The sequence below is a fragment of the Hyphomonadaceae bacterium BL14 genome, from assembly GCA_027627705.1.
In the GTDB taxonomy this organism is placed as follows: Bacteria; Pseudomonadota; Alphaproteobacteria; order Caulobacterales; family Maricaulaceae; genus Oceanicaulis.
Window position 1 is genome coordinate 2,205,250 of the sequence record CP091242.1, and the last position, 56,321, is coordinate 2,261,570.

Annotated in this window: 55 protein-coding genes (2 of these 55 only partly in view); 24 read left to right on the plus strand and 31 right to left on the minus strand. The window is 66.5% G+C overall.

Annotation, left to right across the window (positions count from 1 at the left end; all coding sequences use genetic code 11):
- Positions 1 to 1,257, minus strand: partial view of a cobaltochelatase subunit CobT gene (gene cobT / locus L2D00_10740; GenBank protein WBQ12319.1) — the 5' portion only. The gene continues 615 nt to the left of window position 1, outside the view; the window shows 1,257 of its 1,872 coding nt (coding positions 1–1,257); the start codon lies at positions 1,255 to 1,257; its stop codon lies off the left edge, out of view.
- 58 nt (positions 1,258 to 1,315) lie between these two features.
- Entirely contained in the window at positions 1,316 to 2,536 is a 1,221-nt protein-coding gene (locus tag L2D00_10745) for an aspartate kinase (GenBank protein ID WBQ12320.1), read from the minus strand.
- 129 nt (positions 2,537 to 2,665) lie between these two features.
- On the opposite strand from L2D00_10745, the gene ubiG reads away from it, so the two are divergent.
- Positions 2,666 to 3,430, plus strand: a complete 765-nt coding sequence (ubiG, locus tag L2D00_10750; GenBank protein WBQ12321.1) for a bifunctional 2-polyprenyl-6-hydroxyphenol methylase/3-demethylubiquinol 3-O-methyltransferase UbiG — start codon at positions 2,666 to 2,668, stop codon at positions 3,428 to 3,430.
- Here the strand turns inward: ubiG and L2D00_10755 are convergent.
- Positions 3,427 to 4,239: a lipid A deacylase LpxR family protein gene (locus tag L2D00_10755; GenBank protein WBQ12322.1), complete on the minus strand. Its 813-nt coding sequence runs from the start codon at positions 4,237 to 4,239 to the stop codon at positions 3,427 to 3,429. The two genes, ubiG and L2D00_10755, sit on opposite strands and share 4 nt — an antisense overlap.
- Positions 4,240 to 4,581: 342 nt before the next feature.
- Positions 4,582 to 6,456 carry a ribonucleoside-diphosphate reductase subunit alpha gene (locus tag L2D00_10760; GenBank protein WBQ12323.1) on the minus strand — a complete coding sequence of 625 codons (1,875 nt, stop codon included), beginning with the start codon at positions 6,454 to 6,456 and terminating at the stop codon, positions 4,582 to 4,584.
- Between the two features lie 314 nt (positions 6,457 to 6,770).
- Here L2D00_10760 and L2D00_10765 point away from each other — a divergent pair, with 314 nt between their 5' ends.
- The 4 genes from L2D00_10765 (at position 6,771) to L2D00_10780 (ending at position 10,695) form a co-directional block, all read left to right on the plus strand.
- Positions 6,771 to 7,355: a TIGR00730 family Rossman fold protein gene (locus tag L2D00_10765; protein WBQ12324.1), complete on the plus strand. Its 585-nt coding sequence runs from the start codon at positions 6,771 to 6,773 to the stop codon at positions 7,353 to 7,355.
- Between the two features lie 395 nt (positions 7,356 to 7,750).
- On the plus strand, positions 7,751 to 8,824 hold the full coding sequence (gene prfA / locus L2D00_10770; protein WBQ12325.1) for a peptide chain release factor 1: 1,074 nt from the start codon (positions 7,751 to 7,753) through the stop codon (positions 8,822 to 8,824).
- Positions 8,821 to 9,678, plus strand: a complete 858-nt coding sequence (gene prmC / locus L2D00_10775; GenBank protein WBQ12326.1) for a peptide chain release factor N(5)-glutamine methyltransferase — start codon at positions 8,821 to 8,823, stop codon at positions 9,676 to 9,678. Before prfA ends, prmC begins: the two co-directional genes overlap by 4 nt.
- Before the next feature lie 258 nt (positions 9,679 to 9,936).
- On the plus strand, positions 9,937 to 10,695 hold the full coding sequence (locus L2D00_10780) for a DUF4167 domain-containing protein (GenBank protein WBQ12327.1): 759 nt from the start codon (positions 9,937 to 9,939) through the stop codon (positions 10,693 to 10,695).
- Positions 10,696 to 10,758: 63 nt separating this feature from the next.
- Here the strand turns inward: L2D00_10780 and L2D00_10785 are convergent, their stop codons facing one another.
- Both L2D00_10785 and hisS read right to left on the minus strand, forming a co-directional pair.
- The gene (locus L2D00_10785; GenBank protein WBQ12328.1) at positions 10,759 to 11,874 is read right to left on the minus strand and encodes a hypothetical protein; all 1,116 of its coding nucleotides are present in this window, start codon (positions 11,872 to 11,874) and stop codon (positions 10,759 to 10,761) included.
- A 251-nt stretch (positions 11,875 to 12,125) separates the two neighbouring features.
- Positions 12,126 to 13,589, minus strand: coding sequence for a histidine--tRNA ligase (hisS, locus tag L2D00_10790; GenBank protein ID WBQ12329.1), 1,464 nt, complete (start codon positions 13,587 to 13,589; stop codon positions 12,126 to 12,128).
- Between the two features lie 135 nt (positions 13,590 to 13,724).
- Here hisS and L2D00_10795 point away from each other — a divergent pair, with 135 nt between their 5' ends.
- Entirely contained in the window at positions 13,725 to 14,144 is a 420-nt protein-coding gene (locus tag L2D00_10795) for a hypothetical protein (protein ID WBQ12330.1), read from the plus strand.
- A 61-nt stretch (positions 14,145 to 14,205) separates the two neighbouring features.
- Positions 14,206 to 14,961 (plus strand): hypothetical protein, encoded by a 756-nt coding sequence (locus L2D00_10800; protein WBQ12331.1) that lies wholly within the window; start codon positions 14,206 to 14,208, stop codon positions 14,959 to 14,961.
- Between the two features lie 42 nt (positions 14,962 to 15,003).
- Here the strand turns inward: L2D00_10800 and L2D00_10805 are convergent, their stop codons facing one another.
- The 9 genes from L2D00_10805 to rlmN form a co-directional block, all read right to left on the minus strand.
- The gene (locus L2D00_10805) at positions 15,004 to 15,780 is read right to left on the minus strand and encodes a hypothetical protein (protein ID WBQ12332.1); all 777 of its coding nucleotides are present in this window, start codon (positions 15,778 to 15,780) and stop codon (positions 15,004 to 15,006) included.
- A 98-nt stretch (positions 15,781 to 15,878) separates the two neighbouring features.
- A complete protein-coding gene (locus tag L2D00_10810) occupies positions 15,879 to 17,570 on the minus strand; it encodes an ABC transporter ATP-binding protein/permease (protein ID WBQ12333.1) in 1,692 nt (563 codons plus the stop codon).
- A 74-nt stretch (positions 17,571 to 17,644) separates the two neighbouring features.
- Entirely contained in the window at positions 17,645 to 17,893 is a 249-nt protein-coding gene (locus tag L2D00_10815; protein WBQ12334.1) for a DUF4170 domain-containing protein, read from the minus strand.
- Positions 17,890 to 18,669 (minus strand): 3'(2'),5'-bisphosphate nucleotidase CysQ, encoded by a 780-nt coding sequence (locus tag L2D00_10820; protein WBQ12335.1) that lies wholly within the window; start codon positions 18,667 to 18,669, stop codon positions 17,890 to 17,892. Before L2D00_10820 ends, L2D00_10815 begins: the two co-directional genes overlap by 4 nt.
- Entirely contained in the window at positions 18,656 to 20,032 is a 1,377-nt protein-coding gene (locus L2D00_10825; protein ID WBQ12336.1) for a TldD/PmbA family protein, read from the minus strand. The genes L2D00_10820 and L2D00_10825 overlap by 14 nt, the downstream gene beginning before the upstream one ends.
- Before the next feature lie 59 nt (positions 20,033 to 20,091).
- A complete protein-coding gene (locus L2D00_10830) occupies positions 20,092 to 20,484 on the minus strand; it encodes an MAPEG family protein (GenBank protein WBQ12337.1) in 393 nt (130 codons plus the stop codon).
- A gap of 24 nt (positions 20,485 to 20,508) precedes the next feature.
- Positions 20,509 to 21,180 (minus strand): DsbA family oxidoreductase, encoded by a 672-nt coding sequence (locus L2D00_10835; protein ID WBQ12338.1) that lies wholly within the window; start codon positions 21,178 to 21,180, stop codon positions 20,509 to 20,511.
- A gap of 48 nt (positions 21,181 to 21,228) precedes the next feature.
- Positions 21,229 to 21,963 (minus strand): 2OG-Fe(II) oxygenase, encoded by a 735-nt coding sequence (locus L2D00_10840; protein WBQ12339.1) that lies wholly within the window; start codon positions 21,961 to 21,963, stop codon positions 21,229 to 21,231.
- A 51-nt stretch (positions 21,964 to 22,014) separates the two neighbouring features.
- The gene (gene rlmN / locus L2D00_10845; protein ID WBQ12340.1) at positions 22,015 to 23,205 is read right to left on the minus strand and encodes a 23S rRNA (adenine(2503)-C(2))-methyltransferase RlmN; all 1,191 of its coding nucleotides are present in this window, start codon (positions 23,203 to 23,205) and stop codon (positions 22,015 to 22,017) included.
- 90 nt (positions 23,206 to 23,295) lie between these two features.
- Between rlmN and L2D00_10850 the strand changes: the two genes are divergently transcribed.
- Entirely contained in the window at positions 23,296 to 24,066 is a 771-nt protein-coding gene (locus tag L2D00_10850) for a DUF6065 family protein (GenBank protein WBQ12341.1), read from the plus strand.
- Between the two features lie 155 nt (positions 24,067 to 24,221).
- Positions 24,222 to 24,620 (plus strand): hypothetical protein, encoded by a 399-nt coding sequence (locus L2D00_10855; protein ID WBQ12342.1) that lies wholly within the window; start codon positions 24,222 to 24,224, stop codon positions 24,618 to 24,620.
- Here the strand turns inward: L2D00_10855 and L2D00_10860 are convergent.
- The 4 genes from L2D00_10860 to L2D00_10875 all read right to left on the minus strand — a co-directional run bounded on the left by L2D00_10860 (position 24,566) and on the right by L2D00_10875 (position 29,183).
- Positions 24,566 to 24,871, minus strand: coding sequence for a DUF2061 domain-containing protein (locus L2D00_10860; GenBank protein ID WBQ12343.1), 306 nt, complete (start codon positions 24,869 to 24,871; stop codon positions 24,566 to 24,568). The genes L2D00_10855 and L2D00_10860 overlap by 55 nt on opposite strands.
- 182 nt (positions 24,872 to 25,053) lie before the next feature.
- Entirely contained in the window at positions 25,054 to 25,770 is a 717-nt protein-coding gene (rph, locus tag L2D00_10865; protein ID WBQ12344.1) for a ribonuclease PH, read from the minus strand.
- Positions 25,771 to 25,885: 115 nt separating this feature from the next.
- Entirely contained in the window at positions 25,886 to 28,534 is a 2,649-nt protein-coding gene (locus tag L2D00_10870) for a TonB-dependent receptor (GenBank protein ID WBQ12345.1), read from the minus strand.
- A 211-nt stretch (positions 28,535 to 28,745) separates the two neighbouring features.
- Positions 28,746 to 29,183, minus strand: coding sequence for a hypothetical protein (locus tag L2D00_10875; protein ID WBQ12346.1), 438 nt, complete (start codon positions 29,181 to 29,183; stop codon positions 28,746 to 28,748).
- A 144-nt stretch (positions 29,184 to 29,327) separates the two neighbouring features.
- Here L2D00_10875 and L2D00_10880 point away from each other — a divergent pair, with 144 nt between their 5' ends.
- From L2D00_10880 to L2D00_10895, 4 genes are all read left to right on the plus strand, one after another.
- Positions 29,328 to 30,446, plus strand: a complete 1,119-nt coding sequence (locus L2D00_10880) for a PQQ-dependent sugar dehydrogenase (protein WBQ12347.1) — start codon at positions 29,328 to 29,330, stop codon at positions 30,444 to 30,446.
- Positions 30,447 to 30,546: 100 nt separating this feature from the next.
- Complete coding sequence (locus L2D00_10885) at positions 30,547 to 31,815, plus strand: beta-lactamase family protein (protein ID WBQ12348.1); 1,269 nt, start codon at positions 30,547 to 30,549, stop codon at positions 31,813 to 31,815.
- A complete protein-coding gene (locus L2D00_10890) occupies positions 31,812 to 33,413 on the plus strand; it encodes a GMC family oxidoreductase N-terminal domain-containing protein (protein WBQ12349.1) in 1,602 nt (533 codons plus the stop codon). The genes L2D00_10885 and L2D00_10890 overlap by 4 nt, the downstream gene beginning before the upstream one ends.
- A 16-nt stretch (positions 33,414 to 33,429) precedes the next feature.
- Positions 33,430 to 34,845 (plus strand): aldehyde dehydrogenase family protein, encoded by a 1,416-nt coding sequence (locus tag L2D00_10895; protein WBQ12350.1) that lies wholly within the window; start codon positions 33,430 to 33,432, stop codon positions 34,843 to 34,845.
- Between the two features lie 161 nt (positions 34,846 to 35,006).
- Here L2D00_10895 and L2D00_10900 read toward each other — a convergent pair whose 3' ends face one another.
- Together L2D00_10900 and L2D00_10905 are read right to left on the minus strand one after the other, a co-directional pair.
- The gene (locus tag L2D00_10900; protein ID WBQ12351.1) at positions 35,007 to 36,158 is read right to left on the minus strand and encodes a hypothetical protein; all 1,152 of its coding nucleotides are present in this window, start codon (positions 36,156 to 36,158) and stop codon (positions 35,007 to 35,009) included.
- Positions 36,159 to 36,230: 72 nt separating this feature from the next.
- Complete coding sequence (locus L2D00_10905) at positions 36,231 to 36,383, minus strand: hypothetical protein (protein WBQ12352.1); 153 nt, start codon at positions 36,381 to 36,383, stop codon at positions 36,231 to 36,233.
- 195 nt (positions 36,384 to 36,578) lie between these two features.
- Between L2D00_10905 and L2D00_10910 the strand changes: the two genes are divergently transcribed.
- The 4 genes from L2D00_10910 to L2D00_10925 all read left to right on the plus strand — a co-directional run bounded on the left by L2D00_10910 (position 36,579) and on the right by L2D00_10925 (position 39,925).
- Complete coding sequence (locus L2D00_10910; GenBank protein WBQ12353.1) at positions 36,579 to 37,130, plus strand: hypothetical protein; 552 nt, start codon at positions 36,579 to 36,581, stop codon at positions 37,128 to 37,130.
- A 5-nt stretch (positions 37,131 to 37,135) separates the two neighbouring features.
- Positions 37,136 to 38,362 carry a pyridoxal phosphate-dependent aminotransferase gene (locus L2D00_10915; GenBank protein WBQ12354.1) on the plus strand — a complete coding sequence of 409 codons (1,227 nt, stop codon included), beginning with the start codon at positions 37,136 to 37,138 and terminating at the stop codon, positions 38,360 to 38,362.
- A 112-nt stretch (positions 38,363 to 38,474) separates the two neighbouring features.
- The gene (locus L2D00_10920) at positions 38,475 to 38,942 is read left to right on the plus strand and encodes a DNA starvation/stationary phase protection protein (protein WBQ12355.1); all 468 of its coding nucleotides are present in this window, start codon (positions 38,475 to 38,477) and stop codon (positions 38,940 to 38,942) included.
- A gap of 485 nt (positions 38,943 to 39,427) precedes the next feature.
- Positions 39,428 to 39,925 carry a DinB family protein gene (locus L2D00_10925; GenBank protein ID WBQ12356.1) on the plus strand — a complete coding sequence of 166 codons (498 nt, stop codon included), beginning with the start codon at positions 39,428 to 39,430 and terminating at the stop codon, positions 39,923 to 39,925.
- 82 nt (positions 39,926 to 40,007) lie between these two features.
- Here L2D00_10925 and L2D00_10930 read toward each other — a convergent pair whose 3' ends face one another.
- The 3 genes from L2D00_10930 to L2D00_10940 form a co-directional block, all read right to left on the minus strand.
- Positions 40,008 to 40,406 carry a DUF1499 domain-containing protein gene (locus L2D00_10930; GenBank protein WBQ12357.1) on the minus strand — a complete coding sequence of 133 codons (399 nt, stop codon included), beginning with the start codon at positions 40,404 to 40,406 and terminating at the stop codon, positions 40,008 to 40,010.
- A gap of 92 nt (positions 40,407 to 40,498) precedes the next feature.
- Complete coding sequence (locus L2D00_10935) at positions 40,499 to 40,819, minus strand: hypothetical protein (protein ID WBQ12358.1); 321 nt, start codon at positions 40,817 to 40,819, stop codon at positions 40,499 to 40,501.
- A gap of 15 nt (positions 40,820 to 40,834) precedes the next feature.
- A complete protein-coding gene (locus L2D00_10940) occupies positions 40,835 to 41,839 on the minus strand; it encodes a sodium-dependent bicarbonate transport family permease (GenBank protein ID WBQ12359.1) in 1,005 nt (334 codons plus the stop codon).
- 120 nt (positions 41,840 to 41,959) lie between these two features.
- On the opposite strand from L2D00_10940, the gene L2D00_10945 reads away from it, so the two are divergent.
- The 3 genes from L2D00_10945 to L2D00_10955 all read left to right on the plus strand — a co-directional run bounded on the left by L2D00_10945 (position 41,960) and on the right by L2D00_10955 (position 45,396).
- Entirely contained in the window at positions 41,960 to 42,874 is a 915-nt protein-coding gene (locus L2D00_10945; protein ID WBQ12360.1) for a LysR family transcriptional regulator, read from the plus strand.
- 77 nt (positions 42,875 to 42,951) lie between these two features.
- Entirely contained in the window at positions 42,952 to 43,917 is a 966-nt protein-coding gene (locus tag L2D00_10950) for an ATP-binding cassette domain-containing protein (GenBank protein WBQ12361.1), read from the plus strand.
- A 3-nt stretch (positions 43,918 to 43,920) separates the two neighbouring features.
- Positions 43,921 to 45,396: an ABC transporter permease gene (locus tag L2D00_10955; protein WBQ12362.1), complete on the plus strand. Its 1,476-nt coding sequence runs from the start codon at positions 43,921 to 43,923 to the stop codon at positions 45,394 to 45,396.
- Between the two features lie 15 nt (positions 45,397 to 45,411).
- Here the strand turns inward: L2D00_10955 and L2D00_10960 are convergent, their stop codons facing one another.
- Positions 45,412 to 46,503, minus strand: a complete 1,092-nt coding sequence (locus L2D00_10960) for a glycosyltransferase family 1 protein (GenBank protein ID WBQ12363.1) — start codon at positions 46,501 to 46,503, stop codon at positions 45,412 to 45,414.
- A gap of 352 nt (positions 46,504 to 46,855) precedes the next feature.
- Between L2D00_10960 and putA the strand changes: the two genes are divergently transcribed.
- The 3 genes from putA to L2D00_10975 all read left to right on the plus strand — a co-directional run bounded on the left by putA (position 46,856) and on the right by L2D00_10975 (position 50,744).
- Entirely contained in the window at positions 46,856 to 50,017 is a 3,162-nt protein-coding gene (putA, locus tag L2D00_10965) for a bifunctional proline dehydrogenase/L-glutamate gamma-semialdehyde dehydrogenase PutA (GenBank protein WBQ12364.1), read from the plus strand.
- Between the two features lie 71 nt (positions 50,018 to 50,088).
- On the plus strand, positions 50,089 to 50,358 hold the full coding sequence (locus L2D00_10970) for a type II toxin-antitoxin system prevent-host-death family antitoxin (protein ID WBQ12365.1): 270 nt from the start codon (positions 50,089 to 50,091) through the stop codon (positions 50,356 to 50,358).
- Positions 50,355 to 50,744: a type II toxin-antitoxin system VapC family toxin gene (locus L2D00_10975; protein ID WBQ12366.1), complete on the plus strand. Its 390-nt coding sequence runs from the start codon at positions 50,355 to 50,357 to the stop codon at positions 50,742 to 50,744. Before L2D00_10970 ends, L2D00_10975 begins: the two co-directional genes overlap by 4 nt.
- A gap of 3 nt (positions 50,745 to 50,747) precedes the next feature.
- Here the strand turns inward: L2D00_10975 and L2D00_10980 are convergent, their stop codons facing one another.
- From L2D00_10980 to L2D00_10990, 3 genes are all read right to left on the minus strand, one after another.
- Positions 50,748 to 51,761 (minus strand): esterase-like activity of phytase family protein, encoded by a 1,014-nt coding sequence (locus tag L2D00_10980; protein ID WBQ12367.1) that lies wholly within the window; start codon positions 51,759 to 51,761, stop codon positions 50,748 to 50,750.
- A 97-nt stretch (positions 51,762 to 51,858) separates the two neighbouring features.
- Positions 51,859 to 52,848: a cobaltochelatase subunit CobS gene (cobS, locus tag L2D00_10985; GenBank protein ID WBQ12368.1), complete on the minus strand. Its 990-nt coding sequence runs from the start codon at positions 52,846 to 52,848 to the stop codon at positions 51,859 to 51,861.
- Positions 52,849 to 52,946: 98 nt separating this feature from the next.
- Positions 52,947 to 53,579 carry a J domain-containing protein gene (locus tag L2D00_10990; GenBank protein ID WBQ12369.1) on the minus strand — a complete coding sequence of 211 codons (633 nt, stop codon included), beginning with the start codon at positions 53,577 to 53,579 and terminating at the stop codon, positions 52,947 to 52,949.
- A 52-nt stretch (positions 53,580 to 53,631) separates the two neighbouring features.
- Between L2D00_10990 and L2D00_10995 the strand changes: the two genes are divergently transcribed.
- Positions 53,632 to 53,901 (plus strand): BolA family transcriptional regulator, encoded by a 270-nt coding sequence (locus L2D00_10995; GenBank protein WBQ12370.1) that lies wholly within the window; start codon positions 53,632 to 53,634, stop codon positions 53,899 to 53,901.
- A 253-nt stretch (positions 53,902 to 54,154) separates the two neighbouring features.
- Here L2D00_10995 and L2D00_11000 read toward each other — a convergent pair whose 3' ends face one another.
- The 3 genes in view from L2D00_11000 to L2D00_11010 are tightly spaced (at most 10 nt apart) and all read right to left on the minus strand, a layout consistent with a single transcriptional unit that may run on beyond the window.
- Complete coding sequence (locus L2D00_11000; GenBank protein WBQ12371.1) at positions 54,155 to 55,045, minus strand: LysR family transcriptional regulator; 891 nt, start codon at positions 55,043 to 55,045, stop codon at positions 54,155 to 54,157.
- 10 nt (positions 55,046 to 55,055) lie between these two features.
- Positions 55,056 to 56,315, minus strand: a complete 1,260-nt coding sequence (locus tag L2D00_11005; protein ID WBQ12372.1) for an ABC transporter permease — start codon at positions 56,313 to 56,315, stop codon at positions 55,056 to 55,058.
- Positions 56,312 to 56,321, minus strand: the final stretch of a protein-coding gene (locus tag L2D00_11010; GenBank protein ID WBQ12373.1) for an ATP-binding cassette domain-containing protein. It continues 713 nt past the right edge of the window; 10 of the gene's 723 nt are visible here — the last part of the coding sequence; its start codon lies off the right edge, out of view — the gene reads right to left on this strand; the stop codon is at positions 56,312 to 56,314. The genes L2D00_11005 and L2D00_11010 overlap by 4 nt, the downstream gene beginning before the upstream one ends.

Below are 56,321 nucleotides of genomic sequence, written 5' to 3' on the forward strand. Positions count from 1 at the left end.
CGCCACCAGGATGGGCCGGCCGCGCATGGAGCCGGAATTGTCCAGGAGCAGCGTGACCACCGTGTCGCGGAATGCCATCTCCTGTTCCTGCTTGAAGGAGAGCGGCTGCATCGGATCCATGATGATGCGCGGCAGGCGGGCCGGATCGAGCACGCCCTCCTCCTGATCGAAGGCCCAGGAGCGCTGCTGCTTGGCCATCAGCTTGCGCTGCAGCCGGTTGGCGAGCCGGCCGACTGCGGCCTCAAGCCCCTTGAGATGCTGGTCGAGATTGCGGCGCAGCCGGGCCAGCTCTTCGCCATCGCATAAATCAGACGCGTGGATCACTTCGTCGAAAGCGCGTGTGAAGACCTTATAGGCATTGGGATCCTCGCCCTGGCCCTGTACCCAGTTGGGCCGCGAGGCCTGACGCGCATCGCCGGGCTCGTCATCGGCCTCGATGCGGGTCTGGCTGTCCTGGGCGTATTCGACCTCATCGGTGTCAGACGCCGTGCCACGCGCATCTTCGGGCTGATCGTCCTCACCGCTATCGGGTTCGGATTGCCCGTCATCATCGCCGGACTGGGGGTCCTGCTCGACGCCGGAATCGTCATCTGTTTCGTTGTCTTCGTCCTCATCGGCCTCTTCGCCAAGCTCGTCGGTGAGATCGAGATCGCGCAAGACCTGGCGCAACGCCGCGGCGAAACGCACCTGATCGCCAGCGGATTCAGCCAGCGCATCAAGCGCTCCGCCGGCAGCAGCCTCCACATCCTCACGCCAGACCTGCATCAGGCCGCGCGCATCGTCCGGTGCCGGGCGTCCGGTAATGCGCTCACGCACCAGCATGGATACGGCATCAGCCAGAGGCGCGGTCTGACGGTCCTCGGCCTGGTTCCAACCCTCGCGGCGGCAGCGCTCAATAAGCGCGGCGTCCAGATTACCTGCCACACCGCGCATGTCGCGCGCGCCCAGCGCCTCCACCCGCGCCTGTTCGGCGGCGTCATGAATGCGCCGCGCCCGCGCACCGGGCGGGGCTGACTGCTGGTGGCGGACCGAATCATGCAGCGCCACCCGCAAGGCCATGGCGTCCGCCTTGCCGCGCAAGAGCGCTGCGTCTTGTGGCGTCAAAGCCTGCGGCGGGTTGGGCAAAAGGACTTTGCCCTTTGCCAGGACATCCTTGTCACCGCCAAACTTGACTTCCAGCTCCCGCGCACCGGACAGGGCGCGCGTGGCGGCACTCAGGGCGCGGCGGAAGGTTTCTGCAGGACTGTCGTCACTCATGAGCACACACTTAGCGCCCGCGCGCGCCGTTGCGAACCCGGCGCGGCACTGCAGCACGTCATAGGGCTGCCAGCCCGTAGGCACCGTGGAGGGCGCGTACAGCCCGCTCCACCAGATCGCCATCGACCAGGGCGGATATCTTGATCTCGCTGGTAGCCGCCATGCGCACACGCACGCCCTCGCGTCCCAGCACGCCATAAAGGGTACGCGCCACATCGGCACGTCCGCGCAGGCCGGTGCCCACGACCGACACTTTGGCAAGGCCCGTCTCGGAGCGGATATCGATGCCCTCGAACCGCGCTGCGAGGCCCTCTGCCAGCGCCAGGGCGCGCGGCAAGTCGCGTCCGCTGACGGAACACTCCACGACCGCGCCTCCGGAGCGGGCGCGGGCCTGAACGATCATGTCCACAGCCACGTCAGCGTCGGCGAAGGCAGCGAACAGGGCCTCGGCAGCGTCTGTCCCCGGCGCACCATGAAGCGACAGGCGCGCCTGATCGCGCACATAGGCCACGCCCGACACGATGCGGCGCTCGGCCAGCCGCGCGTCGTCCACCACTTCCGTACCGGCGCTGGCACCGGGGGCGAGGAAGCTGGATTTTACCCGCAGGGTTACAGCCTTGGCCTTGGCGTATTCCACCGAGCGGGTTTGCAGCACCTTGGCACCCATGGCGGCGAGCTCGAGCATGGCGTCATGGCTGATCCGCTCTACCCGCGCGGCTTCAGGCGCGATGCGTGGATCGGTGGTGAACACGCCGTCCACGTCGGTGTAGATATCGCATTCTGCGCCCACCGCCGCGGCGACCGCGACGGCAGTCAGATCCGTGCCGCCCCTGCCCAGCGTGGCGAGACGGCCGCTGGCGTCCAGCCCCTGATATCCGGCGACGACCGGAATAATGCCAGCTGTCATCATGGCGTCCAGGGCATCTGCGTCGATGGCGATGATGCGCGCGGCACCCGGCGGCCCATCGACCAGAATGGGCAGGCTCCAGCCCATGACCGCTTCGGCCTTCAGGCCGCGCGCCTTGAGCGCCAGCGCCATCAGCGCGGCGCTCGCCTGTTCGCCGGCGCCCAGTACGGTGTCGGTCTCCACCTCGCCCAGACCCCCGCCCAGCGCTTCAGCAAGCCCCAGCAGCCGGTCAGTCTCTCCGGCCATGGCCGAGACCACCACGCCAAGCTGTCGCCCGCTGGCAGCCTCATGGGCGACGATGGCCGCCGAATGCGCAATACGGTCTGGCCCGCCCATGGAGGTGCCGCCGAATTTCACCACCAGACGCGTCATGCCAGCTCCCACGGCCGAAGGGCCGGGACGTAACCGCGCACCCGGCTCGATTCCGGGCGCGCGAGCGCCCATATTGCGTCACCTATACGTAAGCGCCCCGCGCGCGCCAACGCCGTACCGGAGTCACCCATGGCCCAGGCCGCCGCCCCTGACCGACTTGTATCCCCGTCCATCGATCCCGATGAGGTGGAGAAATTCTCCCGCATCGCCGGAGAATGGTGGGATCCGGCCTCGAAATTCGCCCCGTTGCACAAATTCAATCCGGCGCGCCTGACTTGGATTCGTGAAACGCTGTGCGCTCATTACGGGCGCAGCGGCGCTGCACCGCTGGAAGGCCTGGCGCTTCTGGATATCGGTTGCGGTGGCGGGCTGGTGAGCGAGCCGATGGCGCGGCTGGGCGCGGCCGTAACCGGCGTTGACGCCGCCGAGGCCAATATCAAGACGGCACTGGTGCATGCCGAGGAAGCCGGTCTCACCATCGATTATCGCTGGGGCGTGGCCGAGCAATTGCTGGCGCAAGACGGGCCGGGTCAGTTCGATGTGGTGCTGAATCTGGAAGTGGTGGAGCATGTGGCCGACCCGGAGGCATTCCTGCGCGATTGCGCGCAGCTGGTGAAGCCGGGCGGGGTGATGATCATGGGCACGATCAACCGTACGGCCCGCGCCTTCGCAACGGCAATTTTCGGGGCGGAGTATGTGCTGGGATGGCTGCCGCGCGGCACCCACCGCTTCGACAAGCTGGTGCGCCCTGACGAGGCGCGCGCGGCAATGGAGGCCGAGGGGCTGGAAGTGCGCACGCCGGTGGGCGTCAGCTACAACCCGCTTAAAGACCGGTTCTTCATTTCCGGAGACGCAGGTGTGAATTATCTGATGGCGGCGGTGAAACCGGCCTAACGCCTCAGGGTCAGGGAGAAGGCGGCGAAACCTTCTTCGGTGTCCCAGGACTGGGCGGGCAGGGAATAGGTGGTCTCGCGCCGCACATAGGCCAGCGACAGATCCGCGCCCACCAGACGCATGGCGACGCCAGCCTGCTGGTCGCCCACCATGGCGTAGGGCGCGACGGTCATGGCACCCAGCCGGCTGAAGCCCGAGCCGGGATCATACAGCAGGGCCTGACGGTCTGCGCCGGCGAAGAACCACCAGGCCGGGCGCGACCAGCCAGCGTCTTGGCCGATGAACTGGCCCAGACGCACCGTGGCACCAGCCTGAGCGGCAGGACCGTAATCACCCAAGGACACGCCGGCGCGCGGCGACAGGCCGATATCAAGCCCGGACTGGCCCGGCGCATCGAAAGCCCCTTCATAGCGCAGCGTCATGCGGCGCGGACGGTCGCGCTCGCCGGCGAGCGCATAGCCCGCCGCTTCGGCATAGTCCTCGCCAAACGCGAGCGTCATGGCACTGGGGTTTTCGCCATTGAGGAAGGACAATGTGAACCGGCCGCCTTCGGGCGTGGACGCCAGCAAGGTCTCGGAGGTCTCGAAACCTGCCAGCATGTCGCGAGCGATGACGGGCGCGCGCGCGCCGAGCAGGCCGGATGCCAGCCGGGAGGCACCGGGCCGTACCGCGTCACGCGCCGGTGTGAAGCCGTCATCGCGCGCATCGAACCGCAGACCCGTCGATGAGTTGAACGAATCACGTGCATCCAGGGTCGCCGAGCGGGGCTGCGGTGCAGCAGCCAATTCATTGAGCAGGGGCGCTATCACGGAAGGCCGCAAATCTCCGGGGGCGGCATGCGCGCCAACGCCTGTCAGACTGACGGCAAACACCGCAGCTGAAAGGCTGGAGGCAAAGGTGCGCAACATGGTCATGGCGACCGCTATTCCTTCCGGACTGCCCTTCATTCCTGATCAGCCTAACACGTAGCGGAGCCATATGCAGCTGATCTGGAGAAGTATTTAGTTACTAAAACCTGAACTCGCATTGACGGTTATTGTTCCACGAATTCTGCCATGGACCTGATGAATGGACCGTGAACCTGCACCAGAACGCAGTACGCCCCGGCCTTTGCGGCCGGGGCGTAACAGGCAATCAGAGCTTCAGCCTGCCTACTGGCAGCCCAGGCATTCCTCGTAATCGGTGGGCGCGGCCTGCTCCATGCTGCGCTCGATCTCGGACTTTTCGCCCGAGCCGGCATAACCGGCCCGCTGAACCGACTTGGACCGGCAGTAGTAGAGCGACTTCACGCCCTTCTCCCAGGCGGTCCAGTGCAGCATGTGCAGATCCCATTTATTGACATCGCCGGGCAGGAAAATGTTCAGCGACTGGGACTGGCAGATGAAGGGGGTCCGGTCTGCGGCGTGCTCGATGACCCAGCGCTGGTCGATTTCGAACGCTGTCTTGAAGATCGCTTTCTCGTCATCGCTCAGGCAGTCGAGATGCTGGACCGAGCCCTCGTGCTCGAGAATGGTGGACCAGACAGTCGCCGTGTTCTCGCCCTTCTTTTCCAGAACCTCTTCAAGGTAGGGGTTCTTCACCGTGAACGAGCCTGACAGGGTCTTGTGGGTGTAGACATTGGCCGGGATCGGCTCGATGCCCGCGCTGGTCCCGCCGCAAATGATCGAGATCGAGGCGGTCGGCGCTATGGCCAGCTTGTGAGAGAAGCGCGCCTTGACGCCCTGCTCGGCGGCATCCGGGCACGCGCCGCGCTCTTCGGCCAGCTTGACCGAGGCGATGTCCGCCTGCTGGCGGATATGCTTGAACAACACCCGGTTCCACGAGCGCGCGGTGGAGGATTCAAAGGCCACGCCCAGCTTTTGCAGGAAGGAGTGGAAGCCCATCAGGCCCAGGCCCACCGACCGCTCGCGCCAGGCCGAATAGCGCGCACGCTCCATCTCGTCCGGCGCGCGGTCGATGAAATCCTGCAGCACATTATCCAGAAAGCGGAACACGTCCTCGATGAAGTCAGGATCGCTCTTCCATTCCTGATAGGTCTCGGCATTGATCGAGGACAGGCAGCACACCGCCGTGCGGTCGCGGCCAAGATGGTCGAGACCGGTTGCCAGCATGATTTCCGAGCACAGATTGGACTGGCGCACCTTCAAGCCCAGCTTGCGCTGGTGGACCGGCATGTTGTTGTTCACCGTGTCGGAGAAGATGATGTAGGGCTCTCCGGTCTGCAGGCGCAGCTCCAGGATTTTCTGCCAGAGCTTGCGGGCGTTGACCGACTTGACCACTTCGCCGGACTTGGGCGAACGCAATTCGAAATCGGCGTCGTCGCGCACTGCCTCCATGAACGCGTCAGAGATATTCAGCCCGTGATGCAGGTTCAGGCTCTTGCGATTGAAGTCACCGCTGGGCTTGCGGATTTCCAGGAATTCCTCGATTTCCGGGTGGTGCACATCGAGATACACGGCCGCCGACCCGCGCCGAAGCGAGCCCTGGCTGATCGCGAGGGTGAGCGAATCCATCACCCGGATGAACGGAATGATGCCGCTGGTCTGGCCATTCTGGCCGACCTTCTCGCCGATCGAGCGCACACCGCCCCAATACGTGCCGATACCACCGCCATTGGACGCCAGCCAGACATTCTCGGTCCAGGTGTTGACAATATCGCCCAGCGAATCATCCACCGAATTGAGGAAGCAGGAGATCGGCAGGCCGCGGTCGGCACCGCCATTGGACAGCACCGGTGTCGCAGGCATGAACCAGAGCTTCGACATATAGTCGTAGAGGCGCTGCGCATGCGCGACATCGTCAGCATAGGCGCGTGCCACGCGGGCAAACATGTCCTGATAGGACTCGCCAGGCAGCAGATAGCGGTCGACCAGCGTCTTCTTGCCGAAATCAGTCAGCAGGGCGTCACGCGACGGGTCGGTCTGGACCGAATCGACCAGACGCAGCTTGACGGCCTTGGGCTTGCCGTTCTGGCTCGGCGCGCGCTGGGCGGCGGCGGTGGCGGAGACGTGGTCAAACGGCGTCATGGTCGAACGCTCCTTCAAGGACAGCAGCGGCGCAAGAGACCCTTGCGGCGGACACAAAGTCCCGCGCGCTGCGTGAGAATTTCAATACATTGTGTGCGGCCTCCCCGAGAGACCGCAACATATAGTGCTGAGCCTTCACACAGGCGTCAACGCCCCAAACCGTCCGAACGCGAACTTTTTGGTAAACAAAACCTTACCAGACCCACGCCCGCGCGCAGACTCATTAAGGAAGCTGAGCACGGCCTTAAGGCGCCGTTACCTGTGGAAAGGCGCCCGGCGCTTGGCGGCGCGGGCCGGGGCGGCTAAGAGGCGCCATGATTTCCTCTGTCTGCATATATTGTGGCTCAAGCCCTGGTGCCCATGAAGCCTACGGGCTGGCCGCCCGCGCCATGGGCGCGGCGCTGGCCCGGCGCGGGGTTCGCCTGGTCTATGGCGGCGGCCAGGTGGGGCTGATGGGCCAGCTGGCTGATTCGTGCCTGGACGCCGGCGGCATGGTGACGGGCGTGATTCCCGACTTCCTGTTCCACAAGGAAATCGCCCATGGCCGCGTCAGTGATATGCGCGTGGTCACGTCCATGCATGAGCGCAAACAGGTGATGGCCGACGAATCCGATGCCTTCATCGCTTTGCCCGGCGGGCTGGGCACGCTGGAGGAATTGTTCGAGGTGTGGACCTGGTCCCAGCTTGGCCGTCACGCCAAGCCGGTGGGCGTGCTCAACGCGCACGGCTATTTCGACCCGCTTCTGGCCTTCCTCGATCATATGGAAAGCGAGCAATTCGTCGAACCGCGCCACCGGCGCATGCTGACCGAGCACGACGATCCTGATTCGCTGCTCGACCGGATGGCCGCCTTCCAATACCCCGGCGTCATCGCCAATCTCACCCGCCATCAAGTCTAGGGGGCCTTGGCGCGCCTCGCCGTGCCAGGAGTCGAGGCGGGACGTCATCTCGCGGGCGCATCATGTCCCCACAGAGCCTCCTGACGTCCCCTCCGGCGCGCGCGGTGTCACGCGCCGGACGAACTTATCCACCCCCGCCCGGGTTCTTTCACCGGTCATATCAGCCATGAAAAGGACCACGGCTATCGATATCAGATTTTGTGTTTGGACATGGATACCGACCGCGCCCGCTATTCGGGTTTCGCTCCTGCCGCTGCGCCGCCATGCGTGACAAGATGAGCGATAGCCAACGACAGCCTTCGCGCCGCGCCTGACGCGGCGGTGCCAGCCCGGCGTGCAGGTCCTGCGCACGCAAGGGCTTTCGCGATGGCGCGTGCTGGCGTAACTGAATTGCCATGAGCATACAGACCGCCAAGCTGGATCAGGTGATCGACCGGTTCGACCAGGTCGAGGCGCGCCTGGCTGCGTCCACCGATTCCACCGAAATCGTGCGCCTCTCCAAAGAGCATGCCGAGCTCAAGAAGGTCGCCGACAAGGCGCGCGAGCTCAAAACCGCGCGCAGCGAGATGGCCGAGGCCGAGACCATCATCGAGGAAAGCGCCGACCGGGACATGACCGCCCTGGCCGAGGAGGAGCGCATCCGCCTGAAGAAGGCGATCCCCGTTCTGGAGCGCGAACTGCAGCTGCTCCTGTTGCCGCGAGACCGCGATGACGAGGCCTCTATCATTCTGGAGATCCGCGCCGGCACCGGCGGCGACGAGGCGGCGCTGTTCGCAGGCAATCTGTTCGCCATGTACCAGCGCTACGCCTCTCTGCGCGGCTGGCGCATGGAGGTGATCGACGCCAGCGAATCAGAGATTGGCGGCTACAAGGAGATCATCGCCAGCGTCGCCGGGACCGGCGTGTTCGGGCGGTTGAAGTTTGAATCCGGCGTGCACCGGGTCCAGCGCGTGCCGGCGACCGAAAGCGGCGGACGTATCCACACTTCGGCCGCGACGGTGGCGGTGCTGCCGGCACCGGAAGAGGTAGATATCGTCATCCGCGACGAGGACATCCGCATCGATACCATGCGTGCCTCCGGCGCAGGCGGTCAGCACGTGAACAAGACCGATTCGGCGGTGCGCATGACCCACATCCCCACCGGGATCGTGGTGATCAGCCAGGAAAAATCGCAACACCAGAACCGCGCCATCGCCATGCAGGTGCTCAAGACCCGGCTGTACGACAAGGAGCGCGCCGAGCGCGACGCCGAACGCGCCGCCGAGCGCAAGGGCCAGGTGGGGTCCGGTGACCGGTCCGAACGCATCCGCACCTATAATTATCCGCAAGGGCGGGTCAGCGATCACCGCATCAATCTCACCCTCTACAAGCTTGATGAAATCATCACCGGAGACGGGCTGGATGAGGTGATCGACGCCCTGGCCGCCGAGGACCAGGCCGCGCGGCTTGCCGCGATGGAAGAGGGTTGAGCGCGCCGACCTGGCGCAAGGCGCTGCGCGCAGGCGCGGCCCGCTTGCGTGACGCGGGGCTGAGCGATGAGGCCGAAGGCGATGCACGCCGCCTGCTCGAATCAGCCGGCGGACTCGAGGCGGCCAGCCTGATGGCGCGGCTGAACGAAGCGATTCCAGAACCTGAAGCGGCACGCTTCGACGCCCTGATCGCCCGGCGGGCGCAGCGCGAGCCGCTGTCTCACATCGTAGGTTCCGTGGGCTTCTGGACGCTGGACCTGATGGTCACCCGCGATGTGCTCACGCCGCGGGCCGATACCGAAACCGTGGTGGAAGCGGCTCTGGCGGCGGTGAGCGATCGCAATGGGCCTCTGGAGATACTGGACATCGCCACGGGCTCTGGCGCCATCGCGCTGGCCCTGCTCAGCGAGCTGCCCAACGCGCGCGCCGTGGCCACTGACATCTGCGCCGCCGCGCTCGCCGTGGCGCGGGATAACGCGGCGCATAACCGCCTTGCAGACCGCATTACCTTCATCGAAACCCGCTGGGCCGACGGCGTGGATAGCCGCTTCGATCTCATCGTCTGCAATCCGCCCTATATCGCCAGCGCGGTCATCGGCACGCTCGAACCCGAGGTGAAGGATCACGAACCCCGCCTCGCCCTGGACGGCGGCCCTGACGGCCTCGCCCCTTATCCCCATTTGTTCGCCGAAGCGCGACGCCTGCTAAATCCCGGTGGAACCGCGGTTTTCGAGATCGGATTTGACCAGGGCGAAACGGCTCTGTCCCTGGCGCGTGCAAACGGCGTACAGGACGCCGCCCTGCGCCGCGATCTCGGCGGGCGGGACCGGGCGCTCGTGTTCCGCCAGGGATAGCTCTGCCATGCAAAAAAGCCTTGGAATCACCTCACGGATGCGTCTAGGGTGCGCCACGTCAGAGGCGCGGTGCGGGCCGGGATGGGGCTGCTCCGGAATTTGAGGCGGATCGCCCGCATCTGATGGTTTAGACTCAGACATGGACGCAAGCGCCGCGGCGGTCAGAGAGCCGTACAGGCCTTGTCGCCAGAGCAGCCGGTGTTTGCGAGCCGGACGTCCCGACATTCACTCCCGCCCGAAAGAGATCAGGTTTTGGCAATGAAGCGTCAACGCGGCCGCGGCCGGAAGCCCGGCCACCAGAATAATTCCAACCGGGCGTTCGAAAGCAACGGGCCGGATGTGAAGATCCGGGGCAATGCCCAGCACATTTATGAGAAATACCTTCAGCTGGCGCGCGATTCCTCGTCTTCGGGCGACCGGGTGATGGCGGAAAACTACTATCAGCACGCCGAGCACTATCTGCGCATCGTGCAACTGACCCAGCCCCGGCGTGAAGAAGGCGACAACGACGACGACCGCCAGAATGATCGTCCAAACGACCGGCAGCATGAGCGCCAGAATGAGCGCCCCTCCGGTCAACAGGGCCAGCGCAATGAGCAGCCGCGCTTTGACCCGCAGCCCCGTCCCGATCAACCGGACCGCACCGAGCGCCAGGACGGCGACGCCCAGCGCGGCCGCGGCAATGGCCAGAGCGCCAACGGCCATGACAGCCCCAGTGCGCCGCGCGAAGAGGCGGAGTCCGGTGAGAACGCGAACCGTCAGCGCCGTCAGCGCGGCCGCCGCCGGCGTCCCGAGGACGACAACGACAATGCCGGCGCCGATCCCCTGGCCGTCGTGGACCCGGAAGCGGCCAGCGTCTCGGCGCAGGCGGACAGAAAGCCCGAACAGGCTGAAGAGCCTGCCAGCGAGCAGCCGGCGCCCAAGCGCCCCCGGACCCGGCGCCCGCGCAGTGACGCCGCCGCGGAGGACGCTCTCAAGGCGGCAGAGACCAAGTCCACCGGCGGTGCCGCCGCCTGAGCCTGATCCTTTTGGTTTGAATGAAGAAACGGGCGGCCCCATCCGGGACCGCCCGTTTTCGTGTCAGGCCGGGCGCAGATGGGCTGCCAGTGCGTCAAGGCGGGCATTGGCCTCTGCCAGACGCTGGACCGACAGGGTTCCGGCAACCAGCGCAGCCCCCACCCAGTCCACAGCCCGGCGGGCCAGGTCCGGATCGGGATTGGCGGAGTTGGAGATCAGGATGAGATCGTTGCCCGCCGCCAGCGCGCCGGTCAGGGCCTGTTCGCGGCTGTAGTGATTGCGGATCGCGCCCATATCGAGATCATCGGTGATCATCGCGCCGTCATATCCCATCACCTCGCGCAACAGCCCGTGCAGAACCCGCCGCGACAGGGTCACCGGCAAGCCGTCGGGATCAAGGCGCAGATTGACCAGATGGGCACCCATCATCAGGTGGGCCCGGCCCAGGCGCATTAATCGCCCAAACGGCGCGGCCTCCTCGAATGTCCAGGTGGCGGTGATGTCCACATAGCCATCATGACTGTCGCCGCGCGAGCGGCCATGGCCGGGGAAATGCTTGATGGCGCAGGCGATGCCTTGGGCCTCGAACGCGTCGATGAAGGTCGCACACCACTGCGCCACGTCACGTGAATCCGCGCTGAAGGCACGTCCGTACTGGCCGATGGCGTCATTGCCGGCATCATGAAGGTCGGCGATAGGGGCGAGATTCATGTTGAAGCCGGCTTCGAGCAGCTCGCGCGCCGCGGTCTCGAACAGGGGCCGGGCGGCGTCGAGTCCGCCCTCCGCCAGCGCTTGGGCGCGCGGGATGCGGGTATAGCCCATATCCCCGGTCAGACGCTGGACGACGCCGCCTTCCTGGTCGATGGCGAGCCAGGCGTCCGGCGCCGCCTCACGGAAGCGCCGCGCCAGCCCCTCCACGCCCTCGCGCGTGCGGGCGTTGTGGCGCAGGAACAACACCCCGCCTATACGGCCGGCGGCCAGATCGGCTTCAATAGCGTCCGCACCCGGCGCATCAGGCGCATCGCCCAGAAACCCCAGGATCAGCGTGCGCCCGACCAGCGCCTCCATCGGGCGCAGCGCATGGCGCGCCAGAGCGTCAGCGGGCAGACCTGCGTTGGCCGCGGCCGGCGCAGCCGCGCTCGCCGCCAGGGCGCCCATGATATGGCGTCGCGTCAGCATGATGTCCGGATTCCCCTCATTTCCCCGCGTGACAGCTAAGCCTCATGCGGGCGCGCTGTCCAGCGGACACAAAAAAAGCCCGGCGTCTTGCGGCGCCGGGCGTTCAATTTGGTTGGTCGACAAAGAGACGTCTCCTCCCCAGAGACACCGCTTAGAGACAAGACGGTCAGGCCCTGTCAGGTGAAAACGTGACCTAACTGTCATGTTGGCGTCAACCCCCCAATGTCATGGGGATCATACACCGCCGCCGGTCAGCCGCGCTTCAGCGCGTCGAGGATCGCGGAGACGAGGCCGCCACGCGGAACGGCGAATTGCTGCTTCTGCTCTTTCCACTCATCGCGGTCTTCGATGCTTTCAGCGAGCTCAGCCCCCAGCTTGAGATCCTTGATCTGCACCTCGCCGCGCGCACGCTCCTCCTCCCCCTCGATCACGGCGAAGGCCGCGCCGCGCCGGTCGGCGTATTTCAGCTGCTTGCCCATATTCCCTGCGCCGACAAAGGCTTCGGCGCGCAGGCCTGCCGCCCGCAGCTCGGCCGCCATGGCGAAGTACTCGGCCATGCGCCCTTTGTCTGCGGCAATGACGATGACCAGCGGGGCGGCCTGCGCCGCATCCAGCCGGCCCAGCGCCGACAGGGCGGCGGCGAAGCGGCTGACGCCGAAGCTGAAACCCGTGGCGGGCACGGCCTGACCTGTGAAGCGCGCCACCAGATCATCATACCGCCCGCCGGAGGCCACCGAGCCGAACTGCATCGGGCTGCCGTCAGGATAGGTGGGCGTGACCAGAAGCTCGGTCTCGAACACCGGGCCGGTGTAATAGCCAAGCCCGCGCACGACGGACGGGTCGAACACCGCTTCGCGCTCGCTGACGCCGAGGGCGGTAAGGATGGCGTTGATCTCGCCTAGCGCCTCGACACCCGCTGCGCCCGATCCGGCGGCGGCCGAAGCCAGGCGTTCGGTGATCTCAGCCCGCGTACCTTTGGCCTGGGCCGCTTCGAGGAAGCCCAGCACGGTGCGCACGCCGCCCTCGTCCAGTCCGGCACCTTGGGTGAAGTCGCCGCTCTCATCCTTGCGGCCCTTGCCAAGCAATTGCTCCACGCCCGCAAGACCCAGCCGGTCGAGCTTGTCGATAGCGCGCAGCACGCGCATGCGCCTTGTGTCGTCGGCATTCCCAAGGCTTTCGAGCACGCCGTCGAGCAGGCGGCGATCATTGACCCGGATGACAAATTCGCCGTCTTTCAGGCCTGCCGCGCGCATCACCTCGGCAGCGAGCGCGATCATCTCTGCATCCGCCGCCGGACCGGCGGCACCGACACTGTCAGCGTCGCACTGGACGAACTGGCGGAAGCGGCCGGGGCCGGGCTTTTCATTGCGCCAGACCTCGCCGAACTGATAGCGGCGGAAGGGTTTGACCAGGTCCTGGAAATTCTCCGCCGCAAAGCGCGCCAACGGCGCGGTCAGATCATAGCGCAGCGCCATCCACTGCTCGTCATCGTCCTGGAGCGCGAACACGCCCTCATTAGGCCGCTCCTCGTCGGGCAGGAATTTGCCCAGCGCGTCGGCGTACTCAAACGCCGGTGTTTCCAGCGGTTCAAACCCCCAGCGCTCATAGACGGCGCTGGCGGCGCTCACTAGAGCGCGCTCGGCGCGGATCACGCCGGCGGTGCGATCTTCAAACCCGCGCGGACGGCGCGCCCTGGGGCGGAAGGCCTTGGCCATGATCTAACTCGCTGCGCTGCAAGGGCGCGTGAGCCGCGCCGGGAAACCGGTCCGGGGCTTAGCCCCCTTGGGGCGGGCGATCAAGCGGCCCGCGCCTTGCACGCCGAAGCCTGAACGCACACTGGAGGCCCGCCCATGTCCCTGATCGCCACACTTCTGGCCGCGCTCGCCCTTTTGAGCACGCCGGACACGTCCGATCTGCAACACGCCGCCGCGGCGCTGGAGGCGGAAGCCAACGCGCGCGCAGAGCGGCTGGTGCTGACCCCCGGCGCGCCTGCGCAGGCGCTGGCACCCGGTGATGCGGTGCTGGACGGTCTTGATGCCCTGTCACTGGCGGCGGCGCGCCATGCCCGCGCCATCGATGCGGCGGGCGGCGCGCGTGATCTCGCCTGTATTTTCCGGGGCATGAGCGCCGACGCCGCCGCCTGGCCGGAGCAGCTGGCCGACATGGACAGAGCCGCCGATCAGGCCCGCGCCTATCGCGAGATAGCGAGGCTCGCCAATCATGCCGCCCGTCTGGCGCAAGAGGATATCCGGTCGGCGCCGCCTGCCTAGCGTTCCGCAAACGCCGCAAGGCCTCTCGCCGGGCGCGCGCCAGATGCTATAGTCCGGCCCCATGATCAAGGCGCTGCTTCTGACTCTCTCCTTCGCCCTCTCTGCGCCCGATCCCGGCGCCGTGAGCGCCTATGAGCGCGGAGACTGGGCCGTGGCAGAAGCGGCAGCCAGCGGCCGCGCCGATGCTGAAACCCGCACGCTCGCGTCCCAGGCCGCGCTCACGCCGCTCATGCTGGGTGACATGTCCGGTGCCTCACGCGGCGACCGGCGGGCGGCGGCCCGGCGCGCCCAGGACCATGCGCGCGCCGCCATCGCCGCGGACCCGGGCCATGCGCCGGCGCATTTGCGCCTCGCCGCCGCGATCGGGTTCGAGGCGCGCTATATCAACCCTGTACGCGCGGCGATGATGGGTCTGCCCCAGGAGGGAAAGCGCCATATCGAGACCGCCCTGTCGCTGGACCCGGACGATCCCTGGGGCGAGGGCATGCTGGGCGCCTGGCATATGGAGGTGGCGCGCCGCGCCCGGCCGGGCATGTTCGGATCGGACGCCGGCGAGGGCCGCGAACGCTACCGCACCGCTGCCGCGCGGGCAGGCGACGATCCCTCCATCGCCTTTCATTTTGCCCTCGCCCTGATCGCCGCCGACCCGCGGGTCCATGGCGATGAGGCGCTGGCGCTGCTGGAGCAGGCAAGGGACGCGGACGCGCCCGGCGCGTTTGAGGACGCCATCCGCGCCGAGGCTGGCGCGCTGCATGCGCTGCTCTCGCGCGACCGCGAAGCGGCGCAGACCGAGGCGATCCGGCGGCTGGAGGAGTAGGGCGCGCCTCAATCGGCGGGCGCATGATCGGGCCAGACCTGGCTATTCGCTGGCGTTCGCCGGGCAAAAACCGGCCTCGGCCAGCGGTGTGGTCGCCTCTGCAGCGCCCAGATCGGCGTGGCCGTCATAGACGCCTTCAGTCAGCTGGTGCATCACGAGCGTGTAATTGCCGTATGTGGCGTGGATGCCGCACCCGTCCATGCGGCAATTGAAGGCCGAGCCGGGTCCATAGACATAAGCGATCGCATGCGCGTGATCAGCCAGCAACAGGCCGGCGGTGATCATGTCGCCGCCGCCGCTTGATTCCGGCATGGCATAGGCGGTCTTGCGCGCATGGACATTGCCCATCAAAGCCATGACGCGCGTATCAGGGTTGGCGGCTGACAGGCGTGCAAGGGCCAAAGCGAGCTGAGCCGAACCCCGGCTGGAATTTTCCCTCATGGACGCCAGCGCCGGCCCGCCGCGCTCATCAAACAGGCGCACCGAGATCGGCAGCGATTGCGCCGCCGCCCGCAATTCTTCCAGAGCCTCGACAAACTCCGCCGAGACTCGCCCGTCTCTTTGCCCGCACCACCCGAGCTGCGCCACGATCTCAGCATCCATTGGCCGGTCCGGATCGCGCCACCAGGCGTCCAGAACCGGCTGGCCGGACGCTGAGATCTCGAAAGCCGCGATCACCGTCTCGCCCGCCTCGGCGCGGGCAATAACCTGCCCGGCGAAATGACTGGCATTGGCGCGCACGCCATGGAGCTCTCCATGGAGTTCTATGGACGGCTGGGGGGCGGACGCCAGCGCCGCTGCAAAAATGGCCATGATCATGTGGTGCGCTCCCGTGCCAGCGCGCGCCGCCGGGCGTGGCGCGCGCTTGGTGATATCACCACAAAGGCGTCAACATGACAACTTTTGAGTAGAGCGCTCTACCCGCCCGTCAGCTGCAACGCGCTGAGGCGGGCGTAGAGGCCGCCGGCCTGGGTGAGGCTGGCGTGATCACCCTGTTCGGCGATGCGGCCCTGATCCAGCACATAGATGCGGTCGGCCTTGCGCACGGTGGACAGGCGGTGGGCGATGACCAGCGTGGTGCGCCCCTCGGCCAGACGCTCCAGCGCCGCCTGCACGCGGGCTTCGGCCTCGGCGTCCAGGGCCGAGGTGGCCTCGTCCAGAAGCAGGATGGGCGCATCTTTCAGTATGGCGCGGGCGATGGCGATGCGCTGGCGCTGACCGCCCGACAGGCTGGTCCCCTTGGGACCGACCCGGGAATCATATCCGCCGGGCAAAGCCATGATGAAGTCGTGGGCGTCGGCGGCCTTGGCCGCTTCGATCACCGCATCCGGGTCCGCATCGGGGTGGCCCAGGGCGATGTTGGCCGCAACTGTATCATCGAACAGAATAATGTCCTGACTGACCAGCGCCGCAGCACCGCGCACGCTTTTGAGGGTCGCCTCCCGGATGTCCTGACCATCAATGAGCACCCTGCCCTGCGACGGGTCATACAGCCGGGCGGCGAGGTTCAGGAGCGTGGTCTTGCCCGACCCGGACGGACCAACGAGGGCAATGTTCTCGCCCGCCTTTGCCTCCAGCGTCACGCCGTCAATCGCCGCGCGCACGCCGTCATAGCCGAAATGCACGTCCTCAAACCGCACCGCGCCGCCGTTCAGCACGAGATCGGGGGCGCCGGGCGCCTCTACAACTGTGTCGGTCTCGTCGATCAGGGCGAAGACCCGGTCGAGCACAGCAAAGCCTTCCTGCATCACCCCGGCCAGCGAGGCCAGTGCGCGCGCCGCGGGGCTGACCACCAGAATCGCGGCGATAATGCCCAGAAGCTGGCTGATCCCGCCCTCGCCCTGCAGGGCGCGCCAGCCCAGGATCACGAACACGCCCGCCAGCGCGATCATGCCGGCGATCTCCATCAGCGGCTCGATGCGGGCGCGCTGACGGATCATGGACAGGAGCAGGCGGAAGCGCTCGGCGAAACGGGCCCGGGCGCGCGCATTGACCCAGTCTTCCAGGGTGAAGCTCTTGATCATCCGCGCGCCGGACAGGCTTTCATCAAGAAAGCTCGTTACATCGCCGGCCTGGGACTGCACCGCGTCGGCGCGCTTGCGGATTGCCTGGCCGATGCGCAGCACAGGCTGGCCCACCAGCGGCAGCACCACCAGCACGTAGAGCGCCAGCATCCAGTCGATCCAGAACATCCAGGCGATGCCCAGGATCACCATGAACAGATCGCGGGTGAGATTATTGGCCGCGCGCACCAGGCTCTCGCGCAGCATGGTGATGTCATTGGTGAAGCGCGAGATCAGCGAGCCCGTCGCCTCGCCCTGCAGGCGGGCGAAATCGGCGCTGACGAGGCGGGCATACATGGCGCTTTGCAGATCGCGCATGATCGACAAAGCCAGCTGATTGGTGGCGATGGTCTGGCCGTAGAGCGAGGCGGCGCGGATAATCCCCAGCGCGCCAATCAAAGCCGGCGCAGCCCACAGCACGCGCGGATCGGCCGCCTCGATCAGCTGGCTGGCCAGATGCACCGCCCCGGCATAGGAGGAACCGGCGGCTGCGGTGATCAGGGACAGGACGACGCCCCAGCCGAACAGGGCGAACCGGCCCGGCATGAAGTCTCGCCACAGCCTCAGCGCCAGGGCGCGCGCGCCGGACCGGGTGGGCGCAGGCGGGACGGGCGGGGCGCTCAGGACGCGCCGCTCCGGCCCGGATCGAGCAGCTTGTGGGCGTGGATCACGAAAAAGCGCATATGCGCGTTGTCCACCGTGCGCTGGGCCGCTGCGCGCCAGGCATTTCGGGCGGTTTCGTAATCGGGATAGGCACCGACAAACTCGACCTGGGACAAATCCTTGAACTCATGGGCGCCGGGGCCGAGATCTTTCAGCTCACCGCCAATGACAAGATGCAGCAATTGGGGCGAATCAACATCGCTCATGGCGCGTCCTCCTGTGCGAGCCGCTCTAATAGCAAGGCATGCAGCGCCGGGCCAGCGGCCAGCGGCGCTGGCTGTCTGGGCGGGTCACCATCATAGCGCAGGGTCACGCCTGCGCGGTCGGTAATGCGGCCGCCCGCTTCAGTGATCAGAAGATGCCCGGCGGCCAGATCCCAGTCCCATTTGGGACGCACGGCGACGACGCCGTCGAACAGACCCGACGCAGCCAGCGCCAGGCGCAGCGCGGCCGAGTTGACCGTCGAAGGCGCGGCCCCCAGATCGCGCAACGCCGTCAGCCGGCCCGGATCGCCCAGAATGCGCGCACCGGCGATGGTGCCATGACCGCTCATGCGCACCGGGCGGCCGTTCAGGCGTGTCCCCAGCCCCAGAACGGCGTCCCACAGCCGCTCTGTGGAGGGGTCATAGATCGCCGCAGCGACAGGCACGCCTGCCTCAATCACGGCGATCGAGACCACGAACTCGGGCCGTCCCTTGATGAAAGCCCGCGTGCCATCAATAGGGTCAACCACAAACGTGCGCGCCGCGCTGAGGCGGGAGCGGTCGTCGGCGGTTTCTTCCGACAGCCAGCCATAGTCGGGGCGGGCGGGGATCAGATGGTCCTTGAGCAGGGCATCGGCGGCGAGATCGGCGTCGCTGACCGGATCGCCCGGCCCTTTGTGCCAGGCGCGCAGGCCGCGGGCGCGGAAAGCCAGCGCAAGCTGGCCCGCATCGCGCGCCGCGCGCGCGATCAGATCGCGATCGGCTTCATCGCCCGCCAATCGACAGGCCTTCGACCAGCACGCTCGGCGCGTTGACCGAGCCTTCAAACTCCAGATCCGACCCGGGGATCAGGCGGGCGAAGATATCCACGAGATTGCCCGCCACCGTCACCTCGCTGACCGGACCGGCGCGCTGGCCGCCTTCAATCGCGAAGCCCGCCACCCCGACCGACCAGTCGCCGGTATTGGCGTTGAGCGAGGGCCCGAACATTTCGGTCACCAGCAGACCGTCTCCGGCCTCTGCAATCAGATCGTCCAGGCTCGCCTCGCCAGGCTCGAGATGCACATTGGCCGCGCGCACGCCCGGAGGCCCGCCCAGGCTGCGCGACGCGTGCCCGGTGAGCGCCATGCCCAGCTGGCGTGCGCTGGCGGCGTTGACGAGCCAGGTGGTGACCACACCGTCCTCGACCAGCGCACGCGGGCGGCAGGCCACGCCTTCGCCGTCAGCGGCGCGCGCGCCGAAGCTCCAGTCGCGCAGCGGGTCCTCGATGATATTGATCCCGTCGGCGAAAACCCGCTCGCCCAGACGGTCGCGCAGGAAGGATGTGCCGCGCGCAATGGCCGGACCGGAGATCGCTCCCAGCAGCGCCGAGACGAAGACCGATGATTCGCGCCGGTCAAAGACCACGGACCGCTTGCCCGAGGCCAGCTTGCCCGAGCCCAGCCGCGCCACCGCGCGCGCTCCGGCGCTGCGGCCAATGGCGTCCGGGGATTTCAGATCGGACAGGCGGCGCGATGCGTGCGAATCATAGTCGCGCTCCATGACGTCACCCCGCCTGGCGATGGCGGAGACGCCGAGGCCGTAGCGCGAGCCGCGCCGGGCGATCTCGAACCCGTTGGAGGCCGCCGCCGCCGAGGCACCTGAACCCAGGCTGGCACCTGCCGAGCTGACCGTGCTGACGCCGTCCACCGACCGGGCGGCGGCTTCAAGCTCAAGCGCGGCGGCTTCAAGGCCCGCCTCGTCAAGACCCGCCGGCTCATAGGTGGCGATCTCAGGCAGGCGGCGCGCCAGCGCATCGCGCTCCACCAGCCCGCAATACGGGTCCTCGGGGGCGATGCGGGCCATGGCGATGGCGCGCTGGATGGCGAGCGCCTGCCCGGCATCGGACAAATCAGAAAAGCTGACCCCGGCCTGACGCTGGCCAATGAAAACGCGCAGCCCCGCCTCGCGGTTTTCCGACCGCTCCAGGCTTTCCAGCGCGCCGTCGCGCACACTGGCCTCCAGCGAGCGCGATTCACTCAGCGCTGCCTCGGCGTGGTCGGCACCGGCTTTCAGGGCCGCGTCGCGCAAGGCGCGGGCAAGGTCGAGGAGCGCGGCCGGATCGGGCGCGCCCTCACGGGTCGATTGGGAGGTCTGGCTCATGCCCGCCACATAGCCCGCGCAGGCGCGCGGAGCAATGCAGCCCGGTCAGATCAAGGCGGTCAGATCAGCGCGTGGACCGCAAGTCCTGCGCCCAGCACGATATAGACGATCAGGGTCAGCAGCGCCCCCAACACCCGGCCAATGCTGCGGCCTGAATTACGCGACAGGCCCCAGCCGTGCAGGAGCCGCCCGGCAGTGAGCATGCCGCCAAGGATATGGATCGCCAGCACCGGGGCCCCGAGCGAGGCCGCAGCGATCAGGCCGATAAGCGCCGCCGGGGTCCACTCTGCGCCATTACCGTGGGCGCGCGAGGCACGGATCAGCTTGTCATCGCCGCCATCGCCGATGCCCACTTTGGAGGTGTTGCGCTGCATCATGACCATCAGGCCAAGCACCAGAAGAATGAGCAGATTAAGGCCGACATAGAGCCCCGCCGCCGTCATGGCCGTCATGATGATACTCCCCTTTTGAGCCGGTCAGTCCTGTGACGCCGGTGATTTGGCTGCCTCGGCGATGGCGCCGGCCAGCACGTCCGGCGGTTCTGCCCCGGACACGGCAAACCGGCCATTGAAGATGAAGCAGGGCACGCCCTGCACGCCCAACGACCGGTAGAATTGCTCTTCGCGCTGGACTTCAGCGGCGTCACGGCCGGTGCCGAGCAGATCGCGCACCACCTCTGCGTCCATGCCCGCTTCGCCTGCCAGCGCGGCCAGCACGTCCGGGGCACCGATATCACGCCGGTCTTCAAAGAAGGCCTTGTGGATCAGGTCCAGCACAGCTTCCCCCATCTCCTGGCCCTGGGCCCAGCGGATCACCCGGTGAGCGTCCAGCGTATTGGGGCGGATCTCGATAGCGTCGAAATTGAACACGATGCCGACGCCAGGGCCGGCCTGCTCCAGATGCGCGCGCATGGCCTTGAAGCGGTCGGGGGCACCGGGCGATGCGGCGGCGAATTTGCGCGCCATGTACGCGCCATAGGGCACACCGGCGCGCGGCACACCCGCATCCAGCTGGAAGGGACGCAGCACGGTTTCAGTCGCGATGTCAGGGACCATGGCGCGGGCCTCGCGCCAGTAGCGCAGGCCCAGCCAGCACCAGGGACAGACCGGATCGGTCACCAGATCAACGGAAACGGGCGCATCGCTCATGGACAGGACCCTAGCGTGATTGCGGCGGGAAGGAACAGGGTTTGCGCGTCAGAGAGCGGGCGCGGCGTCCCGGCGGAACCAGCCGGTGATCGCCAGGCGAGGCCCGGGCGCATAAGGTGCCACGATGCTGACGGCGTGGGGCTGGGGCACCTTGAACACGCAGAGCCGGTTGAATTTCGGCGTCAGGCCCGCACGCACATCACCCTCTTCACCAAGCAATTGCAGCACGCCGCCAAAGTCGGCGCACCAGTCCCGGGCGAGATTGAGAACGAACGCCGCACTGCGATCCTTGCCTTGGGCAAAATCGTCATGAGCGGTCAGAAAATGACCCGGACGATACCGGGTCAGCTGACAGTCTGCGAACCGTATGGCCGGGTCGCCGGTCAGCTGCCGTCCCAGCGCGATGAACGTGTCCGATTCGATCAGGGTCGCCGCTTCGGCCAGAACCGGATCGCTCAGCGCGCCCCGACGCCCGCGCTCGTAAAGATTGAGCTGGTCATAGAGGTAACAGAACCCCGCCTGGGCCTCGCGCGCGACCAGAGCGTCAAACGCGACCCGGCGTGACGAGTCCAGCCGGTCCATCTCAGCAGACACGAACTCGCGGTGCTGACCGTCGATGACGGTCACCAGGCTCCAGTCCTCGAAAGCGAGCCCCGCCCTGTACAGGCGCTCGGCGAAGGGCGCGGCCAGAACCGCATTCACGGCCGCAAACCCCGTCCCGGCATACAGCCGGGCCGCTTCGGTCAGATCAATGTCAAGATTGAGTGGGCTCGGGCGGGTCATGGTCAATTCGGCAACTGAAGGGATCGAGGCGCGCGCGCCTGTCTCCATGTCTTATTGTGGCAGGGTCTGTGGTGGTGTGTCGGCTCCTGCCTCACCCGCCCGCTCCAGCCTCAGGCGTTCGCTGGCGCGCAGCTTGACGCTTTCGCTCTTGAGCTGGCCGCAAGCGGCAAAGATGTCGCGGCCGCGCGGCGTGCGAACGGGGCTGGCGTATCCGGCCCGGTTCACCACGTCGGCAAAGCGCTCGATAGTCTCCCAGTCCGAACACTCATACGGGCTGCCGGGCCAGGGATTGAACGGAATGAGATTGATCTTGGCCGGAATGCCCTTGAGCAGACGCACCAGCGCTTTGGCTTCGGCCAGCGAATCATTGACGCCCTTCAGCATGACGTATTCGAACGTCACCCGGCGGGCGTTCGACAGATCGGGATAGGCGCGAATCGCGTCCAGCAACTGCGCGATCGGGTATTTCTTGTTCAGCGGCACCAGCTCGTTGCGAAGCTCATCATTGGTGGCGTGCAGGCTGATGGCCAGCATGGCGCGGGTGCGCTCACCCAGCTCGGTTATTTTCGGGACGACGCCGGAGGTGGACACCGTTGTACGCCGGCGCCCGATGGCCATGCCGTCGCCGTCGGAAATGATGTCGATGGCATCACTGACCGCGTCGAGATTGTATAACGGCTCGCCCATGCCCATGAAGACGATATTGGTGATCTTGCGGTCTTCGTTGGAGGTCGGCCATTCACCCAGATCATCGCGGGCGATCATCACCTGGGCAGCGATCTCGGCAGCGGTCAGATTGCGCACCAGCTTCTGGGTGCCGGTGTGACAGAAAGTGCAGGTCAGCGTGCAGCCCACCTGGCTTGAGACGCATAGCGCGCCAGACCGGCCCACATCGGGGATGAAAACGGTCTCGGCCTCCACGCCCGGCGCAAAGCGGATCAGGTATTTGCGCGTGCCGTCCACACTGACCAGACGCTCCACGATCTCAGGGCGCACCAGCGTGAAACAGGCTTTCAGCGCAGCGCGCAAATCCTTGGAAACATTGGTCATCGCGTCAAAATCGGTGACGCCGTAATGATAGATCCAGCGCCAGAGCTGGTCGGCGCGCATTTTCGCCTTGGCCGCGTCCACGCCGGCATCGGCGATCAGCGCATCGCGCAGCTGCGCGCGCGTCATGCCGGCCAGGCTTTGCGGGCCTGGCGCGGGACGATTGGCGAAGTCGAGGTTCAGGGCGGTGCTCATAGCCGCGCGATATAGTCCAAACGCGGCGAAAATGCGAGGGCGCAGGCAGGGCTCTTGAATGCCGCTGCGGCTTGGCGTCAAGTGCGGCCCATGAAGCTGATCTGCCATACCCTGTCGGGCGACGTCCCGCCGATTCGCCCCGCCTCCCAGAAGCGCCAGTGGATGGACGACACGCCGGAAGGCTTTGCCTATCGCTGCCTGCCGCTGGTGGTGGCCAATCAGCATGGCTGGGAGGTGTTTGCGCCCCACGGCCTGACGGCGCGCTGGAATGGCGGCGTGCGGGTGGAAGATGTGGAGGTGGTGCTGGACCAGCCACTGTCCATGGGGCGGGCGGGCTCGGCCATGGCCAATTTCGGCTCAGGCATCCTCACCTTCGAGATGGGTTTTCTGCTGCGCACCCCGCCAGGCTGGAATATCTGGGTCCAGGGGCCGGTCAACCAGCCCAAGGACGGTATATCGCCCCTGACCGGCGTGATCGAGACTGACTGGAGCCCCTATACCTTCACCATGAACTGGCGCTTCACCCGGCCGGGCGAGGTGCGCTTTGAGGCCGGCGAGGCGCTGGCCCATCTCTTCCCGGTGCGCCGTGATCTGTTCGAACGGGTGCAGCCCGAACTGCGCTCCATTCATGCCGACCCCAAGACCGCGAGCCAGATGGACACCTGGCGCGAGAGCCGCACCGATTTCATGAAGCGCCTCAAAACCCACGACCCCCAGGCGGCCGAGGAGAAATGGCAGAAGGGCTATTTCCGCGGCCTCATGCCTGACGGCTCCAAAGGCCCCGCCGACCACAAGACCAAGCTGCGCGTGAAACCCTTTGCAGACGCGCCGGACGCGGGGCAATCGAAGCGGCGCAGGTGACCGGAGGCCGTCCCGGAGCGTCCGGGCCGGGCGATATCCGGCTTCCCCGCACCTGAAAATTTTCCTATGTTTGGCTCATGAGAGCGGTTTTTTCCCTATTTGCGTGTTCTTGGGTTTGGGCGCAACCGGCGGTCGCGCAGGAAATCCCGGGGCCTGTGCCGGCCGAGATTCTCCATATTGTGGATGGTGATACGGTGGGCGTGCGCGCCCATACCTGGCCGGGTCAGTATGTGGAGATCCGGGTCCGTCTGCGCGGTGCCGATGCACCGGAGATTCGCCGTGTGGACTGCGAGGCCGAACGGGCCAAGGGGCACGAAGCCACCGAGTTTACCCGCGCATGGTTGAGCGCGCCCGGAGGTGAGGGCTTCGCACCGGTCATGCTGACCGAGATCGGGCCGGACAGCTTCTGGGGCCGGGTTGTCGCCCGCCTTGTGCGCGCCGGAGACGGAGCCGATCTATCGGAGGACCTGATCGCAGCGGGCCTGGCCGTGCCCTTTCGTCAGCGCGGTCCGTGGTGCGATGCGCCAAACGGGGCGGAGCCGTCTTTGCCCTGATGGACGACGGGCTGACGCTCCGCACGCGCCCAGGCGCGCTCGTGCAGCACATAGGCAAAGGTCTGCACGACCGGCTCAATCAGACCGACCGCCAGAGCGGCCCGCCAGTCGCGGGTCAGGGCAAACACCACCGCCATCGCCACGATCATGTGGGTGAGGCCGTAGCTCAACGTCTTGAGCAGGCCGCGCCGGACCGCCGGCATGCGGGCAGGAGCGGATTGATAAAACAAAGCGCGGGCAAGGGCGGTCATGGCGAACCTCTCAACTCGGTGAAGGATGAGAATGTATCGCAATTGCGGCCAGAACAAGCGCGAGCGCCCCATCGAGCCCATGAATAATAAGGATCGGTGCGATAGAGCTGCACTATGACAGCTGCGCCTGAGCCATGTCAGAGCGTTATCCGGGAAGCGGTTGCCGGCTTTCAGACTGCGCTCTAGCCCTTCAGCACCTCGCTCTGGGCGGCACACAGCGAGGTCACGCCCCGGCGGGCCAGCGCAAACAGTGCGTCGAACTCGGCCTGGCTCATCGGCCGGTCTTCGGCCGTGGCCTGTACCTCGACCACGCCGCCCGCTGACGTCAGCACGAAATTGGCGTCGGTTTCGGCGATGCGGTCTTCTTCATATTCCAGATCGAGGCGCGGCTCGCCCGCGATGATGCCCGCAGACACCGCGGCGAGCTGGGCGTGGACGGGATTGGCCTTGATCACCCCCTCCTCGACCAGCCAGAGACAGGCTGACTTCAGCGCCAGCCAGGCACCGGTAACCGAGGCGGTGCGCGTGCCGCCATCGGCCTGGAGCACGTCGCAGTCGATGAGAATCTGACGCTCGCCCAACGCCTTGAGATCGATGCAGGCGCGCAGCGAGCGCCCGATCAGGCGCTGGATTTCCTGGGTGCGGCCCGACGGTTTGCCCGAATTGACCTCACGGCGCGTACGCTGATGGGTGGCACGCGGCAGCATGGCGTACTCCGCCGTCACCCAGCCGCGCCCCTGACCGCGCAGCCAGGGCGGGGTCGCTTCGTCCACGCTGGCTGTGCACAGCACATGAGTGTCGCCCATCTTCACCAGGCATGAGCCTTCGGCATAGGGGCTGAAGCCCATCTCAAACCGGATCGGACGCAGGGCGTCGGGCTGGCGACCGTCAGGGCGCATGGGAGTCTCCAAAGATTGCTTCAGGGGCGTTGGTAGCGGCGCACGCGCACAAAGAAAAGCGGCGCCGGGCAGGTGCCCGGCGCCGCAAAGAGAGCAGGCTTGAACCTGACGCCGCCTAGAAGCGGGCGCGCAGGGTCACACCGTACGTGCGCGGCTGGTTCGCATAGGTCGAGAACGAACCCGGCTGCAGCGTCGTCGGGAAGCCCGCCGTGTAGTATTCGTCATTGTTCAGGTTGCGGCCCCACAGCAGCGCCTCGAGGCCGTTATTGAGGTTGACCCCAAGGCCCGCGTTAAAGGTGCCCACTTGCCGGGTGAGCGTACCGGGCAAGCTGTTGCCAAGGTTCGTTTCCGACTCATACTGGTAATCAGCCCGGACAAAGGCTTGGCCGTAACTGACATCGCGCGTGTACTGGAAGCCGAACGAGCCCGCGAATTCAGGAATGCCGGCGACGGCGACACCGGACAGATCACCTCTGCCATCCGGCACACCGTCGGCCAGATCCTCGGGGCTGCCCGAAACCACCGGGGCACCCGGGAAGTCGTCGAACTCGGCGTCCATCCAGATGCCCGACACACTGAGGGTCAGGCCCGGGATCGCAGACGGGCTGATGGCGGCGTCAAATTCCACGCCCCGCGCGCTCTGCTCACCAGCGTTGATGACCGCGAACCCGGCCCCCTGGAAGATCGAGGACTGGAAGTCCACAATCGTCTGGTCGAAGAATGCCACGTTCACGAAGCCCCAGTCGAACTGGCTTTTGACCCCGATCTCGAACGTCTCGGTGATTTCCGGACGCGCGAAGCGCTGGTTGCCCGCCACGCCAAGGGCCTCGGCGGTGTTGACGATGGTGGGCAGGCCGAGCGCGTTGTCGGCGGCAAGCTGGCCAGCCGCACGCAGGGCGGCCACGTCGGCCGAGGCCGGACGGGTGTCAGGCGTCAGGTTCCAGGACGACGCTTTGAAACCGCGGGCGAACGACGCATAGACATTGAAATTGTCCGTGAGCTCATAGGCCGCACGCAGCGTGTAAGGCCAGTCAGAGTCGTCGGTCCGCCCGTCTTCGACGGCGTTCGGGAACGGCGTCATGGCGCTCAGCGGCTGAAGGCCCTGCTGGAACAGGGTGAGCAGCGGGTTGGACAGCGGCGCGCCGCTGCTGGGGAAGGTAGTGGACGCCGCCTGGATCGCCGCAAACGCCGCCGGGTTGGCGGCTGCAAATGCGCCGACTTGAGCCGGATCGTTAGGATTGGCAACGCCGGCACCTTGCAGCAGCAAGCCGAAGCCAACCTGAACGAGGTTCAGGTCAGAGAACGGGTTGTTGCGCACAACATTGGTGAAGTCGACCTCTTTCTCGCTCTGGAAATAGGCGAGGCCGGCCGTCAGCGTCAGGCGCTCGGTGACATCGAAATCAACCTGACCGAACAGCTGCATCTGGCGGTCAGATTGCTCCGCTGTGAAGCGCGTGCCGCGGCCGGCGCCATAGAACGTGCCGGCGGGGAAGCCGGTCGCCGCCTCGAGCGCGGTGATGGTGCTGGTCGCCGGGTTGGGAATAACCACGCCCGGCGCGATGGTGATGGTGCCGGTCGCCGTGAGCAGATCCACATAGGGCCGTGCGTCCGCGCCATAGATGCGCGAATCGGTCACTGTCATGTCTTCGTCGGAGAAGAACGCGCCGAGCAGGAAGAAGGCGCGATTATTCCAGTCACCGGTCAGACGGAATTCCTGGGTGAAGGTCTCCACGTCCAGACCGCGGGTGTTTTCACCAAGCAGCGCAAGCGTGGTGAAATCGCCTTCGAAGTCGACGAAGTCGTCGTAGATCCGGTAAGCGGTGATCGAGCTGAGCGCCAGATTATCGCTCAGATTCCAGTCGGCCTGAAGCGATATGCCGGCGTTCTGGATCTTGTTCTCGTTCGCGAAATCACTCGCGATCTGATACTCGAATCCGGCTCCGGCCGACGTCTGGCCGCCCAGCAGGTTGCGGATCAGCGGTGCCGTGACGCCGTCGATCACCCGGTCGGTGCCGCAGCAACGCTCGTCCAATTCATCCCAGTCGGCAATGAGACGGAACGAGAGATTATTGGTGGGCGTAAACAGGGCCTGGCCACGCAAGGCCCAGCGGTTGCGGTCATTGAAGTCGCCGCCGGTTCCGAGATTTTCGTAATACCCGCTGCGGGTATTGCTGCTGCCCGACAGGGAGAAGGCAAGGTTTTCAGTGAGCGGCCCGGTGACCGAGCCCCTGACGATGCGCTGGTTCAAATTGCCCAACGTCACCTCGAGGGTGGAGCCAACCTCGAACTGGGGCTCCTGGGTGACGATGCTCACCACGCCAGCCGTGGCGTTTTTCCCGAACAGGGTCGATTGCGGGCCACGCAGGACTTCGACGCGCTCAATGCCCATCAGGTCGGACAGGGCCGAGCCGGCGCGCGGGCGGAAGACACCATCAATGTAAACGGCAACCGACGGCTCGATGCCGGGATTGTTCGCCCCATTGCCCTGGCCGCGAATGATGAAGGTCGTATTCGAGCTGCGCTCGAGCTGGCTGACCCGCAGGGACGGAATGACGGATTGAAGGTCGAGCGCATCCACGATCTGTGCGTTCTGGATTGTCTCGGCCTGCACCACGGTCACCGCGATAGGCACTTCCTGCAAGGTCTGTTCGCGCTTTTGCGCGGTCACTGTGATGACATCGACCTGCGCTTGGGCGGCAGTGGTGACGAGTCCAGCGGCCAGTGCGGTTGCGCCAAGCGCGGCCGCTTTGGTAAATCGGTTCATTCGGGCTTCCTCCCCCTGATGATGATGACGGGGCAACCGTGGGCCGGTTGTTCTCCCGCACGCTGCAAACCCTAAGCGGGCTTTACATCATTGTCATGTACTGATCTTGGGTGCCCGCCCTGCACCGTGCACGCCCCGCCATGACCGTGGCGCAAAGGCCACAGCCCGTCCGCGCGCCGTCCACAGCTGTTAACCTTCAGGAAAGGCACGGCTAGCGGCGGCGGGCCAGCGCGGCATAGATGAAACCGGACAGGCAGCCCAGCCCCGCCTGGACGCCCTGACCGGCCAGGCTGCGGGCACCGGCGATGGGCTGGATGCCGAAAAAAACCGGCTCCATGGCCGCCAGCATCACGGCCATGGCGATCAGCCCGGCACCGCCATAGACGATGAAGCGTGGCAAGGGCGAAAACCGGACCACCAGACCACCCGCCAGAAAAGCGGCGGCAAAGGCGATGGCAATGAGCGCGCCATAGATCGGTGCCAGACCCGCCAGATCCGCTGCGATCATGCCCAGCGCGTCACCGCTGGTGACCGGAGCGCCCACATCGGCCAGCGCCCCGAGCACAAATCCCGTCTGGACTGCGGTTCCGGCCAGCGCCATGAACACGACAGCGGCCAGCCAGGCGGCGGCAATACGGATAACGCCCATGGCGACGGTCTCCCCCGAAAATGGCGCGAACGGCACGTGCGCGCGCAGCCGAGCCGGTCTATGTTGGACCAGATGACACGAAAACGGAATGCGTTGGCGCGCTGAACGTGCGCGTGCCGTGCTCAATTGCCCGGGAGGCCTGCCATGATGAGATTGTCCTGCGCCCTGAAGGCCGGCGCGCTGGCCCTGATTGCGGGTGCCTGTTCTCAGCCCGCCCCGGACCCGGCCCCGTCTGCGGACCCAAACAGCTATCAGGTCGAGGTCTTTGCCCAAGGCCTGGATTTCCCGTGGGGGCTCGCCTTCCTGCCTGACGGTCGGCGTCTGGTGACCGAACGCAATGGCGCGATTCGTCTGGTCACGGCGGACGGGGCTGTGTCGGCCGATCCTGTCACAGGCGGCCCTGAGGACGCGTTTTCGGGCGGACAAGGCGGACTGCTGGACATCGTGCTGGCGCCGGATTTCGCGCAGAGCCAGATCATCTATCTCAGCTATTCGGCCGGAACCGGCACCGCCAATCATACCGCCCTCTACCGCGCCCGGTTTGACGGCACGGCCCTTGTCGGGGGCGAAACCATTTTCCGCGCCGTGCCGGACCGGTCTACCGAGCATCACTATGGCGGGCGGCTGGCGTTTCTGCCGGATGGGAGCCTGATCCTGACCCTGGGCGACGGTTTCGCCTACCGCGAGCGTGCCCAGTCACGCGATGATCATCTGGGCGTGATCGTGCGGCTGGCGGCCGATGGATCGGCGCCGCCCGACAATCCCTTCTTCGCGGACGGCGGACCCGCCGCGTTCGTCTACAGCTATGGCCACCGCAATGTGCAGGGCATCGCGCATGACCCTGAGACGGGCCGCCTCTGGTCCCATGAGCACGGACCGCAGGGCGGCGATGAACTCAATCTGGTCGAGCCCGGCGTGAATTATGGCTGGCCGATTGTCAGCCAGGGCATCGACTATACCGGCGCACAGATCACCCCGTTCAGCAGCCTGCAAGGGTTCGCCGAGCCGGCACATGTCTGGACCCCGTCCATCGCGCCCTCGGGACTCGCGCTGCATCAGGGGGATATCTACGTGACGGCGCTGGCCGGACGGGCCCTGCACCGGCTGGAAATTGATGACAATGGTGCCGTGGTGCGCGAGACGCGTTTGCTGGCTGAGCGCGACGAACGGCTGCGCCATGTGCTGAGCGGTCCGGACGGGGCGCTGTGGGTTCTGACGGATGCCCCTGACGGCGCTATCCTCAGGGTGCGCCTGAGCGAATAGACTGCGCGCGAGGACTGACTGGCGTTTCATTCGTGAAAGGTGTTCACTTCCGTTCCTGACGACTCGCCAGCTCAAGGCGGGCGCAAGGGGGAGGACATTGATGCTCAATAGGATCCTGATTGGCGCGCTGGCACTGGTACTGGCCGCCGTCATCGCCGGCACCGGCTGGTATTACCGGCCCTGGTCGCCCTATTCGCCTGCCAGCATTCGGGCCATGGACGATCCGGATGCCTATCCGCAGACCTTCCAGCGCCTGGACTCCATCCTGCCCTCGCGCCCCATCGCGGCGACAGCGCCTGCGCCCTTGCCGCGCGCCGTCACGCCGCTTGAGGTGTCCTATGCGTGGATGGGCGAAGAAAAACGCCTCGAGACCTATCTCGAAGAAGCCGGCGTCATCGGCCTGACAGTGTTGCATGACGGGGTCGTCACGGCGCAGGAATTCCGCCTGGGTGCCGATTCCGGGACGCGCTTCACCTCCTGGTCGGTGGCCAAAACCGTTGTCGCCGTACTGATCGCCAAGGCGATGGAGGACGGGCTGATCGACAGCCTTGATGATCCGGCTGGTCAGTACGCGCCGCAATTTGCCGGAACCGATTATGGCGCGGTGAGCCTGCGCCACTTGCTGATGATGTCGGCGGGAGTGGATTTCAACGAGGAGTACTCGCCCGAGCGGCCGTCCGACGTGCGCCCGCTTTTTTTCAATGCCTTCATTCTGGGGCGCAATGTGGATGCGATGGTCGGCGAGATCGCCAGCAATCGCGCGCCCGGCGAGGACATGCATTATGTCAGCCCCAACTCCCATGTGCTGTCTGCGGTGGTGCGCGCGGTGTATCGCGCGCCGCTGGCTGAGATCGTCGAGCGCGAACTGTGGGCACCGCTGGGCATGACGGGTGAGGCCAGCTGGCTGCAGAACCTGGCCGGGGATCGTGGCGTGCCCATCGGCTATTGCTGCCTGCAGGCGACCAGCGAGGACTATGCCCGCTTCGGCCAGTTCCTGTTGCAGAACGGGATGTGGAACGGGGCGCGCATGCTGTCAGAAGGCTTTGTGGAGAGGGCGAGCACGCCCAATACGCCCTTTCAGGAGCCGGGGGCGACGCCCTATCCCGGCCGGGGCTATGGCCTGCATGTCTGGGTGCCCGAAGACCATGACGGGGAGTTCTATGCGGCGGGCGTGTTCGGCCAGTATATCTGGGTCGACCGGCGGCGCGGCGTGGTGATCGCGATGAATGCCGGCGATCCGGGTTTCGCTGAGCGGTATTTTGAGTCCGCCGCGGTGTTTCGGGCGATCGCGGAGCATGTCTCTCCGCTGGTGCCTCGGACCGGTCTTGCATCCGTTGATGATGACGGCGAAGGCGGGATCGAGCCGTGAGCGCGGTCCATGACTACATCATCGCCGGCGCAGGCTCGGCGGGATGCGTGCTGGCCAACCGCCTGTCCGCAGACCCTTCGGTCACGGTCTGCCTGATCGAGGCCGGCGGCAGCGACAACAAGGCGGTCATCAGAACGCCCATGCTGCTGCAGTTTGCGATCACTCAGGAATCCATCAACTGGAATTACTGGACGCAGCCTCAGCGCCACCTTCACGACCGCAAGCTTTACTGGCCGCGAGGCAAGGCGCTGGGCGGGTCCTCTTCCATCAATGCCATGCACTACATGCGCGGCGCGCTGGAGAATTACGACGAATGGGAGCGGGCCTACGGGGCTGAGGGCTGGGGCCGGGAGGCGGCGCTGGAAGCGTTCAAGCGCGTCGAGCACAACGAGAACCATGGCGAACCCTGGCACGGCCAGGGCGGACCACTGAATGTCAAGACCATTTCACCGCTCAACCCGTTGACCCAGCGCTATTTCGAGGCCTGCCGCCGGCGTCAGATTCCCGAAAATCCCGACCATAATGGCGCGGCCCAGGAGGGGTTCGGCCCCTATCAGGTCACCCAGAAGGGTGCCAAGCGCTGCTCGGCGGCGGACGCCTTCCTCAAACCTGTGCTTGGCCGGCCCAATCTGACGGTAATCACCGGCGCGCTGGCCCGGCGCATCCTGGTGGAAAACGGCCGCGCCGCGGGTGTGGAAATCGAGGTGGAGGGTGAGGTTCGCATTATCGAGGCCGCCCGCGAGGTGATCGCGTCCGGAGGCGCGGTCAATTCGCCCCAGCTCCTGATGCTGTCAGGGATAGGTCCGTCCGATCATTTACGCGAGCACGGCATTTCTGTCGAAGCCGATGTCCCGGGTGTGGGTGCCAATCTGCAGGACCATCTCGACATCATGGCCCGGGCCTCGACCAAGATGGCGACATCGATCGGATACTCCTGGCGCAAATTCCCGGCGACGGCGCGCGATGTGCTTCAGTGGGCGCTGACGGGCACAGGAAAGTTCACCGTCAATCCGGTGCAGGGCTGCGGGTTTGTGAAATCCAGCCGGGCGCAGGATTTGCCTGACATCCAGCTGGTCTTTATCCCGGCGCGGGGCAGCCCCCACGGGCGCGAGACCATGACCGGGCATGGCATGATGGTTCACGCCTGCCACCTTTATCCGCAAAGCCGCGGCCAGCTTCGTCTTGCCAGCGCCGATCCGCGCGATCCCGTCCTGATAGATCCCAACTACATGGATCACGAGGAGGATGTGGAAGTGATGACCGATTGCCTGGAAATCGCCCGCGATATCCTGTTGAGCGACGCCTTTGACGGTGAGTTCCAGGAACTGGAATTGCCCTCCGCCGCCAACGGCACACGCGCGCAGCTGCTTGATCATGTGCGGGCGAACGCCGAAACGCTCTACCATCCCACGTCGTCGTGCGCGATGGGAACAGGCGAGCTGGCCGTCACCGACCCCCAGTGCCGGGTGCGAGGAGTCGAAGGGCTGCGGGTGGTGGACGCGTCTGTCATGCCCCGCGTGGTGGGCGGCAATACCAACGCGCCGACCATGATGATCGCCACCCGTGCTGCCGATATGATCCTGGCCGACCACAGCTGAAACAGGGACCACACCCATGAGCGACGCCGACGCCCTTGCGCGTATGAACGCCCTCCTCAAAGCCCAGAAAGCCGCCTTCGAGGCCGAGCGCCACCGCCCGGTGGGCGAGCGCAAATCCGACCTGAAGAAACTGGAAGCCATGGTCAAGGCGCGCGGGGCGGACTTCGCCGCCGCCATCGACGCCGATTTCGGCCGCCGCTCCAAGGCCGAAACCGCCATCGCCGAGGCCGGGTTTGTCATCGCCAGCGCCAAGCATGCACGCCAGCATCTCAGCCATTGGGCCGCCTCACGGCGCAAGCCTGTGCCCATGACGCTGGCACCGGGCAAGGCCTATGTGCGCCGGGAACCCAAGGGCGTGGCGGGGATTGTCTCGCCGTGGAATTACTCCATGCAGCTGGCGCTGGCCCCGCTGGTGGCAGCACTGGCAGCCGGCTGCCGGGCGATGATCAAGCCCAGCGAATTCACGCCCCGCACGGCCGAACTGCTCCACGAAACCCTGTCTGAGCTGTTCAACGACGATCATGTGGCCGTGATCACAGGCGGTCCGGATGTGGCCAAAGCGTTCTGCGCACTGCCGTTTGACCATCTTTTCTATACCGGCTCGACCCCGGTGGGCCGGCTGGTAGCCAAGGCAGCAGCGGAAAACCTCACCCCGGTAACGCTGGAGCTGGGCGGCAAGTCGCCTGCGGTGATCGCGCCAGACTTCGACCTGGACCAGGCTGCCAAGACCATTGCCTGGGGCAAGTATTTCAATGCCGGCCAGACCTGCGTGGCCCCGGACTACGCCCTCGTCCCGCGCGGCGGCCAGCGGAAGTTCGCTGAAGCGGTGATGCGTGAGGCGGACGCCATGTGGCCTGACGTGGCGGGAAATGGCGACTACACGGCCATCATTTCCGAAAAGCATCACGCCCGCCTGACCGGCATGGTTGAGGAAGCGCGCGCAGCCGGGGCTGAGGTGCTCCAGGCAGACTTCGAACCGGGCAAGGCCGGCAATACGCGCATTTTCCCGCCGACGGTGGTGATTGACCCCCCGCTGGACAGCGCCCTGATGCGCGAGGAGATTTTTGGTCCCGTCCTGCCGGTGCTGGGCCATGACGGGCTGTCGGATGCGGCCCGCTTCATCAATGACCGTGACCGGCCGCTGGCGCTGTATGTGTATTCAAAATCGAACGCCACGGCGCGCGATTTTCTGGCCCGAACGATGTCTGGCGGGGCAGGTGTGAACCTGCCCATGCTGCATCTGTCGGTGGAGGACATGCCCTTTGGCGGCGTCGGCGCATCGGGTCAGGGTGCCTATCACGGCGAGACCGGGTTCCTGACCTTCACCCATGAGCGTGCGGTATTCGAGGCACCGGTCTGGCACCCCAGCCGCCTGGTCTTCCCGCCCTATGGCAAGGTGTTCGAATTCTTCAAGAAATTGCAGGCCGGCTAGAGCGTTTTCAGCGAAAGTCGGAACCGGGTTCGCAGTTCGAAAGTGCGAAAAACCAAGCCTTAGAGCGTGATCCGGCCTGACTGCGTCAGGCCGCACACTCTACGCCTTTGATTGAGAGCGCAATTTATCCGAAAACCGGTTCCCACTTTTGCCGATGCGGTCTAGGGCTCGCCGGACGGATCGCGCGCGCGCTGCGGCGTGATGGGCGCGCGGAAGCCCTGGGCATCCGTGCGGTCGCCGGCGATCCGGTCCATTTCGCGCGTAAGGGCGGGCTGCTCGATGACCGCCCGCCGGGCGGCGGCGAGCTGTGTCATGATGCGGCGGATCTGGCTGCCGCCAGCGCCCAGCTGGGCCAGCTCGAACTCCAGCCGGCTCATGTCTTCCAGGAAGCGCGGCGGGGTGGCGCCAAAACCCGTAAGTCCAAATTGCGCCAGATCAATCTCGCTCGCCGGGCCATGGTCGGGGCAATCTCCCGCCTCGCGGTTGGCGTCAGATGAGGACAGGCAGAAGGAATCGCGCACAACGAGGCGTGAGGCCACGGCACCCTGGATCATGCGGTAGTCGTCCGGGTCCAGCGAGATCGCCATCTGTGACATCAAGGCGTCGATATCGAGCGCCGATTCGCCTGCACCGCCAGGCTCGGCGCGCTGAGGCTGAAGCGTCGTCACCGGCGCGTCGGGGTCAGCCGGCGAGGGCACCGGGGCGGGGATAGTCGAGGGGCTATCAGCCCGCGACGGAGCCGGACGCGGCGCGGCGCTGTCCGCAGGCCTATCCCTGCTTTCCATGGGTTCAAAAACGACGCCTGTGGGGTCGTCCGGCTGTGTTTCGGGGTCATCAGGCCGGGTTTCGGGGTCTTCGGCGGGATCGGATGGCACAGGCGGCGTTTCGGCCTCGATTTCGGGCCCCTCGACAGGCTCGGCGCCTTGATCAGACTCTGAATCCGCCTCAGCCGTCTCGCCGGTGTCTCCCGCACCCGCATCGCCATCGCCCGAACCCTGACCGCTGCCCGCACCCTCGCCGCCGCCTGGCATTCCATCGGGGCCGACCTCGTCGGAAAGCGGCGGCTCGAACAGCGGCGCATCGCTCTGGGCACCATCGGCGACAAACACGTAGAAGGCACCCGGGCCTGACGCGGCGGGCGCGGGCTCGGGCGGGCGCACGACGGGGGGCAGGGCGATCAATCCGGCCAGTGCCAACAGGTGGAGCGCACCCGCGCCGGCCAGGCCCGCCGCGCGCGGGGTTCGGGCGGCAGCGCGCCAGTCCGAAGGCCCCGGCCCGGCAGGCGGGCGGGCTGTAGGGGGATTTTCGCTCACAGCGACCAGACATGGCCGAGGCGCGGCCCCGCTTCAATTAAATTCACAGTGAGACTTGGAGCCCGCCGTGGCTCAGCGCTGGGCTGATGCCGCCGTGTCGGCGGCCACAAAGAGCGCGCCGGACTGACGCGGGCCGGCATGGAACATCCAGGCTGCGGCGATGAAGCAAAGCCCGGCGAGCACAACACCGGTCAGGCGGGTTCCAGTCGTATGGCGGGGCATCATTCATCCTCCCGGTCAGCGAACGTTCATACTGATGAACGCCCGATGAAGGCAGGTTTCTCCCGGGCCGGGGCGACGCAAGGGCCGGATTGGGGCCGGTTCAAGATCAAACAAGGCCATTTGCGGGCGCCAGACCGGGATGCAGAGCCGGCCGCGCCGCTCTAGACTGCGGGCCTGAACACGATCGGGAGAGCGCTGATGCGCGCCGCGTGCCTGGGACCAGAGGGCAGTTTCACCCACCGTGCGGCGCTGACGCTGGCCGATGGCGCGGGGCTGATTCTGCTGGAGTCCATCGAGGCGGTACTGGCCGCCCTCGAGGCTGGCGACGTGGACATGGCCGTGGCGGCCATCGACAGCGCCGCCGGTCCGGTGGTGCCCGTGCAGGCGGTGGTCGAGCAGGGCCGCGCGCAGATTACGGGCCGTCTGGCACTGGCGGTGAGTTTCAACCTCTATCGCAGCCCCGGAGATGACACGCCGCTGGCCGGTGTATTCGGCCATGAAAAGGCGCTGACCCAGATCGCCGGCTTCCTGTCCGCGCACGGTCTGCACGGCGAAGCCATGGCGTCCAATACCGGTGGACTGGCCCGGCTGCGCGATGATCCGCGCCCGGGATGGGGCGCGGCGGGGCCGCCGGGCCTTGAAAGCGTGTACCGGCTTGTCGTAACGCACACTCAGCTCGAAGGCGCGCACGCCAACGAGACCCATTTCGTCCGCCTGCGCCGCCCTGGCGCCGGCACAGCCAGGAATTGACGCCCATGCCCGACACCAACGCCGCCGACCTGATGCGCGTTTCCGACGCCCTGAAGCGGGTGAAGCCCTCGGCCACCATCGCGGTGAGCCAGAAGGCGCGCGAGCTCAAGGCGCAAGGCGTGGACGTGATCGGTCTGGGTGCCGGGGAACCCGATTTCGACACGCCCGACCATATCAAGCAGGCCGCCATCGACGCCATTGCGCGTGGGGAAACCAAATACACCGATGTGGACGGGCTGCCGGCGCTGAAACAGGCGATCTGCGCCAAGTTCAAGCGCGATAACGGGCTTGATTACACCCCGGCCCAGGTGAACGTATCGCCCGGCGGCAAGCCGGTGATCTATAACGCGTTTGCCGCCACTCTGGATCCGGGCGACGAGGTGGTGATCCCCACGCCCTACTGGGTGAGCTATCCTGAAATGGCCGCGCTGTGCGGCGCCACGCCGGTGTTCGCCGAAGCGGGCGTCGCCGACGGCTTCAAGCTGAAGCCCGAGACGCTGGACCGGGCAATCACGGCGCGCACGCGCTGGGTGCTGCTCAACTCGCCGTCCAACCCGACGGGCGCCGCCTACACAGCGGACGATCTCAAAGGCCTGGCCGAGGTGCTGCGCGCCCACCCCCATGTGCTCATCCTGACCGACGATATGTATGAGCACATCGTCTATGACGATTTTCAGTTCGCCACGATCGCGCAGGTCGCGCCCGACCTGTATGACCGCACGCTGACCATGAATGGCGTGTCGAAAGCCTATGCCATGACCGGCTGGCGCATCGGCTATGCGGCGGGGCCGGAAAAGCTCATCAAGGCCATGGCCAAGGTGATGAGCCAGACCACCTCCAATCCGTGCTCGGTCAGCCAGTGGGCGTCGGTGGCGGCGCTGAACGGCCCCCATGACTTCCTGATCGCGCGCAACGCCGCCTTCAAAAAGCGCCGCGATGCCATGCTCGCCAAGATCAACGCCGCGCCGGGCCTGACCGCGCCGACGCCGGAGGGTGCCTTCTATATCTTCGCCGATTGCGCCGGCCTGATCGGCAAGACCAGCGCGGGCGGAATGGCGCTCAACACCGATCTTGATGTGTGCGAGGCGCTGCTGACCGAAGCCCATGTGGCGGTGGTGCCGGGCACCGCGTTCGGGGCGGCGCCGGGCTTCCGCCTGTCCTACGCCACCGACGATGCCGCGCTGGAAGAGGCGGGCAAGCGCATTGCAACGTTTTGCGGGGGCGTGCGTTAGGACCATAGGCCGCGCCTATGGCCAATGTCAGTGAAACCAGTTGGACACGATGGCGGCGGGCGGGGCACTATAGAGACATCGTATTCAAGCCACCCGAAGGAGGCATCCGCACATGGACATCAATATGGGCCTGTCGAAAGACCAGCGCGAAACCATGGCCAAGGCCGTGCTGGCGCTGCTGGCTGACACCTACGCGCTGTATTTCAAGACCCACGCCTATCACTGGAACGTGACGGGACCGCGCTTCCACGATCTGCACGCCATGTTCGAGGCCCAGTACACAGAGCTGTGGGCGGCCACCGACGAGATTGCCGAGCGCATCCGCGCGCTGGGCGTACTGGCGCCGGTGTCCTATGACGAGATGGCGGCTGCGGCCAGCATCAAGCATGACGCCAAGACCCCGGACGCCAACGCCATGCTGGCCAATCTGGTGGAGGGCCACGAGCAGGTGGTGCGCACCGCGCGCAAGGCGCTCAAGCTCGCCGAGGAACATGGCGATGAAGCCACCAGCGATCTGGTCGCCCCGCGCATCACCGCCCACGAAAAAACCGCCTGGATGCTGCGCGCCACGCTGGGCTGATACGTGGCAGACTGGAAACGAAAGAGCCCCTGCAGCGGATGCTGCGGGGGCTTTTTTGTGAGGGCAGCGCGCGGGCCGCGACAAAAGAAAAGGGCCGGCCCCGCGGATCGCGGTGACCGGCCCAGTTTAGCATACCCGTTCGGGGAGGAGACGGTATGCAAAAGGGGAAGGACGAACGTGTCGCCATTCGGGGCTGTATATGCGCAGGTGCCCGAGGGGATTCAAGGCGGGTTCGCGAATAGCCGCCATGCAAAATCGCCGCACTGCAACAATGGTGTCAGATGTCTGCCGCATAGCCGTCACAAAGCGGCGCTGACGGTCTGACCGGGCGGGTCCGGGCCCAGCCGCGGCACCGGGCCGCACCCCGTCAGAGCGCGTCGAGACCGGCTTTCAGGACCACAAGACGCTGAGGGGCTGTCGCCTCACAGATCATGATAGGGTATGGCGGTATCTGACGGTTCAATGACGTGAAGGATGTCTCACGCGTGCTCGACCACTTCAAGCGCTTCGCCGCCTACAATGCCTGGGCCAATGCCCGGCTTTACGACGCCGCCACAGCGCTCAAGGATTTTGAGCGCAAGCGGGATGTGAAAGCGTATTTCCGCAGCCTGCATGGCACGCTGAGCCATGTTCTGGTGGCGGACCGGATCTGGCTGCGCCGCCTGACCGGCGAGGGCGAAGCGCCCACACGGCTGGATGAAGAGCCCTACGCCCTGTTCGAGGATCTGCGCGCCGCGCGCGAGGCCGAGGACCAGCGCCTGAGCACCTATGTCGCGGGCCTGAGTATGGACGATCTGGAGCGGGTTCTGGAGTACGCCAATACGCGCGGCGAGGCGAAGGCGCTGCCGGTGAAGATCATCCTCACCCATGTGTTCAATCACCAGACCCATCATCGCGGTCAGGCGACCCACATCTTGCGCCAGCTGGGCGTGGCCGAGCCGCCGGCGCTGGACCTGCTCTATTTCGCGCTGCCGTCAGGCTGAGCCGTGCCGCAGAAAGCGGAGGCGGAGAAAGCGGAGCCAGAGAAGGGCGGGACCGGTTTCGCGTTCCGGCCATGCGGCACGCTCAGAGCCGGTCCTGCAACGCCGCGATCCAGCGCTCCAGACGGCGCTGATTGACCTTGAAGTCATAGCGCCCGACTTCGGCGCGCGAATAGGCCGCCAGCGCCGCGCCATCGCCTGTGGCCATGGCCTCTACCGTGATGCGGTCGGGGAATTTGAATATTTTCGATCGCTGCACGTATTCCGCCTGCCCCCCGCCATCGCGCATGCGCACGGTGCGCTCTTCAGCCAGCGCCACGGCGTCCACCGCCGAGAGCAGCGCCGCGGGCGTGCAGGCGAAGACCGGGCTTACGGCGTCCGGCTGCGCCGCGCTGACGAAGCCAGGCGGCAGGATCAGCCAGCGGCGCGGGCGCGTGTCGGGGATGAGGGCGGCGAAATCCAGCGGGAAAGGCGAAGGGGTCAATGCTCGGCTCCTTGAAGCGGCGGCGCATCCTGGCAGGGGTGCGGACACAGACTGAACCGGAAACGCCGCCCCGGCCAGCCTCGTTGTAGCGCCTAGAATTTCTCCGGGCGCAGTACCTCGACCTCGCTCATATACACAATGCCCGGGTGATCGGTGAAACAGCGCTGCGATACGGTCAGGGCGATGCGCTCGGCGGCGTCGCGGCTGGCCACGATCACCTCGATGCGCACGATGTTGAAGCCGGGGGCGATGCCGGGCCGGTCCGAACCGTGCAGGCCATGCTCGCCTTTGCCGGTGCCTTCGGTGACGGTGTAGCCCTTGGCCCCTTCCGCCTCGATGATGGCAACAACCCGGTCGCGCAACAGGCGCTCGACGACCAGAATGATCTTGGTGGCCTTGTGAAACGCGGTCATGGCGGTCTCCTGACGCTAGAGATCGAAGACAAGCTGGGCGAGGGCGACATAAAGCGGGATGCCCACGGCGATCGCCACAGGCGTGCCGATGCTGGTGGACGCCCCGATATAGGCAGACGGATTGGCGCCGGGTATGCCCGCGCGCAAGGTCGGCGGGCCGGAAATATCCGAGCTGGAGCCCGCCATCACCGCCAGCAACACCACCCCGCCGGGCGAAAAGCCCGTGGCGACATGCGCCACATAGCCCAGTGCGAACGCCGCCAGGCCGTGCACGATCGGGGAGATGGAGGCGTAGAGGGCGTACCAGTGGGCGACCTTTGCCAGCTCCGACAGGCGCGCCCAGGCCTCCATGCCCAGGATCAGCATCAGGATGGACAGAAGACCGCGGAACATCGGGTCGTAGAAATCTTCCACCACGCCGGCGGGCTGTGTGATCAGCCCCAGCACCATGCCCAGCAGCAGGGCCGAGATGGCCGAACCGCGCAGGCTGTCGAGAACAATCGCCTTGATGTCGGCCTTGGCGCCGCCGGGTGAGTGGCGCTGGCGGGCAATGCCGGCCAGGACGATCGCGGCCAGAAGCGCCGGCAAATCCATGAAGGGATAGAGCGCCGGGGCCCAGGCCTCATAGGCAATGCCCTCCTCATCCAACACCACCATGGCAGCGGCGAGGGAGGAGGCTGATACCGCCCCGAACAGGCCGGCGGTGGCGTAGCCGTCATCCGCCTTCAGACCGGGCAGGCGCGTCAGCACCGCCGCGCCCACGGCCACAATCCCCAGGCCCAGCACCAGGGCGAACAGGCCGGGCAAGATCATGCTGGCAAGATCGGCCTCGCGAATCTCCATGCCGGCCCTGAGCCCGATGGTCATCAGCAGCATGAAGACGATGAAGCGGTAGATCGGGTCGGGAATGGTCAGCTGGCTGCCCAGGGCGGCAATCACCATCCCGCCGATCAGGAAGGCGAGCGTGGGCTTTTGCAGCTGGGCGGCGAAGGTGGCGGCAAAGTCGAGCAGAATGTCCATGGAGGGCTCCCGGCACAGGCGGCGGCGTGACCGGCCGGGACACTAGCCATGGACGCAGTTAGATAAATTACATATTCTACGTGTTATCATTCGCTTCAGGCGAACGATCTGGAGTGTGGAATGAATTACAAGCACTTGCGCTATTTCGCAGCCGTGGCCCATGAGGGCCGCCTGACCCGCGCCGCGCAGCGGCTGAACCTGTCCCAGTCCGCCCTGTCCACCCAGATCCGCCAGCTGGAGACGCAGCTGGGCCATGATCTGTTCGAGCGCCGGGGCCGCACGCTGGTGCTGACCGAGGCGGGCCGGGTGGCGCTGGACTATGCCGACGCGATCTTCAGCGCCGGAGAGGAGCTGGAAGCGGTGATGCGCGCGGGGGCCGGGGCGCCGCGCCGGGCCTTGCGGGTCGGGGCGCTGGCGACATTGTCGCGCAATTTCCAGATGGATTTGCTGGCACCGGTGCTGGCCCGGGGCGGGGTGGAGATTCACCTGCGGTCCGGCTCCATGGGTGAGCTCATGGCGGAGCTGGCCGCGCATAATCTGGACCTGGTGCTGGCCAATCAGGCCCCGCTGCGCGAGGCCGACAGCGTCTGGACCGTGCACACCCTGGCGCAGCAGCCGGTGAGCCTGGTGGGTGCGCCGGACCGGGTCGGGGCGGTGCGCGATCTGCCCTCCCTGCTGGCCGCGCACCCGCTCATCGTGCCGTCGCGCCTGAGCGGCGTGCGTTCGGGATTTGACGCGCTGATGGTGCGCCTGGGACTGCGGCCGGAAATCATCGCGGAGGTCGATGATATGGCGATGGTGCGCCTGCTGGCGCGTCAGGGCGCAGGCCTGGCTGTGGCACCACCCATCGTGGTGCGCGACGAACTGGCCAGCGGCCGTCTGGTGGAGGTCGTCACCCTGCCCGGCCTGACCGAGGCGTTTTGCGCCATCACGCTGGAGCGGCGCTTTCCCAACCCGCTGGTCGCCGCCATTCTGGCGCGCACGCCGGCACCGGGACAGCAGGACAGCCTTGCAGGCTTCCTGTCACAGACTTAACTGGAACCCTGCTGCGCACCACTTTAATGACGGCGCGCATACGCGTCTGACCAAAGGTTCCGGGGGACCCAGCCGACATGACCGAATACGCCCTTGAGGTGAGCGGCCTGACCAAGAGCTTTGGCGGCCAGCCAGCGGTGCGCGACGTGTCGTTCCGCGCCGCGCGCGGAGAGATTACCGGCTTTCTGGGCCCCAATGGCGCGGGCAAGACCACCACGCTGCGCATGTCGCTGGGTGTGATCGCACCCGATTCGGGCACGGCGCGTCTGTTCGGCCGCACACCCGACGCAGCGGGCATGGACCGGGTGGGCTTTCTGCCTGAAGAGCGCGGCGTGTACCGCAAGATGACCGCCGAAGCCGTGATCGTGTTCTTCGCACGGCTCAAAGGCGTGCCGGCCGGCGAGGCGCGCAGGCGTGCGCGCGCCTATCTGGAACGCTTTGGCCTCGCCGACGCAGGGCGCAAAAAGATCAAGGAATTGTCCAAGGGCATGGCCCAGAAAGTCCAGATCATCGCTGCCATCGTGCACGAGCCGGACTTCATCATTCTCGACGAGCCGTTTTCCGGCCTCGATCCGGTCAACCAGTCGCTGCTGGAACAGGTGATCCGCGAACAGGCTGAGGCCGGACGCACAGTCCTGTTCTCCACCCATGTGATGGAGCATGCCGAGCGCCTGTGCGACCGGATCATATTGATGGCGCGCGGACAGAAGGTCTTTGACGGCACGGTGGAAGAGGCGCTGGCCCGCGTGCCGCGCCAGATCCTGCTCGGTGCGCCGGCCAACTGCGATCTGCCGGGCGTGCTGGGCGCATTCGGCACGCTGGAGCGGGTGGGGGAGGACGGTGGCGAGGACGACGGCGGCGTCTTGTGGCGGCTGGTGCTGGCACCGGGCGCAGATGCCCAGGGCGTGCTGCGCGCGCTGGTGGATGCAGGCGTGCGCCTGACCCGGTTCGAGCCGCGCCGCGCCCATCTGCATGATGCCTTCGTCGCCCTGGTGGGCGAAGAAGCCGCCGGTCCCGCCCAACCCGCCCGTCAGGAGGCCTGAGCCATGCGCGCCATTTTGCTGATCGCCCGGCGGGAATACCTGTCTTACGTCGCCACCTGGGGCTTCTGGCTGTCCTTGCTGGCGGTGCCCGCCTTCGCGGCCATCGGTGCGGGCGTGCCCGCCCTGATCCAGGGCTCGCAGCCTGTGCGCTATTTCTCGGTCATCGACGAAACCGGGCGGGGCGTGGACGACATGATCCGGGCGCGCCTGGATTCCGAGCGCCGTGGTGCGGTGCGCGAACGGCTGGAGATCATGGCGCGTGCCAGCGCAGGCGATGAGACTGCCCGCGCCGCGCTGGAGGCGTTCGACGCCGATGCCGAGGGTCTGGGCGGACTGGACAACGCCATGGCTGCTGCGGGCCTGGAAAGCGCGCGCGGCGTGCTGACCGCCGGATCCTCACGGCGCTTTCTGGTCGAGGCACCCGGTGCCACGCTGGACGATTTACGCCCCTATCTGACAGGCGAATCCACCGTCACCACACCCGAGGGCGAGCGCCCGCTGTTTGCGGTTTTCGTCATGCGGCCGCACCCGGAGCGCGGGATTGCCATTGATTACGTGTCGGCCAATCTGACCAGCACGGGCCTGCGCAGCGACATCACCGTTTTCGTGAGGGACTTCCTGCGCCGCGACGCGCTGGAGACCCGCGGCCTGAGCGCACTGGAAGCCAATGCGCTGCTGACCCTGAGCCCCGAGGTAACGACGCTGGACGCCAGGCCCGGAGCCGCCGTGGACGCGGAGGTGACCACGGCCGACCGCGCGCCCTATGTGGTGGCGGTGGTGATCGCGTTTATCCTGTGGCTGGCCGTGTTCTCGGTGGCCAATATGCTGCTCACCAGCCTGATAGAGGAAAAGGGCGGCAAGATCATTGAAGTGCTCATGTCCACGGCGCGATTCCAGGACATCCTGATCGGCAAGCTGGCCGGGGTGGCGGCCATGTCCTTCACCCTGTTTGCGGTGTGGGGCGTGGTGGGCACAGGGCTGACCGTGTTCGCCGGGACCGCCCTTTCCGGGGCCGATCCGCGCATGATGGAGGTGATCGGCGCTGCCGCCGATCCGCAGCTCCTGCTTGCGGCGTTCATCTTCTTCATGGCCGGCTATCTGATGTTCGGGGCGATTTTCCTGGCGCTGGGATCGCTGTGCGACACGCTGCAGGACGCCCAGACCCTGATGGGTCCGGTGATCTGGATGCTGATCCTGCCGATCCTGTTCTTGTTCTTCTCGCTGGAGGCGTCCGACTCTCTGGTGGTTCGCGCCGCCAGCTGGGTGCCGCTGTGGACGCCTTTCCTGATGATGGCCCGCCTGCCTTCGGACCCGCCGCTCTGGGAGCTTTTGGGGTCGGGCGCGCTGATGCTGATCACCACAGCCCTGGTGCTGTGGGGCGCGGGGATGGTGTTCCGTCAGGGCGCGCTGGGTCAGGCCAATGCCGACAGCTTCAAGCGCTGGTTCCGCTTCGGCCGAGGCCGCAAGACCGCGGACTGAGCCGGACCAGCCGGCTCAGCCACGCCGGCGCAGGCGCCGCAAGCGCCGCCAGAAGCGTTTGCGCTCGGGCCGGGGCTGGGGCTTGAGATTGCGCACAAACTCTTCCGCGCAGGCGCGCCAGGAGAAGCCTTCGGCGTATTCCCGGCACCGGGCCCGGTCCATGGTCAGGGCGTCGAGGCATGCCGTGCGCAGATCATCATGGACCGCGCCCGCGCCCGACCCGGGGATGATGTCCTTGGGACCCGGCGCGATATAGGCTGCCACTGGCGTGCCGCAGGCCATGGATTCCAGAATCACCAGGCCGAACGTGTCGGTAAAGCTTGGGAACACCATGACATCGGCGTCCGCAAAATAGCGCGCCAGCTCCACGCCGGACTTTGATCCGGGGAAGACCACTTTGGGATATTTGCGCTTGAGCTCGTCCAGCTGCGGTCCCGGCCCGACGACAACCTTGGTGCCGGGCAGATCGGTTTTGAGGAAGGCCTCGATATTCTTTTCCACCGCCACACGGCCGATATAGACAAAGATCGGACCCTCCAGCCCGGCATAGACGCTTTCACCGTCCATGTGGCGCTTTTCCGGGTGGAAAAGCACGGTGTCCACGCCGCGCGTCCAGGGCGTGATGTTGTTGAAGCCACGCTTGGACAGCTCGTCACGCATGGTGGGCGTGGCCACCATCAGCCGGTTACCGGCATTGTGAAAGCGCCGCATGAAGGCGTAGCCCGCCGACAGGGGAATGAACGGGAAGCGCGCGTGCACATATTCGGGAAACTGGGTGTGATAGCTGGTGGAGAAGGGCAGTTTCCACGACAGGCAGATGCGCCGGGCCACGTGGCCCAGCGTGCCCTCGGTGGCGATATGGATGGCCTCGGGCTCAAACGCCTTGAAGCGCGCTTCAAGATCATCGCGCGCGCCCAGCGCCAGCTTGATGTCGGGGTAGGTGGGCAGCGGAATGGTGCGGAAGCCCAGACCCGGATGGATCACCTCCACCTCATGACCCATGGCCCGGCACTCATCGACGGTACGCGACAGGGTGCGCACCACGCCGTTCACCTGGGGCTCCCAGGCGTCGGTGACGACAAGAATGCGCAGCGGCGAATCGTCCATCAGGCAGGCTCCGGCCCTGTTGAGTATGACAGGGCGCGTGTCTAGCGCGTTTTGTCCGGGAGGCGAAGCGATCCCGGCGCCGCAGGGGCGAGGCCGTCGAGGCCGACCGAAAGGGCATCACTGAGGCGGCGCAGCGTGGCGAGGCTGGGCACCTTGCGGCCATGCTCGATCTCGCTGAGACAGGCCGGGCTGCGTCAAGCGCTGAACCACCGCACAGGTCATCGCGCTCCACCCCCGTAGTCCCTTGTCCGGACATGCGTGCACGGCACCGCCATCAGCGTGATTCACTTGCGTGGAAAACGCGCGCATGCGCAATGTCGCGGGTAAAAACATCCCTTGGGAGGTTCACGCCATGGCTGTATCCGCTGCTCGCGCAGACCTGCGCCCCGCCGCCATCGATTGGGATGGCCTTGACGCCCTGAAATACGCCGATGAGCGCGAGGCGGCGCGCCGGATCGACGCTCAGGTCGGCCTCAATACCGACGCCCGGGCACGGGTGGGCAAGGCGGCGGTCGGACTGGTGGAGCATGCCCGCAAGGCGCGGCGCACCGCGGGGCTGATGGAGAGCTTTCTTCAGGAGTTCGGCCTGTCCAACAAGGAGGGGCTGGCCCTGATGTGCCTGGCCGAGGCGCTGCTGCGCGTGCCGGACGCCAAGACCGCCGACGCCCTGATCGCCGAGAAGCTGGGGTCAGGCGCCTGGGCCGAGCATGCCTGGAAATCGGACAACTGGCTGGTCAACGCCTCCACGCTGGGCCTGATGCTCACCGGATCGCTGATGGATGTGGAGCCGGCCGCGCAGCGCGATCCGGCGGGCTATTTCCGCCGCCTCACCGGCCGGGTGGGGGAGCCGGTGATCCGCAGCGCCGTGCGTCAGGCCATGCGCATTCTGGGCGAGCAGTTTGTGCTGGGCCGCACCATGGCGGGCGCCCTCAAGCGCGGGCGGGCGTGGAAAAGCGCGGGCGGCATCAAACCGCTGTTCAGCTTTGACATGCTGGGCGAGGCCGCCCGCACGGACGCCGACGCCCGGCGCTATCACGAGCGCTATATGGGCGCCATCGCGGCGGTGGCGGCCAAGCGTCAGGACGGGCCGGTTGAGGGTGAGGACGGGGTCAGCGTCAAGCTGTCCGCCCTGCATCCGCGCTATAGTGCGGTGAAGCTGGCCGATGTGATGGACGCGCTTTACCCCAAACTGCTGGAACAGGCTGAAGCGGCGCGCGCGGCCGATATCGGTTTCTGCCTGGACGCAGAAGAAGCCGACCGTCTGGTGCTGTCGCTGAAAATTCTGGAGCGTCTGGCGCACGAGCCGTCACTGGCGGGCTGGAACGGGCTGGGTCTGGCGGTGCAGGCCTACCAGAAGCGCGCCCACGCGGTGATCGAGCGCCTGATCGCGCTGGCTGACGCCAGCGGGCGGCGGCTGATGGTGCGCCTGGTCAAGGGCGCCTATTGGGACACCGAGATCAAGCACGCCCAGATGGCCGGTCATGAGGATTTTCCGGTCTGGTCCACCAAGCCGGCCACCGATCTCAATTTCCTGGCCTGCGCGCGGCTCATGCTGGAAGCGCGCGGCGCCATCTATGGCCAGTTCGCCACCCATAACGCCCATACGCTGGCCGCTGTGCGCGCACTGGCGGCCGAGGCCGGGCAGAGTGAATACGAATTCCAGCGCCTGCACGGGATGGGCGAGCCGCTCTATGACGCGGCAGCCGAAGCCTATGACGATCTCGCCCGCGTGCGGGTCTATGCGCCGGTGGGCAGTCATGAGGATTTGCTCCCCTATCTGGTACGCCGCCTGCTGGAGAACGGTGCCAATACCTCCTTCGTGCACAGCTTCCTGGACCCCGACGTGCCGGCCGAAGACGTCGCCAGAGGCCCGTTCGCGGCCGCCGCGACGCTGGATCGCCATCCCTTCATCCCCGCCCCGCCGGCACTCTATGGCGAGAGCCGGATCAATGCTGCGGGCGTGGATCTGAGCCAAGCCAGCGTGCGGGCCCGTTTGGCCGAGGCCCAGAAGAGTTTTGACGCCGGTGCACCGTGGCCCTGCGGCCCCATCATCAGAGGCGAGGCGGTGACCGGCGGCGGCATCACGCTGTGCAGTCCTGCCGATTTCGCCTTCGCGGTGGCGCAGGTGCGTGATGCGGGCGAGGCCGATATCACCCGCGCCCTGGACGCCGCCCGCGCCGCCCAGCCCGGCTGGGACCAGCGGGGGGGTGCCAATCGCGCCGAAATCCTGCGCGACATGGCCGATGCGCTGGAGGCGGAGACCGACCGGCTGATCGCCCTGATGACACGCGAAACCGGCAAGACGCTGGCCGATGGCGTGGCCGAAGTGCGCGAGGCGGTGGATTTCCTGCGCTATTATGCGGCCGAAGCCGAGACCAAGTTCGCCGCCCCGGTGCGCCTGCCCGGACCGGCGGGGGAGACCAATCATCTGGGCCTGGCGGGGCGGGGCGTGTTCGTGTGCATCAGCCCGTGGAATTTTCCGCTGGCGATCTTCACCGGCGAGCTCTCTGCCGCGCTGGCCGCGGGCAATACCGTGCTGGCCAAACCTGCCGAGCAGAGCCCTCTGATCGCGTTTGAAGCGGTGAAGATTTTCCTCAAAGCCGGCCTGCCCGCCGACGTACTGCACCTCCTGCCTGGCGATGGCCGGGTGGGTGCGGCGCTGACGGGGCTGGAGGATATTGACGGGGTCGCCTTCACCGGCTCCACACAGGTCGCGCGCCTGATCAACCGGGCGCTGGCCGCCAAGGACGGGCCGATCGTGCCGCTGATTGCCGAAACCGGCGGGCTGAACGCCATGTTTGTGGACACCTCGGCCCTGAAGGAACAGGTGATCGACGATACAATCCATTCCGCCTTCGGGTCGGCGGGCCAGCGCTGCTCGGCCATGCGCCTGATCATCCTGCCCCAGGAGAGCGCTGACGGGCTGATCGAGGGGCTGAAAGGGGCCATGGACGCGCTCCAGCTGGGCGATCCGTCGGACCCGGCCACCGATATCGGGCCGGTCATCGACGCTGACGCCGTGGCCATGCTGGACGCCCATCTGGACGCCATCACCGGCGCGGGCGCGCGCCTCCTGCACCGCGCGCCGCTGGACGCAGGCGTGAAGGCCAAGGGTCTGTTCTTTGCGCCGGCGCTGGTGGAGATCGACACGCTCGACCAGATCACCGAGGAGAAGTTCGGACCCGTTCTGCACGTGCTGCGCTACAAGCGCGCGGACCTGCCCGCGATCGCCGCCCAGCTGGCGGCCAAGCGCTATGGGCTGACGCTGGGCGTACACTCGCGCCTGGAGCGCTTCATGGAGATGGTGCGCGCGGCGGTGCCGGCGGGCAATGTCTATGTGAACCGGTCCATGATCGGCGCGGTGGTGGGCGTGCAGCCCTTTGGCGGCGAGGGCCTGTCGGGCACCGGCCCCAAGGCGGGCGGACCCAATTATCTGGTGCGCTTCGCGGCGGAACGGGTGATCACCATCAACATCGCCGCCCAGGGCGGAGACCCGGAATTGCTGAGCTTGTAGGGGCGAATCTTGTACCAGCGGCCAATCCGGATTAGCTTAGTCAAGTTGACTTAGCCAACCTGGAGGCCGCCATGGCCCGCACCGTCACCGTCCATGAAGCCAAAACCCATCTGTCGCGCCTCCTGCGCGCAGTGGAGGCGGGCGAGGAAATCATCATCGCCCGCGGCGACACGCCGGTGGCGCGACTGATCCTGGCAGACCCCGCCCCCGCCCCGCGCCATCAGCCGGGGGAGTGGAGCGATATCATCCTCACCGACGCCGACCATGAGGCGCTCGTCGCGCCAATGAGCGAGGAAGAGATCGCCCTGTGGGAGGCTGATCTGGAGCCCGAAACCGCGTGAGCGTGGTGTGCGACACCCACGCCTATGTCTGGTTCGTGACCGGGGATCGAAAACTGAGCCCGGCTGCGCGCGAGCGAATGATCAACTCGGACTGCTGGCTCAGCGTCGTGTCAGTGTGGGAAATGTCGGTCAAGGCCGCTGCCGGACGCACGCCGGGCATGGCGGAGATCGCCAGGCGCATGGCCCGCGACGGCGTCGGCAAGGGTTTTTCCCTGATGGGCGTGGAGATGGAGGATGCACTCGCGGCCGGCGCTCTGCCCTTGCATCACCGGGATCCGTTCGACCGGATGATCATCGCGCAGGCGCAGCGGCGTGGCCTGCCGGTCGTCAGCGTTGACGCGGTTATGGACGCATACGGGCTGGAGCGGATCTGGCGCAGCGCCTGAACGCTACTCCGGCAGATCAAAGCTCATCAGCAGCGTGCGCTGGGTGGCGCTGAAATTGTCATCGGAGATGAGGTAGAGGCGCTGACGGCCATCGACGGTCACCACGGCGGCGGCTTCGATATTGTCGACCGTCATGTCAGGCGTGATCTCGGCCAGCAGCTCACCCGCCGGGCGGTTGCGCGGATCGAGGATGGCGGCTTCGGTTATGCGGCTGATGCGGATGCGATTGCCCACATCGCGCCGCCAGAAGCGCTGCACGGCCAGGAGCTGCCCATCGCCCAGCTCAGCAAACGCCACCAGCCCGAAGCCCGGCGCCAGCTGGACGCGGTGCCCGGTCGCCTGCGCGCCCGGATCGGAGAGATCGTAGCGGAAGACCGTGTGAACGCCGGTAATGCCTTGCGGATATTCCACCCCCACCCAGGCGAAGCCCGACTGGACGGCGAGGGCTTCCAGAGAGCCGTTGTCAGGCAGATCATCCGCCCCCGGCGGCGGGGGCAGGCGGGTGGCGTTGGCCGAGCCGATCAGCGACCAGTCCTCGCCCAATATATAGGATTCCACCCGGTGATGACGTTCAAAGCTGACGAGATACACGCCGTCCGACCAATGGGCGAGGCCTTCAGCGTCGGCCCAGCGGCCCTCCAAAGGCGCGCCGTCGAAATCACGCAAGGGTGCCATGCGGGCATTATCCAGCGCCAGCGGCGCGCCGTCCGCGTCATGGATGATGTCGGCGACAAGCCATTGCCCGCGATCGGAGATGGCCAGCAGGCGCGTGCCGTCAGCGCTGAGCTCCAGCGCTGAAAACCCGCCAAAGGCGGGATCGGGGGACGTCAGGGCGAGCCCGCCGCGATAGATGAGCGCGCCTGCATCGCGGCGCTCGGGATCATCGGGATAGAGCGGGACGGAGACCGCCTCGATCATGACCGCGCGCTCTTCGCTTCGCGTATCGCCCGCTTGCGCGCCGCACGCCGCCGTCAGCGCCAGCGCGCCGGCCAGCCACAGGGGCTTGAGGTGCATCATGGGTCCGGCCCGCCTTGATCCGCAGCGCCTGCGCGCCTGAATGGACAGAGTATGGCCCGGTTCGGTGACGGTTTCAGCCCGCAAGCCGATAGGCAGATCAGGCCGCCTGCACCGGCTTCACCGCGCTTTCGGGCAGGTCCTCGCCGAACACGCGCTGATAGAATTCCGCCAGAATCGGCCGTTCCAGCTCGTCGCACTTGTTCACGAAGGTCAGGCGGAAAGCCAGGCCCGGATCGCCGAAAATCGCGGTGTTTTCCGCCCAGGTGAGCACGGTGCGCGGGCTCATCACGGTGGACAGATCCCCGGCGATAAAGGCGTTGCGGGTCATGTCGGCGACTTTGACCATGTCGGCAATCTGCTTGGCGCCTTCGGGCGTTTTGGCGGTCTCGCCGATCTTGGCCGAGACGATGGCGCGCTCGGTCTCGGCGGGCAGATAATTGAGCGTGGCGACGATGGACCAGCGGTCCATCTGGCCCTGATTGATCTGCTGCGTGCCGTGATACAGCCCCGTGGTGTCGCCCAGACCCACCGTGTTGGTGGTGGCGAACAGCCGGAAATGGGAGTGGGCGCGGATCACCCGGTTCTGGTCCAGCAGGGTCAGCGAGCCCGAGGCTTCCAGCACGCGCTGGATCACAAACATCACATCGGGGCGGCCGGCATCATATTCATCGAACAGGAGGGCGACCGGGCGCTGTACGGCCCAGGGCAGTATGCCTTCCTGGAACTCGGTAATCTGCTGGCCGTCGCGCACCACGATGGCGTCCTTGCCCACCATGTCGATACGGCTGACATGGCTGTCCAGATTGACCCGGATCATCGGCCAGTTGAGGCGCGCGGCCACCTGCTCCACATGGGTGGATTTGCCGGTGCCGTGATAGCCCTGGATCATGACGCGCCGGTTGAACGCAAAGCCCGCCAGAATGGCGCGCGTGGTCGCCGGATCGAACACATAGGTGGGGTCGATCTCCGGCACGTGCTCGCCGCGCGTGGAGAAAGCAGAGACCTTGAAGCCGGGATCAAACCCGAACAGGGCCTGGCAATCGGCGGTCGTATCGGGGGTGGCGGAAAGCAGGGCGTCGTCGGTCATGTGGATCCGGCTTTAATCTGGCAGGAGGAACAGGTCAGGTGCATCTGGTTGAACGTAACTAGCGCGCCAGGCCGGGCGGCGCCACCGCAGAGGCGCCATCACGCCATCCCGGCATTTTTCAAAATCTGATAGCTCGCGACGACCCTTTGCAATTGCTCTTCCATGGAGCGGTCGCCGCCATTGGAGTCGGGGTGATAGGCGCGCACCAGCTCGGCATAGCGCTTGCGCACCTCGCCGCGTGTGGCGGTGCGTTCCAGGCGCAGGGTCTCCAGCGCGCGCTGGTGCAGGCGGCCAAGGCCCGGTTCCGGGTCTGCCGCGCGCTCGCGCGCCCGCTCTGCGCCGGGCGGCGGGCGGTCGCCGAACAGGGAGAAGGGGTCGACGAACCCGTCCTGGAAGCTTTTGGCCGCGCGCTCGGCGCGCTTGCGCGTGCCCGACCCGGCGGAGAAATTCCAGGTGGGGCGGTGGCCGTACTGGTCGGCGCGGGCATGGGCGCGGGCCTCCTCCTCGCTCATGCCCTCAAAGAAATTCCACGCCTTGTTGTACTCGGCGGCGTGGGCGGCGCAGAACTGATAATACTCGCCGGGCAGGGCCGGATTCTTCGGCGAGCGGGCTGTCGCCTTGGCGCGGCATTGCGGATAATCGCACACGCGTTCGCGCGGCCCGGCCGCGTCACGCGGGGGCTTGATGCGGATGTCGACAAACCGCGGGCGGTATTTGTAATCGCCGTCCATGGGGGCAAGTATGGGGTGCGTCCGGTTTGCGGGCAATGAACGGGTGACGCGCATGACCACAATCGCGCAGCAGATCGAGACCGCGCTGACCGCCGCCTTCGCGCCGGCGCAGCTGGCCGTCATCGATGACAGCCATCTCCATGCCGGCCATGCCGGCGCGCGAGAGGGCGGGGAAAGCCATTTCACGGTGGAGATTGTGGCGGACGCCTTCGCCGGTCAGAGCCGGGTGGCGCGCCACCGTCTGGTCAATACCGCGCTGGCCGATCTGCTGGCCGGGCCGGTGCATGCGCTGGTGATTCGCGCGAAAGCGCCGGGGGAGTAGGCGCCAGACTTTGGTCGGCCGCCTTTTCGAACCGCAAAACCGGTGCCCACTTTTGCTGAAAAGGCTTCAGTTTTGGTTTGCCGCCTTTTCGAACCGTAAAACCGGTGCCCACTTTTGCTGAAAAGGCTTCAGTTTTGGTTTGTCGCCTTTTCGAACCGCAAAACCGGTGCCCACTTTTGCTGAAAAGGCTTCAGTTTTGGTTTGTCGCCTTTTCGAACCGCAAAACCGGTGCCCACTTTTGCTGAAAAGGCTCCTAATTCTCCCACCGCCGCGCTTCCTCAATGATGAAGCTGGCGAAGGCGGCGACGCGGCGTGAGCCGCGCAGCTCTTCGGGATAAATCAGATAGGTCTCGAACACCGGCCCACTCGTCTCGGGCAGGATGCGCAGGAGGTTGGCGTTCTCGCGCGCAACGTAGTCGGGCAGGCCTGCAATGCCGATCCCGGCTTCGCACAGGCGCATCACGCCCTTGATGGTGTTCACCTCTGCGACGGGTTCGCGCGGCTTGCGCCCGTCGCGCCCGATCATCAGCGGCCAGCCCAGCTGCGGGATCGGGGCGAGATGGCGCGGCCCGTAGGCGATCAGGCTGTGATCGTCGAGATCAGCCTCGATCAGGGGCGCGCCGCGCCGGGCCAGATAGGCCGGGGACGCGTAGAGATGCTGGCCGGCGTCCATCAGCTTGCGCTGGATGACATCCTTCTGGGTGGGTGCCCAGGGCCGGATCGCCACATCGGCCTCCAGCCGCGCAATATCCAGCTCGTGATCGGTGAGCAGGAGGCGAAGGCGGATATTGGGGAAGGCGGCGTGAAAGCCCGCCAGGCGCGGCGCCAGCCAGATGGAGCCCAGCGCCGTGGGCGCGGTGATGCGCAGCAGCCCGCTGGGCTCGTCGCGCACGTCCTGAACCGCGCCTTCGGCCAGCGCGATGCGTCCGGCGATATCGCCCGCCGCCTCGAACAGGACCCGGCCCGGCTCGGTCAGCAGGAGCCCGCGCGTATGCCGGTGAAAGAGCTTCACCCCGAGACTGTCTTCCAGCGCGGAGATCTGCCGGCTCACCGCCGACTGGGACAGGTTCAGCGTCTCCGCCGCACCGGTGAGCGAGCGCGCCTCGGCGGCGGCGTGGAAGGATTTCAGCTTGTCCCAGTCCATCGGCCGCCCCCTAAACCCGGATCGTCATGCCGTCGGCCAGCGACTGGCGATAGGCCCGCCAGGCCGGGACCATGCCCAGAAGCCCCGCCGCGCCGGTGACGGCTGCAATCACGATCAGGTCCTGCAGGCCGGGCCCGGTCCCGATCAGCACGATGCCGAACCGGGCTTCCAGCAGTGGTGCTCCGATATAGAGCGCGCCATGGGTCAGGCCTGCGCCGATCACCGCGCCGGCCAGCGCCAGCAGGACGGCCTCGGCCACCAGGAGGACGAAGATATGGCGTGGCCGGGCACCCAATGCACGCAATATGGCCATCTCGCGCCGGCGCTCATTCAGGCTGGTCAGGATGGAGATCAGGATGGAGATGAGGCCGGTGAGCACCACGAAGGCGGCGACCGCAGCCAGAGTGGTTTCCGCTGCGCCCACCACCTGCCAGAGCTGGGCCAGCGCCACGCCGGGCATGATCGCCTGCAGCGGCTCTCGCGGATAGGTGTTCACCGCCCGTTGCAGGCGCAGCGCGCCCACGGGGCTGTCGAGCCCCACCAGAAATGCCGTGATCTGGTCAGGGCTGAGATCCATGGCCGCCAGCTCGTCCGGCGTGCGCGCCGAGCCCCGGCCCGTGGCCCCGTCCAGATGGATCGCCTCGATGGCTTCCAGCGACACGAACACCGACCGGTCCACCGGCGTGCCGGTAGGGGCCAGAATGCCGGTCAATGTGAACGGGTTGAGATCATGCTCGATGAAGCTGACCGGGCCGGAGCCATGGGCGACCACGATCTCCTCTCCGACGTCATAGCCCAGCTGGCGCGCGACTGTGGCCCCGGCGACCGCCTCGAACAGGCCGTCAAAAGGTTCGCCGCCGGCGAAGCTCAGCGGCCGGCGGCCGGCATATTGATAGCGCTCGAAGAACTCGGCTGTGGTGCCCACGACCCGGAAGCCGCGATGGGAGTCACCCAGGCTGATCGGCACGGTCCAGGCCACGCCCGGCGCGCCCGCCACCTGCTGATAGCTGTCCCAGGTGATGTTGTTGGTGGCGTCCCCGATATGGAACACCGAATAGAGCAGGAGATTGACCGGGCTGGAGCGCGCCCCGACGATCAGGTCGACGCCCGAGATCGTGTTCTCAAAGCTGGCGCGCGCGCCCTGACGCGCCTTCTCGACGCCCAGATAGAGCATCACCGACACGGCCACGATGGCGACAGTCAACGCCGCCGTGAGGCCCCGGCTGAGGATGGAGCGCCAGGCCAGCGAGACGATCGGGGCCGCGCTCATGACAGC

Coding starts and splice junctions, on each gene's coding strand:
- L2D00_10860 (WBQ12343.1), bottom strand. CDS start 24,871: ATGACCGCCCTTGCCCGCGCTTTGTTTTATCAATCCGCTCCTGCCCGC.
- rlmN (WBQ12340.1), bottom strand. CDS start 23,205: ATGAGCACCGCCCTGAACCTCGACTTCGCCAATCGTCCCGCGCCAGGC.
- L2D00_10940 (WBQ12359.1), bottom strand. CDS start 41,839: ATGGACATTCTGCTCGACTTTGCCGCCACCTTCGCCGCCCAGCTGCAA.
- L2D00_10920 (WBQ12355.1), top strand. CDS start 38,475: ATGGACATCAATATGGGCCTGTCGAAAGACCAGCGCGAAACCATGGCC.
- L2D00_10785 (WBQ12328.1), bottom strand. CDS start 11,874: ATGCTGACGCGACGCCATATCATGGGCGCCCTGGCGGCGAGCGCGGCT.
- L2D00_10760 (WBQ12323.1), bottom strand. CDS start 6,456: ATGACGCCGTTTGACCACGTCTCCGCCACCGCCGCCGCCCAGCGCGCG.
- L2D00_11000 (WBQ12371.1), bottom strand. CDS start 55,045: ATGGACTGGGACAAGCTGAAATCCTTCCACGCCGCCGCCGAGGCGCGC.
- L2D00_10835 (WBQ12338.1), bottom strand. CDS start 21,180: ATGAGCGATGCGCCCGTTTCCGTTGATCTGGTGACCGATCCGGTCTGT.
- L2D00_11005 (WBQ12372.1), bottom strand. CDS start 56,315: ATGAGCGCGGCCCCGATCGTCTCGCTGGCCTGGCGCTCCATCCTCAGC.
- L2D00_10805 (WBQ12332.1), bottom strand. CDS start 15,780: ATGATCATGGCCATTTTTGCAGCGGCGCTGGCGTCCGCCCCCCAGCCG.
- L2D00_10850 (WBQ12341.1), top strand. CDS start 23,296: ATGAAGCTGATCTGCCATACCCTGTCGGGCGACGTCCCGCCGATTCGC.
- L2D00_10950 (WBQ12361.1), top strand. CDS start 42,952: ATGACCGAATACGCCCTTGAGGTGAGCGGCCTGACCAAGAGCTTTGGC.
- L2D00_10810 (WBQ12333.1), bottom strand. CDS start 17,570: ATGCCGGGCCGGTTCGCCCTGTTCGGCTGGGGCGTCGTCCTGTCCCTG.
- L2D00_10945 (WBQ12360.1), top strand. CDS start 41,960: ATGAATTACAAGCACTTGCGCTATTTCGCAGCCGTGGCCCATGAGGGC.
- L2D00_10885 (WBQ12348.1), top strand. CDS start 30,547: ATGCTCAATAGGATCCTGATTGGCGCGCTGGCACTGGTACTGGCCGCC.
- ubiG (WBQ12321.1), top strand. CDS start 2,666: ATGGCCCAGGCCGCCGCCCCTGACCGACTTGTATCCCCGTCCATCGAT.
- L2D00_10765 (WBQ12324.1), top strand. CDS start 6,771: ATGATTTCCTCTGTCTGCATATATTGTGGCTCAAGCCCTGGTGCCCAT.
- L2D00_10935 (WBQ12358.1), bottom strand. CDS start 40,819: ATGACCGCGTTTCACAAGGCCACCAAGATCATTCTGGTCGTCGAGCGC.
- cobS (WBQ12368.1), bottom strand. CDS start 52,848: ATGACCGACGACGCCCTGCTTTCCGCCACCCCCGATACGACCGCCGAT.
- L2D00_10880 (WBQ12347.1), top strand. CDS start 29,328: ATGATGAGATTGTCCTGCGCCCTGAAGGCCGGCGCGCTGGCCCTGATT.
- L2D00_10870 (WBQ12345.1), bottom strand. CDS start 28,534: ATGAACCGATTTACCAAAGCGGCCGCGCTTGGCGCAACCGCACTGGCC.
- rph (WBQ12344.1), bottom strand. CDS start 25,770: ATGCGCCCTGACGGTCGCCAGCCCGACGCCCTGCGTCCGATCCGGTTT.
- L2D00_10915 (WBQ12354.1), top strand. CDS start 37,136: ATGCCCGACACCAACGCCGCCGACCTGATGCGCGTTTCCGACGCCCTG.
- L2D00_10955 (WBQ12362.1), top strand. CDS start 43,921: ATGCGCGCCATTTTGCTGATCGCCCGGCGGGAATACCTGTCTTACGTC.
- L2D00_10980 (WBQ12367.1), bottom strand. CDS start 51,761: ATGATGCACCTCAAGCCCCTGTGGCTGGCCGGCGCGCTGGCGCTGACG.
- L2D00_10745 (WBQ12320.1), bottom strand. CDS start 2,536: ATGACGCGTCTGGTGGTGAAATTCGGCGGCACCTCCATGGGCGGGCCA.
- L2D00_10795 (WBQ12330.1), top strand. CDS start 13,725: ATGTCCCTGATCGCCACACTTCTGGCCGCGCTCGCCCTTTTGAGCACG.
- L2D00_10825 (WBQ12336.1), bottom strand. CDS start 20,032: ATGAGCCAGACCTCCCAATCGACCCGTGAGGGCGCGCCCGATCCGGCC.
- L2D00_10800 (WBQ12331.1), top strand. CDS start 14,206: ATGATCAAGGCGCTGCTTCTGACTCTCTCCTTCGCCCTCTCTGCGCCC.
- L2D00_10815 (WBQ12334.1), bottom strand. CDS start 17,893: ATGAGCGATGTTGATTCGCCCCAATTGCTGCATCTTGTCATTGGCGGT.
- L2D00_10905 (WBQ12352.1), bottom strand. CDS start 36,383: ATGATGCCCCGCCATACGACTGGAACCCGCCTGACCGGTGTTGTGCTC.
- L2D00_10830 (WBQ12337.1), bottom strand. CDS start 20,484: ATGACGGCCATGACGGCGGCGGGGCTCTATGTCGGCCTTAATCTGCTC.
- L2D00_10780 (WBQ12327.1), top strand. CDS start 9,937: ATGAAGCGTCAACGCGGCCGCGGCCGGAAGCCCGGCCACCAGAATAAT.
- L2D00_10990 (WBQ12369.1), bottom strand. CDS start 53,579: ATGGACGGCGATTACAAATACCGCCCGCGGTTTGTCGACATCCGCATC.
- putA (WBQ12364.1), top strand. CDS start 46,856: ATGGCTGTATCCGCTGCTCGCGCAGACCTGCGCCCCGCCGCCATCGAT.
- L2D00_10960 (WBQ12363.1), bottom strand. CDS start 46,503: ATGGACGATTCGCCGCTGCGCATTCTTGTCGTCACCGACGCCTGGGAG.
- prfA (WBQ12325.1), top strand. CDS start 7,751: ATGAGCATACAGACCGCCAAGCTGGATCAGGTGATCGACCGGTTCGAC.
- L2D00_10895 (WBQ12350.1), top strand. CDS start 33,430: ATGAGCGACGCCGACGCCCTTGCGCGTATGAACGCCCTCCTCAAAGCC.
- L2D00_10970 (WBQ12365.1), top strand. CDS start 50,089: ATGGCCCGCACCGTCACCGTCCATGAAGCCAAAACCCATCTGTCGCGC.
- L2D00_10875 (WBQ12346.1), bottom strand. CDS start 29,183: ATGGGCGTTATCCGTATTGCCGCCGCCTGGCTGGCCGCTGTCGTGTTC.
- hisS (WBQ12329.1), bottom strand. CDS start 13,589: ATGGCCAAGGCCTTCCGCCCCAGGGCGCGCCGTCCGCGCGGGTTTGAA.
- L2D00_10910 (WBQ12353.1), top strand. CDS start 36,579: ATGCGCGCCGCGTGCCTGGGACCAGAGGGCAGTTTCACCCACCGTGCG.
- L2D00_10840 (WBQ12339.1), bottom strand. CDS start 21,963: ATGACCCGCCCGAGCCCACTCAATCTTGACATTGATCTGACCGAAGCG.
- L2D00_10995 (WBQ12370.1), top strand. CDS start 53,632: ATGACCACAATCGCGCAGCAGATCGAGACCGCGCTGACCGCCGCCTTC.